The organism is Streptomyces sp. bgisy027 (assembly GCF_057710365.1).
Genome location: NZ_JBYIVZ010000077.1, coordinates 1 through 41,291 on the forward strand (window position 1 = coordinate 1; position 41,291 = coordinate 41,291).

At 69.0% G+C, this 41,291-nt stretch carries 37 protein-coding genes; 30 read left to right on the forward strand and 7 right to left on the reverse strand.

The window, feature by feature from the left end; all coding sequences use genetic code 11:
* The 4 genes from AC3ETA_RS44355 to AC3ETA_RS44370 form a co-directional block, all read right to left on the reverse strand.
* Window positions 1-524 (reverse strand): methylated-DNA--[protein]-cysteine S-methyltransferase (locus AC3ETA_RS44355; RefSeq protein WP_432198591.1); only part of this gene is annotated, 524 nt, incomplete at its 3' end.
* Between the two features lie 35 nt (window positions 525-559).
* Window positions 560-1,963, reverse strand: coding sequence for a bifunctional transcriptional activator/DNA repair enzyme AdaA (locus AC3ETA_RS44360; protein ID WP_432198592.1), 1,404 nt, complete (start codon window positions 1,961-1,963; stop codon window positions 560-562).
* Window positions 1,964-2,113: 150 nt separating this feature from the next.
* The gene (gene rsgA / locus AC3ETA_RS44365; protein ID WP_432198559.1) at window positions 2,114-3,265 is read right to left on the reverse strand and encodes a ribosome small subunit-dependent GTPase A; all 1,152 of its coding nucleotides are present in this window, start codon (window positions 3,263-3,265) and stop codon (window positions 2,114-2,116) included.
* A gap of 277 nt (window positions 3,266-3,542) precedes the next feature.
* Window positions 3,543-4,910, reverse strand: a complete 1,368-nt coding sequence (locus AC3ETA_RS44370) for an AlbA family DNA-binding domain-containing protein (protein WP_432198560.1) — start codon at window positions 4,908-4,910, stop codon at window positions 3,543-3,545.
* Window positions 4,911-5,647: 737 nt separating this feature from the next.
* Between AC3ETA_RS44370 and AC3ETA_RS44375 the strand changes: the two genes are divergently transcribed.
* On the forward strand, window positions 5,648-8,971 hold the full coding sequence (locus AC3ETA_RS44375) for a tetratricopeptide repeat protein (protein WP_432198561.1): 3,324 nt from the start codon (window positions 5,648-5,650) through the stop codon (window positions 8,969-8,971).
* A 49-nt stretch (window positions 8,972-9,020) separates the two neighbouring features.
* Here the strand turns inward: AC3ETA_RS44375 and AC3ETA_RS44380 are convergent, their stop codons facing one another.
* Window positions 9,021-9,653 carry a recombination directionality factor gene (locus AC3ETA_RS44380; protein WP_432198593.1) on the reverse strand — a complete coding sequence of 211 codons (633 nt, stop codon included), beginning with the start codon at window positions 9,651-9,653 and terminating at the stop codon, window positions 9,021-9,023.
* Window positions 9,654-9,983: 330 nt separating this feature from the next.
* On the opposite strand from AC3ETA_RS44380, the gene AC3ETA_RS44385 reads away from it, so the two are divergent.
* A complete protein-coding gene (locus AC3ETA_RS44385) occupies window positions 9,984-10,898 on the forward strand; it encodes a DUF5655 domain-containing protein (protein WP_432198562.1) in 915 nt (304 codons plus the stop codon).
* Between the two features lie 88 nt (window positions 10,899-10,986).
* On the opposite strand, the gene AC3ETA_RS44390 is transcribed toward AC3ETA_RS44385, so the two are convergent.
* A complete protein-coding gene (locus tag AC3ETA_RS44390; RefSeq protein ID WP_432198563.1) occupies window positions 10,987-11,736 on the reverse strand; it encodes a DNA-methyltransferase in 750 nt (249 codons plus the stop codon).
* Between the two features lie 632 nt (window positions 11,737-12,368).
* Between AC3ETA_RS44390 and AC3ETA_RS44395 the strand changes: the two genes are divergently transcribed.
* From AC3ETA_RS44395 to AC3ETA_RS44445, 11 genes are all read left to right on the forward strand, one after another.
* Window positions 12,369-13,511: a C40 family peptidase gene (locus AC3ETA_RS44395; RefSeq protein WP_432198564.1), complete on the forward strand. Its 1,143-nt coding sequence runs from the start codon at window positions 12,369-12,371 to the stop codon at window positions 13,509-13,511.
* Window positions 13,512-13,592: 81 nt separating this feature from the next.
* On the forward strand, window positions 13,593-13,892 hold the full coding sequence (locus AC3ETA_RS44400; RefSeq protein WP_384779848.1) for a DUF6112 family protein: 300 nt from the start codon (window positions 13,593-13,595) through the stop codon (window positions 13,890-13,892).
* Window positions 13,892-14,578 carry a hypothetical protein gene (locus AC3ETA_RS44405; RefSeq protein ID WP_432198565.1) on the forward strand — a complete coding sequence of 229 codons (687 nt, stop codon included), beginning with the start codon at window positions 13,892-13,894 and terminating at the stop codon, window positions 14,576-14,578. The genes AC3ETA_RS44400 and AC3ETA_RS44405 overlap by 1 nt, the downstream gene beginning before the upstream one ends.
* 33 nt (window positions 14,579-14,611) lie before the next feature.
* Complete coding sequence (locus tag AC3ETA_RS44410; protein ID WP_432198566.1) at window positions 14,612-15,994, forward strand: SCO6881 family protein; 1,383 nt, start codon at window positions 14,612-14,614, stop codon at window positions 15,992-15,994.
* 107 nt (window positions 15,995-16,101) lie between these two features.
* Window positions 16,102-17,571 carry an SCO6880 family protein gene (locus AC3ETA_RS44415; protein ID WP_432198567.1) on the forward strand — a complete coding sequence of 490 codons (1,470 nt, stop codon included), beginning with the start codon at window positions 16,102-16,104 and terminating at the stop codon, window positions 17,569-17,571.
* Window positions 17,572-17,614: 43 nt separating this feature from the next.
* Window positions 17,615-18,070, forward strand: a complete 456-nt coding sequence (locus AC3ETA_RS44420) for a DUF6238 family protein (protein WP_432198568.1) — start codon at window positions 17,615-17,617, stop codon at window positions 18,068-18,070.
* A gap of 20 nt (window positions 18,071-18,090) precedes the next feature.
* Entirely contained in the window at window positions 18,091-19,608 is a 1,518-nt protein-coding gene (locus tag AC3ETA_RS44425; protein WP_432198569.1) for an ATP-binding protein, read from the forward strand.
* 84 nt (window positions 19,609-19,692) lie between these two features.
* A complete protein-coding gene (locus AC3ETA_RS44430) occupies window positions 19,693-19,884 on the forward strand; it encodes a hypothetical protein (RefSeq protein WP_432198570.1) in 192 nt (63 codons plus the stop codon).
* Window positions 19,877-20,920, forward strand: a complete 1,044-nt coding sequence (locus AC3ETA_RS44435; RefSeq protein WP_432198571.1) for a hypothetical protein — start codon at window positions 19,877-19,879, stop codon at window positions 20,918-20,920. Before AC3ETA_RS44430 ends, AC3ETA_RS44435 begins: the two co-directional genes overlap by 8 nt.
* Window positions 20,921-21,006: 86 nt before the next feature.
* Window positions 21,007-21,726, forward strand: coding sequence for a hypothetical protein (locus AC3ETA_RS44440; RefSeq protein ID WP_432198572.1), 720 nt, complete (start codon window positions 21,007-21,009; stop codon window positions 21,724-21,726).
* Between the two features lie 29 nt (window positions 21,727-21,755).
* Complete coding sequence (locus AC3ETA_RS44445) at window positions 21,756-22,082, forward strand: hypothetical protein (protein WP_432198573.1); 327 nt, start codon at window positions 21,756-21,758, stop codon at window positions 22,080-22,082.
* An 89-nt stretch (window positions 22,083-22,171) separates the two neighbouring features.
* Here the strand turns inward: AC3ETA_RS44445 and AC3ETA_RS44450 are convergent, their stop codons facing one another.
* A complete protein-coding gene (locus AC3ETA_RS44450; protein ID WP_432198574.1) occupies window positions 22,172-22,405 on the reverse strand; it encodes a hypothetical protein in 234 nt (77 codons plus the stop codon).
* A gap of 152 nt (window positions 22,406-22,557) precedes the next feature.
* Here AC3ETA_RS44450 and AC3ETA_RS44455 point away from each other — a divergent pair, with 152 nt between their 5' ends.
* The 17 genes from AC3ETA_RS44455 to AC3ETA_RS44535 all read left to right on the forward strand — a co-directional run bounded on the left by AC3ETA_RS44455 (window position 22,558) and on the right by AC3ETA_RS44535 (window position 40,988).
* A complete protein-coding gene (locus tag AC3ETA_RS44455) occupies window positions 22,558-23,055 on the forward strand; it encodes a hypothetical protein (protein WP_432198575.1) in 498 nt (165 codons plus the stop codon).
* 19 nt (window positions 23,056-23,074) lie between these two features.
* On the forward strand, window positions 23,075-23,776 hold the full coding sequence (locus tag AC3ETA_RS44460; RefSeq protein ID WP_432198576.1) for a hypothetical protein: 702 nt from the start codon (window positions 23,075-23,077) through the stop codon (window positions 23,774-23,776).
* Window positions 23,777-23,900: 124 nt separating this feature from the next.
* Window positions 23,901-25,694: a type IV secretory system conjugative DNA transfer family protein gene (locus AC3ETA_RS44465; RefSeq protein ID WP_432198577.1), complete on the forward strand. Its 1,794-nt coding sequence runs from the start codon at window positions 23,901-23,903 to the stop codon at window positions 25,692-25,694.
* 102 nt (window positions 25,695-25,796) lie between these two features.
* Window positions 25,797-26,033, forward strand: coding sequence for a hypothetical protein (locus AC3ETA_RS44470; protein ID WP_432198578.1), 237 nt, complete (start codon window positions 25,797-25,799; stop codon window positions 26,031-26,033).
* Window positions 26,030-27,214 carry a DnaB-like helicase N-terminal domain-containing protein gene (locus AC3ETA_RS44475; protein WP_432198579.1) on the forward strand — a complete coding sequence of 395 codons (1,185 nt, stop codon included), beginning with the start codon at window positions 26,030-26,032 and terminating at the stop codon, window positions 27,212-27,214. Before AC3ETA_RS44470 ends, AC3ETA_RS44475 begins: the two co-directional genes overlap by 4 nt.
* Window positions 27,211-27,813 (forward strand): hypothetical protein, encoded by a 603-nt coding sequence (locus tag AC3ETA_RS44480; RefSeq protein ID WP_432198580.1) that lies wholly within the window; start codon window positions 27,211-27,213, stop codon window positions 27,811-27,813. Before AC3ETA_RS44475 ends, AC3ETA_RS44480 begins: the two co-directional genes overlap by 4 nt.
* Entirely contained in the window at window positions 27,803-28,090 is a 288-nt protein-coding gene (locus AC3ETA_RS44485) for a DNA cytosine methyltransferase (RefSeq protein WP_432198581.1), read from the forward strand. Before AC3ETA_RS44480 ends, AC3ETA_RS44485 begins: the two co-directional genes overlap by 11 nt.
* Window positions 28,083-29,006, forward strand: a complete 924-nt coding sequence (locus AC3ETA_RS44490; RefSeq protein ID WP_432198594.1) for a DNA cytosine methyltransferase — start codon at window positions 28,083-28,085, stop codon at window positions 29,004-29,006. The genes AC3ETA_RS44485 and AC3ETA_RS44490 overlap by 8 nt, the downstream gene beginning before the upstream one ends.
* A 96-nt stretch (window positions 29,007-29,102) precedes the next feature.
* Window positions 29,103-29,708: a DUF4913 domain-containing protein gene (locus tag AC3ETA_RS44495; RefSeq protein WP_432198582.1), complete on the forward strand. Its 606-nt coding sequence runs from the start codon at window positions 29,103-29,105 to the stop codon at window positions 29,706-29,708.
* Window position 29,709: 1 nt separating this feature from the next.
* Window positions 29,710-30,522, forward strand: coding sequence for a hypothetical protein (locus AC3ETA_RS44500; RefSeq protein WP_432198583.1), 813 nt, complete (start codon window positions 29,710-29,712; stop codon window positions 30,520-30,522).
* On the forward strand, window positions 30,519-31,004 hold the full coding sequence (locus tag AC3ETA_RS44505) for a type II toxin-antitoxin system RelE family toxin (RefSeq protein ID WP_432198584.1): 486 nt from the start codon (window positions 30,519-30,521) through the stop codon (window positions 31,002-31,004). Before AC3ETA_RS44500 ends, AC3ETA_RS44505 begins: the two co-directional genes overlap by 4 nt.
* A 32-nt stretch (window positions 31,005-31,036) precedes the next feature.
* Window positions 31,037-31,846 (forward strand): winged helix-turn-helix transcriptional regulator, encoded by an 810-nt coding sequence (locus tag AC3ETA_RS44510; RefSeq protein ID WP_432198585.1) that lies wholly within the window; start codon window positions 31,037-31,039, stop codon window positions 31,844-31,846.
* Window positions 31,847-31,944: 98 nt separating this feature from the next.
* Entirely contained in the window at window positions 31,945-32,799 is an 855-nt protein-coding gene (locus AC3ETA_RS44515) for an SPDY domain-containing protein (protein ID WP_432198586.1), read from the forward strand.
* A gap of 27 nt (window positions 32,800-32,826) precedes the next feature.
* Entirely contained in the window at window positions 32,827-34,089 is a 1,263-nt protein-coding gene (locus AC3ETA_RS44520) for a tyrosine-type recombinase/integrase (RefSeq protein ID WP_432198587.1), read from the forward strand.
* The gene (locus AC3ETA_RS44525; protein WP_432198588.1) at window positions 34,086-36,413 is read left to right on the forward strand and encodes a tyrosine-type recombinase/integrase; all 2,328 of its coding nucleotides are present in this window, start codon (window positions 34,086-34,088) and stop codon (window positions 36,411-36,413) included. The genes AC3ETA_RS44520 and AC3ETA_RS44525 overlap by 4 nt, the downstream gene beginning before the upstream one ends.
* 292 nt (window positions 36,414-36,705) lie before the next feature.
* Window positions 36,706-40,614 (forward strand): tetratricopeptide repeat protein, encoded by a 3,909-nt coding sequence (locus AC3ETA_RS44530; protein WP_432198589.1) that lies wholly within the window; start codon window positions 36,706-36,708, stop codon window positions 40,612-40,614.
* Window positions 40,611-40,988, forward strand: a complete 378-nt coding sequence (locus AC3ETA_RS44535; protein ID WP_432198590.1) for a hypothetical protein — start codon at window positions 40,611-40,613, stop codon at window positions 40,986-40,988. The genes AC3ETA_RS44530 and AC3ETA_RS44535 overlap by 4 nt, the downstream gene beginning before the upstream one ends.
* The last annotated feature ends 303 nt before the right edge of the window (window positions 40,989-41,291 follow it).

Below are 41,291 nucleotides of genomic sequence, written 5' to 3' on the forward strand. Positions count from 1 at the left end.
CGCGAGTGAGGGCCGGGGGACTCCTGGAGCGAGCCCTCCAGCGTCAGCAGCCGCACCTTGCGGTCGAGGCCGCCCGCGTAGCCGGTCAGGGAGCCGTCGGCGCCGATCACCCGGTGGCAGGGGCGGACGATCAGCAGCGGGTTGGCGCCGATCGCGCCGCCGACGGCCCGGACGGCGGCGCGGGGAGCGCCGATCCGCGTCGCGATCGCGCCGTACGTCGTGGTGGCGCCGTAGGGCACGTCGTCGAGGGCGGCCCAGACCCGCTCCCGGAACTCGCTGCCATGCGTGCTGAGCTCCAGCCGGAACTCCTTGAGTTCACCGGCGAGGTAGGCGGCGAGCTGTTCCTCGGCCGCGCGGAAGAGGGCCGGGTCGCGCCGCCGGCCGTCCTGGACGGTCCGCCCGCCCTTCTGGCCCGGCACGGAGAGCGAGGCCAGAGCGCCGGTGGCGGGGTCGGCGGTGAGGAGGAGGGGGCCGAGCGGGCTGTCGAGCTCGGTCCACGGGACGGGGGTGGCATCGGCAGCCATGGCGGACCTCGGGTTCGTCGTCGTGTTCGTTGTCATCACTGTTCCAACTCCCCTGCTGCACGCAGGTGTTGCAAGGCGTAGGAGCGCCAGGGGCGCCAGCTGTCGGAGGCGTCCGCACCGGGCGGGGCGACGTCCGGATCGCCCAGGGCCCGGGTGCGGATCGCGGCGATGGTCCGGGCGTCCAGGCCCGGCAGGTTCAGCAGCGCGCGGTGCGCCTCGTCCCGGTCGGCGCCCGGATCCAGCCGTACGGCACCGTCAGCGAGGGCGGTGGTCAGCGCGCCCAGGGGCCCGCGGGGCTCGGCCCCGGCGAGCACGGCCGCCTCCGGGAAGAGGTGGGTGAGGCTGCCGCAGGGCGCGTCGAGCGCCTTGCCGTACCGGCGCACCAGTTCCGCGGCGCGCAGCGGCCCGACCAGCGCGCGTACGGCCAGCTCGTCCGCGTCGGCGGCGCCGGGCGAGCGCAGTCCCGGCCGGGCGGCGACCAGGGGAGCGAGCCGGGCGTCGGCGCCGAGCCGCTCGTCGACGGCGTACGGATCGGCGTCCAGGTCGTACAGCCGCCGCAGCCGCTGTACGGCGGTCGTCAGGTCGCGGAGGTCGGTGAGGTGGAGCCGGGCGTCGAGCCAGCCGCCGGGGTGGGCGGCCCTCCCGTGCCCGGCGCCGTCGCCCGGCGTCTCCTCCACCGCGACGACGGCGGTGCCGTGCGGCAGCCGCAGCGTGCGGCGGTAGGTGCGGTGCCCGGTCGGGCCGCTGACCTCCTCGATGCCGGATACGGCCTCCTCTGCGAGCAGGTCGAAGACGGCACCGGCCTGGTAGGGGCCCCGGTGGGCGAGCCGCAGAGGTATGCCGGCCGACGGTGTGGCCGTACGCCCGGCGGTCCGGCCACCGCGCGGCGCGGCGGCGCGCACCTCGCTCGGGGTCGAGGCGTACACCGCCCGGATCGTGTCGTTGAACTGGCGGACCGAGGCGAAGCCGGCCGCGAAAGCGATCTCCGTGATCGGCAGGCCGGTGGTCTGGAGCAGGACCCGCGCGGTGTGCGCCCGCTGGGCCCGCGCGAGTGCGACCGGGCCCGCGCCGAGCTCGGCGGTCAGCTGCCGCTGCACCTGCCGGGCGCTGTAGCCGAGCCGGGAGGCGAGCCCGGCGACGCCCTCCCGGTCGACGATCCCGTCGCCGATCAGCCGCACGGCCCGGCCGACCACATCGGCCCGCACGTTCCACGCGGCCGACCCCGGCACGGCGTCCGGCCGGCACCGCCGGCAGGCCCGGAAACCCGAGCCCTGCGCGGCGGCGGCCGTCGCGAAGAACCGCACGTTGCGCCGCTTCGGCGTGACCGCCGGGCAGCTGGGGCGGCAGTAGATGCCGGTCGTCTCGACGGCGAAGAAGAACTCCCCGTCGAACCGCGCATCACGGCTGCGAACCGCCTCGTACCTGCTGTCTTCGTCCATCACGCCGTCCAGTCTCCGCCGGGAGGAGAGCCGCTGCTAGCGGGATTCGGACACAGCCCTGCAACGTCCCCCAAGCGGCGCGGGGAACTGCGCGACCAGCCACCACGAGCCCGCAGCCGCCGGCCGGCAGACCTGGCACCCCAGGAGGCGTTACCGCCACCGCCCCCGCTTCGCCTCCATCGCGGCGCGCCCCTGCGCCCCCTTCCGCTTCCAGTCCTTCTTGATCTCGGCCCGCAGCCGGGCATCGGTCTTGGCCACGATCCACTGGTTCTCCCGCATCAGCTTGCGGTAGCTCTCCAGCCGTCGCACCGGCAACTCGCCGGCGTCGACAGCGGAGCGCACCGCGCACCCCGGCTCGCTCTCGTGCGCGCAGTCGTGGAAGCGGCAGCGCTCGGACAGCTCCTCGATCTCCGAGAAGACCTGCCCGACGCCGACCTCGGCGTCCCACAGCCCGACGCCGCGCAGCCCAGGCGTGTCGATGAGGACACCGCCGCCGGGCAGGGCGAGGAGGTTGCGGGTGGTGGTCGTGTGGCGGCCCTTGCCGTCGACGTCGCGCGCGGCCTGGACCTCCAGCACGTCCTCGCCGAGCAGCGCGTTCGCGAGCGTCGACTTGCCCGCGCCGGACTGCCCGAGCAGCACGGACGTACCGCCCCCGACGACCGCGGAGAGGACGTCGAGCCCTTCGCCCCGCGTGGCGCTGGCGGTCAGCACCGGTACGCCCGGCGCGGTGGTCTCCACGTCCTGGACGAGGTACGCGAGCGTCACCGCGTCCGGCACGAGGTCGGCCTTGGTGAGGACCACGACCGGCTGGGCGCCGGACTCCCAGGAGAGTGCCGACTTATGCAGCAGGGCCTCACCGTTCGAGCTGGACATGGCGAGCGCCAGGAATCGCTCGATGCGCCCGAGGTCGAGTTCGACCGCGAGCGACACACAGATGACGACGTGATCGATGTTAGTGGCCAGGACTTGGCCCTCGGAACGCTTCGACGACGTGGAGCGGACGAAGGCGGTGCGACGCGGCAGCAGCGTCCGCACGTACAGCGGGTCGCTGCCGTCGGGGTCGACGGCGACCCAGTCACCCGTGCACACGACCTTCATCGGGTCGCGGGGGACGACGAACTCGGTGTCAGCACGGACAGTGCCGACCGGGGTGATGACGTCGCACAGGCCACGATCGACCCGGACGACGCGGCCGGGCAGAAGACCCTGCTCGGCGTAGGGAGCGAACTCGGCTTCCCAGCCCTCGTCCCAGCCGTAGACGGCGAGAGGGTGCGACGAAACCGAAGACGAAGAGAAAGACAAGGGGTGACCCTTCACAAGGGTGGCCCCGGCACCGCGCCCACTGGCGCGGGAAGAAGGATGAGGTCAGCCGGTGGCCACGGGGGTGGAGTGGATGAACTTCTGGTTGCGGGCAGCGCCCATCACAGAGACAGCCATCGGTCACACCTCCGCTTCTTGCTCAGTCGACAACGGCCACCAACGGTCGCTGTTCGAAGTAATCCTCACCGTAGAGGGGTGCACGCTCTAGTGCCACTGATTTCCTCTTGTGCGCCTACTCCGTCGGAAGGATGCCTCTCCATCATCGCGTAAGTATCTCGATGTCATGAGCTTGAGCCCATTGAGTCTGCCCCGGACGGAGCTGCGCGGACCATTCGTGCTGGCGCAGCTTGCCGTCACGCGTCAACGGAGCCGCCTCGGCAATACCAAAGGCTTGTACGAGCTCGTCGGACAGCAAGGATGCGGCCTGGACCAGTCCGGTTCCGGCATCGGCCAGATCGTCGAGAAATGCCACTGCCTCACCATCGGCATACGCGCAGGTCTGAGTACTCAATGGCGTCCGTTGCCCAGTCGCCTTCAGCAGGTCGAGCCGGAAGGACAGCAAGGGATGCAAGCTCGGCCTGCCCGGGCCGCGCGGGTGGTTGTGCGGGGCATCAACGAGAGCGACCTTGACGAGGGCGGTGCCGGTGGCACCGGTACGGTCGCGGGCATGCGCCCCCAGCACATGCAGAGCCGACATGAGCAGCCACACCACTGTGTCCGGCTCCGCCCAATTGAACTCCTGCAAGTTGGCGGTGCTTGTGTGGCCCACAACGCGCAGGGCCCAGCTTCCGGATCCGTCACGGTGCAGCTCGGCTTGGTTGTAGAAGTACCCGGTCGGATCGCCGCCGTAGGCAATGAACCGACGTGAACCGATGCGTACTCCTTCGAAGGTGCGCTGGTCTTCGCCGATCAAACTTGTGCTGAGTAGTTCGGCCTGCACCTGCTGGAAGGCTTCTCGATTGATGACCATGTCACCGGGGACCTCTGGCACCACGGAGACAACGAGATGGGGTCTGTTGCTCTGAGGTAGCGAGGTCAGCAGTTCGCTCTCGACGGTCGCGAGGCGCTGTGTGCGGTCGGCGGCTGCGGTGAATCGCCGCTGGTAGGCGGTGGCGACTTCAGTCTCGGTCAGCCAGTCGGTCTTCGTTGCACCTCTCCGGGGGTACATCAGCGCCTCGGTGACAGTCTTCGCGAAGGCCGTCACTGCGTGGGGAGCCTGGGGACTTCGAGGCACTGCAATGAGCAAGATCCCCTTGCCCGGAGAAGCCGGATTAGGGACCGGGCGCATCTCGAACCGGACGACGGGTGCCGTATGGCGGGCGACAACTTGGTGGAGATGACGGAGGTGGCCGTCGGAGAGGTTGCTGTCCATCACCTTCGACGGAAGACCTTTGGCCTCCGCCATGCCGATCACGAGCACCCCGCCCGCATGATTGGCGAAGGCCGCCACGTCTTTGGCCAGTTCAGCCTTCTGCTCGTCGGTGGCGGCAAGCGCTTCACGCTTGTAGTCGAGGTCTTCGGCTTCTGCGGCCTCTGCCATGCCGACCAACGCCGCCAGTTCTGCATAGGTGACGGTGTCGAAGGAGCTGCCGAGAAGTGCTTCTAGACGCCTTGATCGGTAGATCATGGCTTGGACGGTAGCCGCTGAGCCCCCGTTCGGGAGGCTCGTTCGGGTATTGCGGCTGCTGTTTCACCGCCGCCGCTGTCCGAGTCAGCTAGCGCGCAGACCGCTGCCTCATCAGCTGCAACCTGATTTAGGTATTTGACCTTGCACGTTGCCGCTACGGTCTCATCAGAGGGTCGTTGAGGGCACTCCTGCGCTTCCGGGCAGAACGAGCGTTGGCGAAAGATCGGTGAACTGGTGGCTATGACGGGAACGGCACGCGTGTGGGTATCAGTGACGGCAGCGGTGACCGGCCTAGCAAGCGTCGGACTGGCCCTGGTCGCTGTTTTCGCAGACCCGGACACGACAGAACAGACCGTAGGACTAGTGGGTGCGGTCGTCGCATTGGTCGGCTTGCTGGTGTCTGTGATCGCCCTGTTCCGCAGCACAAGTGGCGGGCCTGCCACTGGCCGTCGCGTGCGCGGCGGCCGCGGATCGGTCGTGGCCGGCGGCAACATCATTGGCTCCGCAATCGGAACCAACTCAAAGGTGACCGGTCCCCACTCGACGCCCGGCAGCACTGCACCGAGGCGGAACGCGGATGACGTACGAGCGGGGAGAGACGGGATCGCGGCCGGCGGTGACATCACGGACAGCGCCCTTGGGGACGGTAGCGAACGGTGAAACCGTTTTGGAAGCGACTAAAGGGACAGACAGCCGCGCCTGGAATTGGAGCAATTCCAGGCGAGGTCACTCGGACGGTGTCCGCCGGTCCGGGAGCCGTCGCGGCTGGCGAAGCCATCATCGCTTCGGCTATCGGTGACAACAACGTAGTCACGTACATTGAGAACCAGTATGTGACCGACGCGGGCACAACGGCGGGGGCTGTCCGGTCCGGCTTCGATCAAGGGCTAGCCACCTTGCCGCCTTTGCTCCAAGCGGAAGCACGGCAGCTGTGTGATCGCTGGTCTGACGTGGAAGTGGTCGTCCAGCAGCTTCCTATGGGCAGGAGTGCGCGCAAGAACACATTGGAGCAGTGGGCCAAGCACGAGCCACGGTGGCTCACCGATGCGCCCGCCGACGCATTTTCTTGGCTGGCCCAAGTGGCGTCGGCATACGATGCTCGCAACGCCTCGTCCTCGTTCTATGACCGGGCGGTACGTGAAGGCGGATATCCTCGCGACCTCTTGGTCGTACGGGCTGCTCTCCTGGCAGAGACAATGACAGCGGGCAGCGCACGTTCGTATCTGACTGCCCATCAAGATCTCGACTCACCGCTGGTCAGGGCCTTGCAGTCCCTCCTCGGCGGTGACCGGGTCGCAGTCCTTCACCACCTCGACCAGTGGACACCACCTGACGACAGCGCTCAGGCTCTGCAGCTCCTCCTGAGAACGGACGCGCTCGTAGGGCAGGACTTGACCGACCAGGCCCTGCCAGCCCTGCGTGAAGCGGACGTCGCACGCTTTCCCCAGCTTGGGCTGGCGCTGGCACAGGCTCTGCTGCAGCGAGCCACGCGCCGCGCCGCGCGTCGTAAGCTCGCCGACGCACAAGAGGCTCTGGCTGTCGCCATACGGGTGCGCAACGCACGTCGGGAATGGTTCGGTGACAGCGCGGCGGCGGCCGTCCTGGCAATGCAGGCCGCCCTGTTCAGCCAAGATCTATCAACCGCGTGGGCTCTCTCGCAGCCGGCTCCAGAAGGAGAGGCCGTCGCGGAAGAAGCGGACGACCCGCGGGTCCAGGAGGAAAGTGCCCTGATCGCGGCTCTGACCGGCCGCGAAAACCGGGCGCGCGAGCTCTTGAGCGTAGTCACGCGCCCGTTCGCCAAGGCGCAGGTGTTGGCCGTGCTCGAAGAACGCCGCGCAGGCAGTGACAGCGAAGACGAGCGCGTAGCCGAGGCCTGGCAACGCGCATGGGATGCAGCGGCGCCAGGGCCCGAACAGCTCATGGCGGCCATGGGGCTGGTGGAGTCTGGGCGGAACCTGCCGGAGCTCTCTCACTTGAAGGATGAGTATCCCGAGGCGGTAGCGGATCTCGAGAAGTTCGCCCATGCCGTCAGCGGCACGGCGAGCGGCGATCTTTCAGTTCTGCGCGCCAACGCGAACCACAGTCCTATCACCGCCCTGAAACTGGCGCACCGCTATCAGCAACTCGGCGATCTCGACAAGGCCGCGGCCACCCTGCAAGAAGCCGCGACCCACTGGCGCGATGCGCAGCTGATGGCAATGGCAGCCCGTACCTACCAACAAGCCAGGGACTACAAGAAGGCCAAGGAGGGCGCGGAGAGCGCACTGCGGATCGCCGGCCCTGGCTGGGCAGCGCAAAGCGCGATGTATGAGCTGCTCGTTGAGACGGAGTCCGCCACAGGGAACTGGGAACAGGCCACGGACGCGGCAATCGCGCTCCTAGAACTGGATCCACACAGTCTTGACGCGCGCTGGGCCCTGGTGAAGTGCTATGTGACGCGGGCACGGCCCGACGAAGCATGGCGGACTCTCACCGAACTCGGGGAAGCGGCTCTGCCCCGGCGCCGGGACGAAGCTCTCCTGTGGGTTCAGCTCGGTGCACGTCACTCTGCTGATCCTCAGTTCGTCGGGCGTGCGCTGGAGATGATGCAGAAGTGGCCACAGGATGAAGAACTGCTAGGACTCTTCCTCGGAGCTCTTCACTGGCGCACCAGCACGACCCAGCCCATGCCCGCAGAGGCGGCCGAGCTGCTGCGTGAGGCGAGCTCGGACTACCTGGAGCGCTTCCCCGACAGCGTCTACTTCCGTGCACTCGATGCCGCCGATCCGCAAGCCGCACTCAACCAGATCGGCGAGGTGCTCCGCCGCGAGCACGAGGACGAGGACCGTCGGGAAATCCGGGAGCGGATCAATCAGGGCCAACTTCCCGTAGGGATGCTGACCCTGGTGAGCGGCAGGTCATACGCCGAGTTGTGTGTGCGGCTCACCGCAGGACCGCCTGGCCTGTTCGCCTCCGACCCGATCGCGAACGCGGCAGAAGCAGACGCCATCCAGGCCACGCTGGACCGGCGGGTGGTCGTGGATACGAGTACGGCGGTGTCACTTGCCCTGTTGGAGCCGGGCGCCACCGAACGGCTCATCGGCTACTGCCAGAGCATCGTGACGACCGACCAGATCGTCGGCGATGCGTTCCACGCCCTCGACTCGTTCGCCCTGCGGTCCGACGCCACGCTGGTCTGGAACGCGCACGAATCACGGGCGACACTGCACCTTGCTCCGGATGGGCAGGTGAGTGCCTTGCGTCGCACCCTCGAACGTGCCGCAGACATCGTGCGGTCGCTGCCGCGGGTGGCCCGACCGGAACTGCGGGCACTGCCGTGGGCGCCTGACGGCCGCGGTACGGAGGCGTGGCTCACGGCCTTGGACCATGCCAAGGAACAAGACCTGGTGCTGTGGTGCGACGACCGAGCGCTGCGCACGCTCGCCCGGTCGGTGGGCGTACCCGCCTTCGGGACGCTCGCCTTGATCGACGCGTGCCAACGCGAGCAGACCGTGGCACCGCAGGAGTCAGTGGCTCTGAAGGCTGAACTCTTGCGGCATTTCTACATGGATATCCCCTTCTCGAGCGACCTGTACCGCTTCGCAGCGCAGGCCGACGGCTGGCTCGCACAAGGCGTAGCTGCCGCAATTGCGCGGCCGACGGCCTGGACCGATGCGCAGTCCGTAGTACAGCTGGTCCTCGATGCAGCTGCACAGATCATCGGCGGTCAGCCGGACCATGCTTCGGCCTGGCTAGCAGCTGCCTACACGGGCCTCTGGCGGGCGACGTTGCCCTCTCATAGATTCGGCAATCTGCAGAAGTTTTCCGTCCAAGCCCTGACCCAGCCCTGGGTTTCAGCCTCGTCGCTGCCCTTCCTCATGGCAGGCCTGCGCAACGGGGCCATGGAGGTTCAAAGCGGTGATGGTCCAGTAATGGCCGGCCTGGCTTACTACTACGGAGCGCTCGTTCAGCAATTGGGTCATCCCGGGGCAGGAACGGCCCTCATGAACCTCTTCAGCCATGCCGCTGAACCCGACAAGTCCGCAGCTGCACGCGTCGTGCTCACCCATCGCGATGAGTAGCTTAGAGCGCATGCCGGTAACAACAGTTGAGGGACAACACCAACTCGGCTCACGCCGCGAGCTCCATGCTTTCGCCGCCGAAATGGATCCCCGCCAGCTCTACTACTGGCCTCCGGTAGCTGACGGCCACACCCGACTGTGTCGTGAACTCCACCATGTCGTAGCGAAGCACACACTTCACGGGCCCACTCACCGTGCCCAGCGCATGCGTCAACTGAGGAAGGGCCTCAGCAAACGCCCAGGAAGAGGAGTTCAGGACGAACATCCCGACGCTCGGCAGCTCAGCCAGCCGGAACCGAATCCGAGTCTCAGGCACTGGCCCACGGCCGGTTGCGGCGGCGGACTTGCGCTCCTCCAAGGTCGGTGGGCACCCACACGGTTCGCCGTACTGCGGCGCAGGATCGAGGAACCGATACCCGTCGCAACTATGGAAGACCTCCCCAGCTCCCTTCAGCGTCATGCGGAGTGTCACGGCCCTCTGGCCCACAAGAAGGATGGGAACGCGGTCGCAGCCGGTAACCACCTCAGCGGCCCTCCCGTCTTTGGCCTTTCCAGCCAGGATGGCGTTCTCGTAGTAACCGACAAGGGCATCCGCCACGTGCTGCGCCCTGGTCGTGACCCGCCAGGAGGACGCAGCTACTGGCTTTCCATCCTTGTGCCGCCCAACATGAAACTGCCCCACGACAGCACCGTCGCCGTCATCATGACCGATGTACAAAGGTCTCCTCCGCTTCCTCGTACAGCAGGAGGGTCAAGCTTCTTCGGCAAATTCCGTTTGGCCCTGCCGGGCAATCGGATGTAGAAGAGATCGCGACACCCTCACTCAACAGGCCGTCGGCTCCAGTAGCTCCGTGCTCGCCACCGCCAGTTTCGGCCGCACACTTCAGTTTTGGGTACTTCCAGCAGTGAGTGGTTTCGCCAGGCATCAAGGCCGATCCGCCTGGGGCCGGAATAAATGCTTCCTCGCCCCCATTGTTCCTCATCGGCGATCAAGGTCGGGCGGGGAGGCTTCATGAGCAGTCTGAAAATCTTCAGGGTGAGAGGCGGGCAGGCGACGGAGATCTCGGGAGCGTCCGTGGGGGTGGAGGTGGAGCTGCAGCGGCTGATCGAGGCCAACATGGAGGCGATGCTCGGCATCCGCTTCCTGGCAACCGAGTACCGCACCGGCCATCACGGAGGCCGGATCGACTCCCTCGGACTGGACGAGAACGGCACTCCGGTAATCGTCGAGTACAAGCGCAACCGCGACCAAAACGTCATCAGCCAGGGGCTCTCGTACCTGTGGTGGCTCCACGACCACCATCACGAGTTCGAAAGTCTGGCCCGGGAGAAGCTCGGCAACCAGACTGCCGCGGAGATCGACTGGAGCGCTCCGCGGATCGTCTGCGTCGCCGGGGCGTTCACCCACCACGACACAGTGGCTGTGGAGGTGATCGGACACCGGATCGACCTGGTGACGTACCGGGTCTTCGGCGATGTGCTCACGCTGCAGCTCATCGCGTCCGCCGACGCCAGCCGCACATCGGCGCGGGGCAGGGCGTCGGGATCGCCCCACGCAACGTCTCCGGCGCCAAAGTCGGTTCAGCAGTATCTCGATGACTCGTCGAAGGACCTCAAGGAGCTGTACACGGATCTCGACGAGCTCCTGTTGTCCCACAGGGATGTATTCAGGGAGCGCCAGGTCCACTACGTCGCCTACCGGCGGATCGTGAACGTGGCCACGGTGCGCGTGCAGCCGCGCAACCGGCTACTCGTGGTCAATCTGAGGCTGAATCCGGAAACGGTCGAGCTGAAGGAGGGCTTCTCCCGGGATATGCGCGGCCTCGGAGCCCTCGGAATCCGTGACGGCGTCGAGGTTCGTATCGGCTCGCACGCAGACCTGGCACTAGCGACCGACCTGATCCAGCGGAGCATCGAGGCAGCGTAAGTCCTCCTGACAACAGGCGGTGTTCCACCACTCTCGTGGAACACCGCCCGTTTCTGCGTTATGGCCCTGTCGCCAGAGTTTCTCGGTCTCACTCTTCGGGACCGGCGAGTTCGAAGTCGTCCCGGCTGAGTGCACCTTGAAGCCGACGCTCCGCAATATCCGCGTAGTGCTCGGAGAGTTCGACCCCTACGAACTGACGCCCCTCCCGCAACGCGGCAACGCCCGTCGTCCCCGAGCCTGCGAAGGGGTCGAGGACCGTTCCGCCCGGTGGGCAGATCTTGACGAGTTCCTGCATCACTTCCACGGGCTTCTGTGTGATGTGCACGCGGTCCTTCCTCGGCTGACTCGCCGTGTAGAGACCCGGGAGATAGACGGGGTTCCGGTTGGCGTCGACGGGTCCCTTGGTTCCCCACACGATGTACTCGCACGACTGCTTGAGTCGGCCCTTCTGCGGCCGGGAGACCGGCTTGTGCCAAGACGCGATCCCCCGCCAGGTCCAGCCCGCGGCCTGAAGTGCGTCCGTCGTCGACGGCAGCTGCCGCCAGTCGGTGAAGACGAGCGCGCTGCCGGACTCGACGGTCGCGCGATAGGACTCGGTGAGCAGGAGCGTGAGCCAGAAGCCGTACGAGCGCTGGTCCCGGTTCTCGCCGGGGAAGTTGGCAAGGTCGTGCTCGGCGTCCGCCGACGTGTACTTCGCGCGCGCGGAGCGGCCGGTGCGCTCGCTGCTGGTCCGGCCGCCGCTGTTGTAGGGCGGATCGGTGATCACGGCATCGACGCTCTTGTCGGGGATGCCGGCGAGGGCGGTCAGCGCGTCGCCTCGGTGCAGGGTGTATGGCATTGCGCGGTTCTCTCTTTCAGGGAGGCAGTCGTGCACCCTTTCTCCGCACGCGGAGGGATGGGCACGTCGGCATGGATCGCTCCGCGGAACTGCGCAAGCAGCCACCGTGGTGAGCAATGCGCTGGAGGTTAACCGTGAATTCCGGCCGCGCCCAATGAGGAGGACCTCGGCTCGACTCCCCGGAACCACCCGCCGCGGGGGCCGTTTGGTGCGGCCGAAATTCTTCTCTACAGTCTCGCCGTGTTCGCAGGACGGGATCCGGTTCCATCCCTGCTGACCTGTGTCGATGCATCCTGTTCCGTCCAAGGGCGGCGTGTACGACACCCCACCGACTGGCTCTCTAATCGGCGAAGGCGACTCCCCATGTGGCGAGTGAGATTACGAACGCGGCTGGCTGCCGCTCTTCAGTAAGTAGGGGTCCAGCGGCCGGGAGTTAGCAGCTCCCGGCCCTGGTTTCCCCGCTTCCCACAGGGATTGCGAATTCATTACCGGCGTGGTGTCGGTGGCCTTTTCGACGAGAACGCCTGCGCCGCGCTGCCTACGAGTAAGGAGCTGCCGATGCAGCATGCCCAGGCCCGCCCCTCCCCGGGGTCCAATTCCCCGTGCCGCTGTTTGGCATTGGGCCTTCGTCCGTGAAGAAGGTCGTAGCCATAGCAGGGGTCGTGGCGCTTGGCCCGACGTTGTTGATAGCGCCGGTTGCAGTCGCTCTCGCTGGTTCCAGCAGTGCTCAGGCCGCTTGTTCCGCGGACGGCGCACAGGCTGTGGACAGCGCGGCGGTCGCGAAGTTGGTGAAGTCGATCCTCAAGGGCGACGGCAAGGGGTCCGTGTCCGTTTCGGGGCTGGATGATCCCGAGGAGCAGATTCCGAACGCCGAGACGATCCAGGCCACGGGCATCGCGATGAAGGTGCCGGCGCGGGGGCAGATCGTTGCCCTGGCCACGGCTCTGCAGGAGTCGGGTCTGCGGAACCTGGATTACGGCGACCGGGATTCCCTTGGCCTCTTCCAGCAGCGTCCCAGCCAGGGTTGGGGTACGGCTGCCGAGGTTCGTGATCCGGTGCATGCCTCGACGAAGTTCTACGAGGGCCTGCTTAAGGTTTCGGGCTGGCAGTCGATGACCATCGCCCAGGCCGCGCAGGAGGTTCAGAAGAGCGGCTATCCCGAGGCGTACGCGACGTGGGAGCCGCTGGCCACCGCCCTGCAGAAGGCCATCGCCAAGTCGCTTGATCAGAACGGAAGTTCCGGCGAGGGCAGCGGCACCGGCGGTGAGGCCGAGCAGACGGCGTCCGCGACGGCGACCGCTTGCGGTACCGGCGAGGACGGGTCCTCCTTCGGCACGATTCCCGCGGGTTCCGTGCCCGACGGGTACACGATCCCGGCCAGCGCGCCCAAGTCGGTGCGCACGGCGATCCGTTGGGGCATTGGCCAGCTCGGGACGCCGTATCAGTGGGGCGGTACGTGTTCCGCTCCGCACGGCCAGGACCCGATGGGACGGTGCGACTGCTCGTCACTGATGCAGGCGGCGTACAAGGCCGGCGGCGTCTCGATCTCCCGGACCACGTACACGCAGGTCAAGGAGGGCAAGGCGGTCAGCGTCGATGCCCTCAAGCCGGGTGACCTCCTGTTCACCCGCGGTACGGCCGCAGTGCCCGAACACGTCGGGATGTTCATCGGCCAGGGGCTGATCCTGCAGGCCCCGCACACCGGCGACGTGGTCAAGATCTCGACCCTCGCCGACTGGCGCGCAGACATCGTCGCCGCCCGCCGGGTCGTCTGACCGGCTTCTCCTCCCCCCTCGCTCCATCCCCTCCCGGGTCGTCACGCACCCAAAATCGCACTGGAGTTCCAAGTGAAGCTCATGCAGCACGCCCAGTATCTGGCGTACAACCCCGGCATCACACCGAAGGAGGGTGGTCTCCCCGGCCTCAGCGTGCTGAAGAACGTCGTCTCCTCGATCAACCTCTTCGGCATCGTCGCGGTGGTCGGCGCCCTGGCCATCTCCGCGATGGTCTGGGCGTGGGGCCACCACAGCGGTGGTCACCAGGCCGAGGCGAACGGGAAGAAGGGCACGGTCATCGCCGCCGGGTGTGCGCTGCTGCTCGGCGCGGCCAACGGCATCGTGGCGTTCTTCTCGGCGATGGGGACGCAGGTTCACTGATGTCGAGGAAACGTTCCCTCATCCCCCAGGAGCGCACGTACGGGGCGCCGTCCTCGGTTCTGCGGCGTGCCCTGTTCGGTGGTCTCGTTCTGGCCGTGCTGTTGGCCGTCGCCGGGCTCCTGGCGTATCTGACCCGCACGGAGAGCCCCGCCTCCGCGAAGCCCGCGCCGACTCCGACCTCCACGCAGCGGTCCGCTTCGCCGACGGCAACCCCCGGCGAGCGTACGACGGTTGCGGCACCACCCAAGACAAGTGATCCGATCGTCTTCGCCAAGGCGGCCACGCAGGCGCTGTGGACGTACGACACCCGCTCGTTCTCCCGGGCCGAGCACGTCGCCGGGCTCAAGCGGTGGATGACCGGCGAGAAGAAGTACGCCGACTGGGACTCCGTCTCCGACCAGATCCCCGGCTCGGTGCTGTGGTCGCGAATGCACGACAACCGCCAGCACGCGAGCGCGAAGATCGGCGAGGGCCACTTCCCGCAGGCGTTCAAGACCGCCCTGGCCGAGGACCCCGGCGCGATCACCGAGGCGTACGTCTACGCCGTCACGGTCACCGGCAAGCAGTCCATCGCCTGGAAGGGCTCCGGGGCCGGGGCCGAGTCCCGCTCCACGACGCTCGCCGTCCAGTGCCGCCCCGACCAGGCCTGTGCCCTGGTTGGCGTGCTGCCGAACGTCGCGCCCTGACAGCCCCCGAAATCCTAGAAAGGAGGCGCCCTCATGGGGGCTTGTGACCTTCCCCTGATGAGCGCGGTGTGCGACACCGTGGGCGGTGTCGTCGGTTCGACCGGCGAGGCGATCACCGATGGCATCGGTGCCTGGATCGCCAAGTCGATGGGCGAGCTAGCCCAGTCCGCCGCGGACCTCGCCTCGACGGCCGTCGACAGGACCACGGCCGTCGATCTCAACGCCGAATGGTTCCGCAGCAACTACGAGATGCTGCTGCCCATCGGTCTCGTGCTGACCGTCGCCACGTTCTGTCTGCAGCTGATGCGGGCGGCCTGGCGCCGTGACGAGAGCGCTCTCGCGCAGGCGGTGACCGGGACAGTGGCGGGCGTGCTGTTCGCGTTCGCCGCGATCGCCTGCACCACCGTCGCACTGACCGTGGTCGACGCGCTGTCCGCCGGACTGTTCAAGGCGGCTAACACGTCGGTCGACGACGCGATCCGCCGCGTCATCGAGGTCAACAACCTCGGCCCGATGTACGCGTTGGGCTGGACCATCCCCGCCATGGTCGGCCTGGGGTGTGCCATCGGCGCGTTCCTGTACTGGGCGGTGATGGTCGCCCGCAAGGTCGGCATCCTGGTCCTGGTGACGCTGGCGGTGTTCGCCGGTGCGGGCGGCGGCTGGGAAGTCGCGCGGCGCTGGCGGCGCGGGTGGATCGAGGCGACGGCCACGTTGATCGTCAGCAAGCTGCTGATGACGATCGTGTTCCTGCTCGGCGTCTCGGCCATGGGCAAGAGCGACGCGTCCGACGGACTCGCCGCCCTGTCCGACGCCATGGCGGGCATCGTCGTCATGGTCCTGGTGATGCTGTGCCCCTACGCCACGTACAAGTTCGTGCACTGGGCGGCCGACGGCGGCGGCCAGGACGACCTGCACCGTACGGGCGTCGCGGGGGTCGCGGTGGCCGCCGGTGCTGCGAAGACCGCGGGCCAGCTCGCGATGCAGGCCGGCACCGGCATGCGGGCTCCGCAGGGCCCGTCGAAGGTTCCGGGCCAGGGCTGGGGCGGTGTCGCCTCCGGTATCGACCCCACCGGCGGATGTGGCGGGGACGACCAGCCGAAGCAGACCCACTTCCGCTTCGGTGAGGTCCCCAACGCCACCGGCGACAAGGGCCGGGCGCTGATCCGGCGGCCTCCCACCGACGGTGACCGCGGGCAACCGCTGATCCAGCGTCCCGGCCAGGAGGCGGCGGCCGACGCGGCTCCAGTCGCCTCCGGGCCGACGCCGCAGGGCGCGGCGGTGGCCCAGCCTCGCATCACGCACCTGGATCCGCCGGCGTCCAGGCGTCCAGGACCGGTGAACGGTCCGTCGCCGCAGGGCGGTGCCACGCCGCAGCGGTGGGTCTACCCCGAGCCGCCGGGTGGATCGGGCTCGTAGCCCTCGCCTGACGGGGCGGGCGGCACTCGCCGGCTTCCGGCGCCGCCCGCCCCGTCTCCTCCCCCTCTTCTCCTTCTTGCTCTCCACGTTCCAAGGACGGCTTCGCCATGCTCTCCGACACCTCTCAGCCTGACGGCCCGGCCACCGTGAAGTTCCCGCATCGCTCGCGGCGCGGTGTCCTGCTCGGCCTGTCGGCTCCTCAGCTGATCGTCGTCACCGTCACCGGGCTGCTGCTGCTCGCGGTGCTGCTCACCTCCGGCGTCACCGGGGCGCTCATGCTCATCCCGCTGTGGGCGGTCGTTCTGGCGGCGGTGTTCGTCCGCCATCGTGGACGGTCGCTTGCCGACTGGGCGCCTATCGCCGCGGGGTACGCGCTGCGTCGTTTCCGGGGACAACTGCTCTGGCTCGCCCGGCCTTCCACCCGGCCGCGCCGCCAGGGCCTGCTCCATCTCCCCGGCACGGCGGCGTCCCTGCGCGTGGTCACCGCCCCACGCGGCCACTTCGGCGCGGTACACGATCCGCACCACGGCACGCTCACCGCGGTCGTGAAGGTCTCCTCGCGCGCCTTTGCGCTGCTCGACCCGGCCACCCAGTCCAGCAACGTGGCGGGCTGGGGGCGCACGCTGGCGGCACTGTCGCGCACCGGGCACATCGCCCGGGTCCAGGTCCTGGAGCGCACGGTGCCCGACTCCGGCGACGCGCTCAACCGCTACTGGCACGAGCACGGCAACGAGGCGACCCACCTCGCCGGACCGATCTACCGCGATCTGCTGGCCGCCGCCGGACCGGCCGCCGCCCCGCACGAGGCGTACGTCGCGCTCGCCCTCGACCTCAAGGCCGCCCGCCGCCTGATCAACCAGGCGGGCGGCGGACTCACCGGCGGCTTCGCGGTCCTGGCCCAGCTCACCGCCACCTTCGTCCAGGCCGCCCGCAACGCCGGCCTGGCGCCCAGCGGCTGGCTGGACGCGGCCGAGATCGCCGCCGTCATCCGTACCGCATACGACCCGAAGGCGTCGGCCGCGCTGGAGCAGTGGTCGGCCACAGGCCGCGCGCAGGCCGAGCCCGCTGCCGCCGGCCCCGTCGTCCTGGTTGAGAAGGCCGACCGGATCCAGACCGACTCGGCCCACCACGCCACGTTCTGGATCGAGAACTGGCCCCGCATCGAGACCTCGCCCGGCTTCCTGCACCAGCTCCTGTTCACCTCCGGCGTGCGCCGCACGCTCTCGCTGACGTACGAGCCCAAGGGCCTGGACTCCGCGCTCAAGGACGTACAGCGCCGCAAGGCCACCGTGATCGCGGACGCCGCCGAGCGGCAGCGCAAGGGGCAGGTCGACTCCGAGGAGGACTCGGTCGAGTACGCCGACATCAAGCAGCGCGAGCGCCAGCTGATCGCCGGACACGCCGACGTCGCCCTCACCGGCCTGCTCACCGTCAGCGCCGACACCGACGAGCAACTCAACGCCGCCTGCGCCGCGATCGAGACGGCCGCCGTCGCCGCCCTCGTCGACCTGCGCCGTCTGACCTGTCAGCAGGCCGAGGCCTTCACCAACGCCGCCCTGCCCCTCGCCCGCCCGTAGCGCACCCGCACCACCACTTCGCGCTCTACCGAAGGGCACCCTCATGCCGACCGAGCCCTTGCCCGAACTGGCTCCGGACTTCGTCCCGTTCGCCACCGCCGCGCTCGACTTCCATCAGGCGATCAACATGCCGGTCGCCCCCATCGCCGCCGGCCGTGCCGAACTCGACTCCCTGCACGCCCACGTCGTCGCGCTGTACGGGCTGCTGGATGCCCACACCGCCCGCACCACCCCGGTGGCCAGGGTGGAAGGCGACCACCTGCGGGCGTGCCGGATCCGGCTGTGGCAGGCAGCCGAGCACCTCCACGCCGCGTTCCACGCCGCCCCGCACCCCGGATCCGGCCGTCTTCCCGCCCGGGAGGCGTGCCGGGCCCGGCGGCCCGAGGGCGCGCCCGAACTCACCGTGTGCCAGCGCCACCTGGCCACCGCCGTGCGCGTCCGCCGTGACCACACCCCGGCCGATCTGCGCGACCCCTTCACCGGCCTCACCCGCCACTGACCATCAGGAGCACCGCCCCCATGCCCTCTCGCGCCACCCGCGCCAGTGCCAGCCCGCTGTTCGTCCCGCGCAAGAGCGACCGCCGTACGGCGCGCACCGCCCGGCACCAGTTCGCCGCCGCCCGGGAGCAGGCACGACACGCCGCACGCCCCGAAATCCGACCGACCACGCCCGGTCTCGACCCCGACCTGCGGGCCACCTACCCGCCCGCCGGCCGACCCGGCCCGGCCTCCGCCCGCGGCGGCCGACTCAAGCTGCCCGCCCACCGGATGACGACGGCCACCGCGTCCGGGGCCTACCCCTTCCTCGCCGAGGGCGGACTCGGCGCGCAGGGCATCTACATCGGCCGCGACGTGCACGCGGAAGCGGCCTTCACCTACGACCCGTTCGCCTTGTACGGGCGCCTCGACGGCTTCACCAATCCCAACATCCTGCTGGCCGGGATCATCGGCATGGGCAAGTCCGCCCTGGCCAAGTCCCTTGCAGTGCGCGCCGTGGCCTTCGGCTACCGGATCTACGTGCCCTGCGACCCGAAGGGCGAGTGGACCGTCGTGGCCCAGGAGCTGGGCGGTCAGACGATCGCGCTCGGCCCCGGTCTGCCCGGACGCCTCAACCCGTTGGATGCGCCGGCCCGGCCGTACGGCGTCAGCGAGGACGACTGGACCAGCGAGGTCCGCAAGCGGCGCCTCCTGCTGCTCGGCTCGCTCGCGAAGACGGTCCTGGGGCGCGAGCTGCATCCCATGGAGCACACCGCCCTTGATGTGGCGCTCGACCAGGTCGTCGCGCACGCCGAGGCCAACGGGACGACGCCGTTGCTGGGTGAGGTCGCCTACGTCCTCGGCTCCCCCGAGCGCCTCGATGCCGCGCTCGGCGAGCTGTCCGGCCGCCTCGGGCACGCCGCCGAGGACCTCGCCCACGCACTGCGCCGACTCGTGCACGGCGACCTGGCCGGGATGTTCGACGCGCCGAGCACCGTGGCGTTCGACCCGAGCGCACCGATGCTGTCCATCGACCTGTCCCGCCTCGGCGGCGCGGGCGACGACACCGCGCTCGTCCTGGCGATGACCTGCGCCTCCGCCTGGATGGAGTCCGCACTCGCCGACCCCGCCGGCGGGCGACGTTGGGTGATCTACGACGAGGCGTGGCGCGTGATGCGGCACGTCGCCCTTCTGGAACGGATGCAGAGCCAGTGGAAGCTCTCCCGCGGCCTGGGCATCGCGAACCTGATGGTCATCCACCGCCTCAGCGATCTGCTGGCCGCCGGTGACGCCGGTTCCCGGGGCCGGGCCCTGGCCGAGGGCCTGCTCACCGACTGCTCCACCCGGATCATCTACCGCCAGGAAGCCGACCAACTCGCCTCAGCAGCTTCCCTGTTGGGACTCACCGGCATCGAAACGCAGGCGGTCTCCGCGCTCACCAAGGGGCGTGGCCTGTGGAAGGTGGCAGGCCGATCGTTCATCACTCAACATCTTTTGCATCCGCGGGAACGCGAGCTGTTCGACACGGACGCCCGGATGGCGGCGATCACTCGACCTTGATCGCTCCCGTGCCGTTCGGGGGCCGGTGTCACGTCCCGGCCCCTCATTCTCCCCGCTCAGAGTGTTCCTAGGAAGTCCGTCTTCATGCCTCAGCAATACAAGATCCGCCGCGTGGTGCATCGGCTCGTCCAGCGCTACCTCCGCGCCACCGCGGCCAACGCCTCTCACGGTCATATCCACCTGGCCACGGGCCCGTTCGGCGCCCTGGACGAATCGCGACGGCTCGACGCCCGACAGACTCCGCCGCCCGCCGCATCGGGCCTCCGCCATGGCTGAGCGGACACCGCCGACGGCGGACCTTGCGGCGTTCGCCCAGGGTCTCGCCGCCCGGCTGCCTGGCTCGTGGACCACTGTCGATCGGGAGCACGCCGCGTACGCCGATCAGTTCCCGCTCGCGGAGCGGATCTGGGACTACGGGCATGTGCAGTGGGCCTTCGAGCATTTCGTGCTGTCCCGGAGCGCTGTGCTCACCAGCGACACCGGTTGCGAGCTGGTCGTCGTCGACCGCCCGCGGCGCACACGTGAGTTCCTGGTCGCCGCCTTGCAGCCGAGCGACGGTGACGTCGCGGACCGGGTGAAGGCACCCGACGGCATCGTCGTCGACGCGGACCCGGCGCGCGCGGCATCAGCGGTGACCGACCGGCTCCTTCCCCGCTACGAGCGGGCCGTGCGTGAGGCACGCATCGAACAGGTCGCCGTCGCTGTAGCCGCCGGCGAACGGGTCCTCGCCGAGTGGGACGCGATCTCCGACAGCCTGTGCGACGCCGATCACTGGCCCCTCGACGAGCGCTACGACCTGCGCCAGCAGCAGCGGGATGCGGAGATGTGGGCAGTGTTCGCTCCCTTCCTCGACCACGGTCCCGCCCTGGTCGCCCACGCCGTGAAAACGTCCGCCGTCCTGAATCCGGAGGATCGTGTGGATGGGCGGTGGGCGTACCGGCTTCGGGTGCTGCGCGAGGCGTTGAACGGTGGCACGCGTGTTCAGGCCGACTTCAAGTTCGTCACCGGTGCGCTCCTACCTGATCACCCTCGCGCCGAGGCCGCGTTCGCGAGGGCCGTCGTCGAGCGCAATGCCGAGGGCTGGCATTACGTCCTGACCTGGATGGAGAGCGGCGGCGTACTCGTCGAGATGGCGCGAGCCGAGCAAGCCCTGCGCCGCCGAACGGACAGGTCACAGCAGTCCGCGCAGGCCCAGGCCGCCCGTGCCCAGTCCCCACACGCAGCCAGCCTTCGCGCCGCGCCGACGACGGTCACCACCACCGCGGCGCCGCCCGGCCTCCTCCCACACGACCACGGGCGCCGATCCCGCTAGCGCAGATTCCCCGGCCCCACCAAATCCGTCTTCAGGCCACATCCTCGTCCTCCGCATGGCCCCGACCTCTGCGAGGTGCACCTCTCGTGGCGGAAATACCCCCGCACATCACCGTCGCCCACCACACCCAGTACGGCGTCGTCGCCGCGATGTCGCACGACCACCACGTCGCCGATCACCTGCTGCAGCGGGTCGGCTTCGAGCGACTGCCCGGCAGTCGCCTGTACGCCCTGACCGAGCCGGACCGTGACCTGACGCGGCGCGGACAGCAGGCCGTCCAGTCGTTGCGCGCCGCGCGATACAGCGTCACCTCCGACGCCGTGTACGACCTCAAGCCCGTCACCCAGCCCGACCCCGGTCGGGGCCTCTTCGAGGAGCCGGAGAGCAGCACCGTCGCGGAGGTCCTCGGCAGCGGGAACGTGGTCTCCGCCTCCGCCCGCGCGCTCGATGCCGACATCCGGACCGCCCGGATCGTCGTGCACGACCAGGTACGCGATCCCGACGGCACGCTGCGCGCGGTCGGCACCGACACGCACACCGGCGAAGGCGTGCTGCTGCACGGCGAGGGCGATCTGCGGTACGTCGAGACGCGGCTGGACAACACGGCCCTCGCGTTCGACGCGTTCTCCTACATCCGCGGCAACGGACGTCCCAATCCGACTCCGGCGACCTGGCAGCGCCGAGCCCAGGCCGCAGCCACCGCCATCTCCCCGGCCCGCGCGAGCACTCCGGTGCCGAGCCGACCTGACGTCACCGTCGCCTTCCACCCGGCCCAGTCTCCCCAGCAGCCGGTCCATACCCGCTAGGTCATCCCAACCCGAAGGAAGTCTTCAGCATGAAACTGCAGCTCGAGCCCGATGTCGCCTTCGGTGTCCACCCGGAGTTCGGTGTGGTCGCCGCTATATCGGACGATCACCCGTTCCTCGACGAGGTGCTGCGCAAGCACCACTTCCGCCACAGCAGTGCCCTCGATCTCTACGTGCTATCCGACGACACCCCGCACAACACTGCGGTGCGGGCCGTGGCCCGCGCGAGCCGCGAGTTCCAGGACGTCGGCCTCTCGGTCGCCGCCGACCCCCGCATCATGCTGCCGCCGCCAATCCCGACACCGGACGGGGTGCCCGCACGCCAGGCGCTGCCCGGGCAGTCGCTGACGCCCTGACCGGGGAACTGCACGAGCTGCGCCGCTCGGCCGATGTCGCCGACGTCCTGGAGCAGATCCTCGACGAACACCATGGCGTCGTCGGCGACCTAGAGGAGTTCATCGACACGGCCGCCGCCTGGTGCGACCGGCTGGACACCCCCAACGGCCGCGAACTGGGCCAGCACCTGCGCTCCATCGCCCACCACCTCGCGTTCCTCGGCGACCAGCTCGTCACCGCCCAGCTCGACCTCGCGGTCATGCCGGACCTGACCCCGGAAGACGCCCCGCCCCTGGCCGACGTACCGCTGCTGCCCCGGTACGAGCTCCCGTCGGTCACACACACCGCGCGCGCCCGCGCCGCTCTCGCCTCCTCCCCCAGCCGCCCGGCCACCCTGCCCAACTCCCCGGACGAGGCAGCCCGTTCACCGGCTCCCCCGTCCAGCCCCCGTCGTACGCGCTGACCTGCCTCTCGATTCACGAAGGAGCCCGGCTCATGGCCGTCAAGAAGATCTGGACCATCAACCACGCCTGCGGGGACACCACTCAGGCCGATCTCTCCGACCGTCCCGCCGACCGTCGTGCCGGCTACGCCCGCTGGCTCGCCGAGCGCGACTGCACCGACTGCTGGCGCACCGCCCAGGGCGAGGATGCCGAGTCCAAGGCCGAGTGGCTGGCGAAGAAGCGGGACGCCGAGCAGGCCGAGGCCGAGGAATGGTCGACGCGGTACCGGATGCCTCCGCTGGAGGGCACCGACCGCGCCATCGCCTGGGGCACCCGCTGCCGCCACCAGCTCGTGGCCGCCGCGTACACCGCCCTGGTCCTCGAAGGCACCACGAGCGAGGAGGAGTGGGCGGCCATCGAGGACGCCGTACGTCCCCTGACGCGTGCCGGGTGGTGGCTGGATCAGCGCGACGCCGAGCCCGCCGACCTGCCCGAGTTGCTGGCCGCCGCCACCGCCGGCGACCGGCCCACCGAGAACCCGCACTTCTGATACGCCTGCGGAGGCCTTCATGTCCACCACACCCAGCGTCGTCATCACCCGCGAACCGACCGGCAACGTGACCGCCGAGGGCGGGGACGAACTGGCCTTCACCCTCCTCAAGCGCGCCGGTTTCGTCATCGAGACCACCCCGCGCTCCTTCTGGTACCGCCTGCCCTGGGACATGAGCGAGAAGCGCGAGACCCAGATGGCCAGCCATGCCGCCCGGATGCTCAGCGCGGTCGGCTACCGGGTCGAACTCGATCCCGGCCTGGACGTCACCCGGATCACGACGCCCACCGATCCCCTCGGCACACGCGTCTACGGGCAGCAGATCCTCTCCCTGACCGACCAACTCAACGGAGCCGAGACGTACGCGGGGGCGGCCGACCTCGTAGAGCACGTCGTGGACCCGGATGACGGTGTACTCGTCCGCCTCGGTGAGTTCTTCGAGGCGGCGGCCGTGCAGGCCAACGTCGCCGATATCGATGACGGCTGGGACCTGTCCCATCTGTTCGAGGACGCCGCTTCCACGCTCGTCTCTCTCGGCGATGACCTGCGCCGTGCCGGCGATCAAATGCGGGCTCTCGGGCCGCCCCGGAAGCGGAGCTGGCAGGAAGGCGTCGCCAGTTACTACGCGACGGCCCCGAGCCCCCGCACCGGAGCCACGCCCGCCTCTGAGGAACCCTCCATCACGCCGCCCAACATGCCCCGGCCGGGCCGGTCTCGCTGACCGCTTCCCAGCCGATCCGTCCAATTCCCCTGCACGCCACAGTCGCCAGGAGCCCATTCGTGATCACCAGAGCAACGTGCCGCCCCGCCACCACCCGTAGGACCGCACCCCTCTGGATCCCGCCTTGCCATCTCCACGCACCAGCACACCCTCGACCACCACCGGTACCGACTTCCTGCTCTACCTCCTGATCGGCATCGCCGGTCTCGGCATGGCGGGAGGCTCGCTGGCCTGGCTGTTCGGCAACTTCGCCAACAGCGTGGCCGGCTCCGATCCGTGGGCCGCCTTCCAGCCGACCGACGCGCTCCTGCACCCCGAACTCCTCTGGCCGCACCTGGCCCGGCCCGCCGTCCTCACGGGCTGCTACGTGCTCCCCGCCGTCACGCTCACCACGGCAGCCGTCCTCGGCGCCCGGCTGTGGCTGCGCCTTCGCCGCAACCCCAACGGGCTGGCCGATCAGCGGGACCTGGCCGACCTGCTGCCCAAGAAGATCGCCGCCAAGGCCATCGACCTGCGGCCCAGCCTGAAGGACACCAAGCCCAAGGCCGTCGCCCCGAACGACCGCGGCGTCCTGCTCGGCACCCTGAAGCCGCGAGCCACTGAGGTCCGCTCCTCCTGGGAGGACGTACTCCTCGCGATCATGGCGCCCCGCTCCGGGAAGACCTCTGGACTGGCGATCCCCGCGGTCCTGCGAGCCCCCGGCCCGGTCTTGCTGACCTCCAACAAGGCGGCCCGCGACGCTTACACGGCGACCCTCGACGAACGCTCCCGGGTGGGCACGGTGTGGACGCTGGACCCGCAGCAGATCGCTCACGCCCCGCAGGCCACGTGGTGGGACATCCTCGCCGACGCTCACGATCTCGCCGGAGCCCGGCGCCTGGCCGGACACTTCGTGACCGCCTCCGTGGACGAGTCCAACTCGGGCGACTTCTGGTCCACCGCCGCCGCCAACACCCTCACCGCGCTGTTCCTCGCCGCGGCCCGCGACCACCGGCCGATCACCGACGTGCTGGCCTGGCTCGCCTCCCCCGCTGACCGCACCCCCATCGACCTCCTGCAGGACGCCGGCCTCGACGGCGTCGCCGCCCAGCTCCAGGGCACCGTGGCCGGAGCCGTCGAGACCCGCGACGGCATCTTCGAGACCGCCCGGCAGTACGCCAGCTGCCTCCTCGACCCGGGCATCGCCTCCTGGGTCACTCCACCCAACGGCCTGGAGAAGGTACGGGAGTTCAAGCCGGAGGCGTTCGCGACCAGCAAGGACACCCTGTTCCTGCTGTCGAAGGACGGCGGTGGCTCCGCTTCGGCGATCATCGCCGCAGCCGCCGACGCGGTGATGCGCGCGGCCGTCATCCAGGCCGAACGCGACGGCGGGCGCCTCGACGCCCCGCTGCTCGCGATCCTCGACGAGGCCGCCAACGTCTGCAAGATCTCGGATCTCCCGGACCTCTACTCCCACCTCGGGTCGCGGGGCGTCATCCCGATCACGATCCTGCAGTCCTACCGCCAGGGCGTACGGGTGTGGGGCGAGGCCGGCATGGACGCCCTGTGGTCCGCCGCGACCATCAAGCTCGTCGGCTCCGGCATCGACGACGCCGACTTCGCCGACAAGCTCTCCCGCCTCGTCGGCGACCACGACGTACGCACCGTCTCCGTGTCCACCAGCGAGTCGGGCAAGTCCACCTCGGTGTCGACGCGTCAGGAACGAGTGTTGCCGGCCGACGCGATCCGAGCCCTGCCCAAGGGCTCCGCGCTCCTGCTGGCCACCGGCGTGCGCCCCGCCCTCCTGGACCTCAAGCCCTGGTACCGCGAGCCGGACGCCGACCGGCTCGGCGCCGCCTCCGCCCGGGCGACCGCGGCCATCACCGAGCGCGCGCTGGCCAAGCAGCCGCACCGCGACGACTTCGGTCCGGCGGCATGACCGCCCCGGCGCTGCGCGTCGCGCGCACGAGACGCGCGGGAGTACGGCCCGCCGCCTCCCCGAGCCGCTGCTCGGCCTCCCCCTTCTTCTTGAGGTGCTCCCATGTCCCACCCCGTACCAACCTGGGCATCCGTCCGCCCGTCCGAGCGGCTTGCCGGCACTCCCGCCGTACGCCGCGGCAACGCATGGTGGCTGGTCACCCCGACCGGCGCCATCTCCGCCTCGGACCCCGTCCTCACCGGCGAACTGGACCGCTTCGCCTCCGACATGGCCGCCGCCGACCGTGCCGTCGCGAAGCTGCGCGCCGAGCGCACGGCCGCGCGGAAGGAGCGGCGGTGACGCCGCTGGTCCAGGCCGAGCAGGCGGTCCTGGGCGCGGTCTTCCTCGACCCCGCCCAACTCGACCATCTCTCGCCCTGGCTGCGGCCCGAACACTTCTCCCGCCCGATACACGCCGCTCTCTATGCCTCGATGCTCAAGCTCCACGCCGACGGACACTCGGCAACAACGGGCACGAGCGGAGACCCGATCCCGCTGTCCTGGGTGACGGACACCGTCCAGGAGGCAAGCACCCGGACCCGCGGGCTCACCGCGTCGTACGCCCACTCCCTGATCTCCGCATGTCCGCGCCCCGACCACGCGCCCGTGTACGGGCGGATGGTCCTGGAGGGCGCCATCCACCGCAGCGTCACCCAGCACGCCATCCGCCTCCACCAGGCCGCGCGTGCCGACGCCGTCCGCGGTGGAGTCGAGGAGACGGTCCGCCACGCCCAGGTCCTGTCCAATGTGCTCGCCGATCTCGCCCACCGCTGGGGCACCGAGCCGCGACCGGTGCCGTCCCCGGAGCCGGTCACGTCGTCGGCGCGGCAGCCGCAGGTTGTCGACGAACAGGTTTTCGCCGATGAGGAGTTCCTCCTCGGGTGCATCAGCGCCCGGCCCCAGCAACTGCTCGACGTCGTCGACTGGCTGCATCCTGGCGACTTCGCGGACACGGACCATCAGCAGATCTACCGTGCGCTGGGCGCCCTGCATCACCGGGGCGAGCCCATCGATCAGCTGACCGTGCTGTGGGAGACCCAGCGCCGGGGTGCGCTGTCCGACGGGACGCTCGTCGCCGAACGCGTCCTGCGGATCTGCGACCCGTTGTCCTTCTCCGGGGTGGCCGAGCACTTCGGCGAGCAGGTCGTCCAGGCCTCGCTTGTCCGCACGGCCGCCGCCGTCGCTCGGCAGGTGCGCTCGCTCGCCGACGACGAGTCCCTGGCCCCGGGACAGCTGATCAGCTACGCCCTGCACGCCCTGGGCCCGCTCGACGAGATCCGGCTCCGCCTCCAGGCCGCCTCGGGTAATGAGTCGGCGCCACCGCAGACGAACAGCCGGCCGACGGCCTCGCCGCCCGAGGTCCGCGCCGAAGCGGCCCGATCCCGCAGCCGCCCCCACGCGACGGCCGTCTCGGCTCCGACAACCACTGCGGCCCCGCACGCCCCTGTTCCCTACCGTTCCACCCGCCGGAGCCCGTCATGACAGATCACACCGGTCGTGCCTCCGCGGAGCAGGGCGAGCTGTACGCCGTTGCCCTGGAGTTCGACAAGTTGCGAGCTCGGATCACCGTCCCCCAGAGGCCCAGCGGTCTGCTCAACCTCGCCACCGCATCCAAGCAACTGACCACCCTGACCGGGCTGATCAAGGATCTGTCGGACGAGGTCCTCTTCCGCGCAGTCGACGAGGACCCCGGGCTCGACTTCGGGCCGGTCATCTACGCGTACACCTCGGCGGCGGTGCCCGCAGGACGCGCCATGGAGAACTACACCGAGGCGTATGCCCAGTTCGGCTTCCTGCGCCGCTTCGCCGAGGCCTCCGACTCGGCCGATCTGCGTGACGCCCGTGCGGCGGCGTTCCGTGTCGTCCAAGAGCGGATGGAGCTCGTACGCGACGATCTCCGAGAGGCGAGCAGCATCCTGCGGAGCGCGGCGGACCGGATCGACGGCACACCACCGCGCGTCCTCGCGGCGTTGAGCCGTTCGGCACGGCCGACGAACTCGATCTACCGCCTGCCTGCGGAGCCACCCGCTCCGGGTCCGGTGCGGCTCGCTTACACCCCGGCGCCCCGCCATGGCCGCTGACCTGGCATCGGTGGCCGTGCCGCCGTTGATCGGGAGCCTGTGCTCCGGCTACGGCGGTTTGGACCTCGGCGTCCAGGTCGCCCTCGGAGGCACGCTCGCCTGGCACGCCGAGATCGATCCCGGCGCCGCCCGGATCCTGGCCCGCCACTGGCCCACCGTGCCGAACCTCGGCGACATCACGGCCGTGAACTGGGCCGAAGTCCCGGAGGTGTGCGTCCTGACGGCAGGGTTCTGTCAAAGACGTCTCGGTCGCCGGCCGTCGAGCCGGACTGGCTGATGGCACCCGGTCCGGTCTATGGCACCACGTCGTTCGCGCCATCGAAGCCCTCAACCCCTGCCTGGTGGTGATCGAGAATGTCCGGGGGCTCCTCACCTCGCCCGCCGATTCCCCTGGCGACGTGGAACCCTGCCCGTGGTGTTTGGGAGACACCGCAGGCCAGCCTGCTGTGCGCGCACTCGGTGCCGTACTCGGCTCCCTGGCCGACATCCGGTTCGATGCGCGCTGGTGTGTGCTTCGCGCCTCTGATGTCGGAGCCCCGCATCGCCGCGAGCGAGCTTTCCTCGTCGCCTGGCCATCCGGACGGATCACCGCTGCTCAAGACGCCGACCAGCAACCTCGGGACCAACGGGGGCAGCCAGCACCCGGCGAAACGCAAACAGGGCGGCCACGGCCCGAACCTCGCGGACGAGGTCGAGTGGCTCCTGCCTACCCCGAAGGCCTCGGACGGCACCAAGGGCTCGCCCAACCAGCGGCACGGCAACGGGGACTTGACCCTGCCGTCGGCGGCAGCGCGCCTGCGGCCCACCCTGGATGCCGCGACCACACGCGCGGCCAGGCGACGGAAGGGCTCCACGAGCAGGACCCCGCACACGCGGTCACTGCCGCTGTTCGGGGATCCGTCGGCCACGGAGGACGGGCCGAGATCTGGGGGCCGTACGCCGCCGCGATCACCCGCTGGGAACGCGCCACCCGTCCCGCGCCCCGGCCGACCGACGACGCCGGCCGCCTCAGTGCGCGGTTCGTGGAGTGGATGCAAGGCCTTTCTCCCGGCTGGGTGACCGGCACACCCGGGCTGGGGCGCCCCGCCCAACTGACCGCTCTGGGCAACGGAGTTGTGCCCCAACAGGCCGCCCGTGCCCTGCAGGTCCTGGCCCCGCCCAGGCCCCTATGCCGCCATCGCGCGCCGCGCTGACCTGCGCCTTCTACACCCGTTTCCCGGCCGAGCCAAACCCCCGTTTCCCCGGAACCTCGACACCCCACCCACCAGCAACTCGCACCAGGGGTAGCCATGTCCGAACTCGCCCACGAGAACGAGCCGGTACGCATACCGGACCACGACCTCGACGACCTCGTCGCCACGGTCTCCCGGCTCGTCGCCGAGAGCCGCAAGCAGGGCGAGACCCTCGCCCGACTCACCGACGACCAGCCATCCCAGGACGACGGCGAACCGGCCGATCCCGTGCACCCCGAAAGCCCGGGATCGGCATCGGCCTCCACCCCGGCCGAAGGCACCGCCGTCGGCGGCCCGGCCTCCGTCTTCATCCTGGCGCTCGGCGCCCAGGCGTACGCCAAAGAACTGGCCGCGCTGACCAACTGGGTGCACAACCTGCTCCTGCCGGTCTACGGGCGGGAGATCACCACCGGCCGCCCGTGGTGCCATCAGTGGCAGGAACACCCCGAGGCCGTGGCCCGGCTGCACGCCCTCTGGCTCGTCTGGCAGCAACTCACCGACGTCCAGGCCGGCCTCACCGGCCCCTCCACCTGGCACCGCGACCACCTCGACCCGGCCCTGCTCCAACTCCGCACCCCCGATGGCCCGTTCGGCGCCTGCACCACCAACGCGGCCCGCCCCCACCACCGGCTGCTGGCCTCACCCGAGCCCGCCGGAGTCTGAGATGGCCAACGCGTACGAACCCCCTGCGCCGGACTACCGACTCGACAGCTTCCAAGCCGCCACCGCGCAGATCGAGGACGACTTTGCCTCCGTCACGCTCTCGGACGACCTGTTCGTCCCCTTCTCCGAACACCACAGCGCCGACGGCCGCGACAGCTACCTGCTGCTGTACGACCGGTCCGCGATCTGGGATATCCCAGGGGCGGCGGAGTACGTCACGCTGCACATCACCCGGGACGTCGAGCAGCGCACGTTCGACTTCACGTCCGAGCGCCACCCGGTCGTTCCGCTGGCGCAGAACTGGCTGATCCGCCGGGGCTGCCCGCAGGAAGCCGTCGAGGCGTCCCCCGGTCGCGGGCCCCGCCCGGCCGACGCGCTCACGGCACGCCTTGAGGGCCTGCTCCGGGCCAACCCAGGCAACCGGTACGAGGTCCTGGACCACTACACCGACAACCCTTCCTCCTTCGATGTCGGCGTCGAGGTACGCACCCTCGTCCAAGACAGCCACCCCGACTCCGCGGATGCGCCGTATCGGCTCTTTCTCGAAGAGACGACCAAAGACATGCGCACCTACACCGTGCGGGAGGGAGCCTTCGCCAGCGCCGAGGAGGCGGACACGTGGATGGTGGAGCGGGACTCGCCGCTCCCCCTCGCACCTTCCCCACCGGACACCGTCGGCCGCCGAGCGGCAGCCGCCCGCGCCCGCTCCACGATCAACGGCGACGGCAACGGCCTCGCCGTAGCTCCCGCGCCTGTCTCCCCGCCGCGATCAACGGCACCTGCTCCTCCGCACTCCCGCAGGAGCGCGCGATGAGCCGGGCACGGTACGCCTTCGCCGCCCACCCCGAGGCACTGGCCGACCTGCGCGCCGTACCGGAGAACATCCGCGACCTGGCCCTGCTCGAACTGCAGCACCTGGTCCACGGCAACGAACGCGGCGCCGCCCTCCAGCGCGAACTGGCGGGCTGCCACAAGGTCTACGTCGACCCGGAAACCCGCTGGCGGCTGGTCATCCAATACCGTGACGCTCCCGCCTCCTCCCAGCACAAACGCGAGATCTACCTCCTCGCGGTCGGCGAACGCCAAGACCAGGCCGCCTACCGCACCGCGGCACTCCGGCTGGAGCGCGAACGCGCGGCCACCGCCGCCTCCCCGCACGACCGGCGCGCCCAAGCCGCCAGGGCCCGCTCCCCTCAGCACCGCGGCGGGCAGCCGGTCACCACCGCCCAGCAACCCTCGGCAACGCCCACCGCCCCGAGCCGCACCACGTCGGAACGCGCCACGCGGTCCCGCTGACGGCGCTCAACCACCCTCCGGAGAGCACCACCGTGCCTGACCACACCACTGCACCCACCCGGCACACCGCCCTCGTCGACCAGGCCGTCGCCCGCCTCTCGCCGCGTTGGACCACCTGGACCCTGCAGACCATCCGGCAGCACGGCCCCATGCGCCTGGCCGACATCGACTCCGCGCTCCCATGGGTAGGAGCCCACGCCATGGCCCAGATCGCGCGCCGCATGCAGGCGAGCGGCCTCCTGGACCGGCCGCAGGCCGGGGTGTACGACCTCACACCGCTCGGCCGCGACGCGCACCACGTCCACCGAGCGCTCGCGGCCTGGCACCGTACCCACCTCGCCGAATTCCCCGAGCCGCTCGCGGAGCCGGAGCGCGTACAGCCGGAGCGGGTGGAAGTCGCCCTCGGCCGACTGCGTGGAAAAGGCACGATCCCCCTCCTCCACGCCCTCGGCCAGCACGGCCCCCTTCCTCGCGGTGCGCTGCGAAACGAAGCCGGGCTCGCCACCGGCTCCTCCCACTACCGCATCACGCAGCTCCAGGACCACCAGCTCATCACCCGCACCAGCCCCATCGCCGACCGAGGCTCCGAATACACCCTGACCACCGCGGCACGCAGACTCACACCGGTGTACGCCGCACTCGCGGAATTCGCCCGCAAGGCACACCCCGCAACGACTCCCCCGGACCAGCACATCGCGACAGCTCAGCGGACCGTACGGGCGAGCGCGGCCACGAGCCGCAGTCCCGCGGCTTCTTCCGAGCTCTTCTCTCACGCCGCCGCACCTCAGCCGCACGTCCCGGCGTACGTCACCGCACTCTCCCGCCCCTCCCGGACCAGGTGATTCCAGTGCCCACAGCCAGATCCCACCACGCGACCACGCCCACGTGCCCCCACACCAGCCGCTCAACGACCCGTGCCCCACCGCCCGAAGGCCCCCTCATGCCCAACCCGGATCCCCGCGCCCTCGACCCCCGTTCGACTGTCCTGGTCAGCCCCGGCTACCTCGCAGGCCTCGGTGGCAGCCGCAACATCTTCAACACCCTTGATCTCGCTCCCGGTTGGACCAAGACCATCGCCTTCGGCACCGACACCTACTACACCAGTCCGTGCCAGCGCGTTCGCGTCGCCAACGCGGTGGAGAGCTTCTACGGCGGCTGGACCATCTCCTTCGCCGAGGACCCGCTCGGCGTCCCCGACTGGATCACCACGTTCGACCGGAACACGCCCCACGAGATCGTGACCGCCTTCACCGGGACCCTGGTCGACGGACTCCACAACAACTTCGCCGACTACCTGAGCGGCGGACAGCGCTACGCGGGCACCAGCCCCGCATCCCTGATCGCGCGACAGCGGTGGGAGCCGGTACACGGCTCCCGGCCGTTCCGTATGGTCTCCCCGGACGGCCACGCCGCCTATCAGATGCGTGTCGGGTGGCTCCACGAGTACGACGAGTTGCTCACGCCCACGAAGTCGACGTGGCGCATGTCCGCCGGCGCCGACCCGGTGTACACGCCGAACTGGCAGGCCTTCTTCAGCCAGTACACCCCGCAGCACCTCATCACGGCCTCCACCGCGGCGTTCACGAACCCCGCCCCTGTCCCGCGCGTCCTGGACCAGATCCCCGACCGCCACCGCTCCCTGGTCTCGATCACCCGCCCAGACACGGCCAGGCCCAGCCCCCGGACCGCAGCGGCGCTCGCCCGCAGCACACACGCCGAGGCAATGCACGCACCTCCGCCGCCGTCCGCCCCGACCAGGCTCACCACGCACGTCGGCTCCCGGCGGCAGCGCTAACTCTCCCCCTCAGCCTTGGAGTCCACCGTGCCGACCTCCGTACCCGACGGGGACCTGTACGTCTCCCCGCTCTACCTCGCCGGCTGCACCGTTACCGGCGATCCCGCCCTCGCGCCCCTCCTTGACCACGGCTTCACCCTCCACAACGACGAGTTAGAAGTTACGTGGAATCACTTGCGAGGCTGGCGGTCTCGTACGGGGACCCACGGGCTGAAGGGATCAGCGGTACAGATGGTCGAGCTGAGCGAGAAGTGGCCGATACTCGGTCGGCACGCGCAGGCAGAATCCTGGCTGCAGGTGTGGACGGACTTGGGACGGGCACCGAGGACGATCGACGCCTACGCCCGAGGGCTGGCGGAGTACCTGGAGTTGTGCGAGCGGGAGAACGTGGCCCCGGTGCATGCCACGCGGGCCCATGTCGCTCAATATGTACGGGAGCTAGGCTCGCGGCCGAGTCGTCGGGGCGCCAACGTCGTGGCCCTGGACTCGGGTGCCGGGTTGTCGAACGCGACGCTCCAGCAGCGTCTGGTGTCGGTGCGGTTGTTCTACGACTTCCTGGTCGAGGAGGGGCTGCGCCAGGACAATCCCGTCGGCCGGGGCCGCTACACCCCCGGACCCCGCGGCGGCGGGCGACAGCGTGGGTTGGTGCGCAGGCTGGTGAAACTTCCCTGGATCCCCAGTGACGAGCAGTGGCGGGCCGTTCTGGCGGTAGCCGCCGCCGAGCCGGTGCGTACCCGGCTGATGCTGGCTCTGGCCTACGATGCGGCGCTGCGCCGGGAGGAGTTGTGCTCGCTGCGTACCGACGATCTGGACCCGGGGCGGCGGCTGGTGCGGGTGCGGGCGGAAACCACCAAGAGCCGTCGGGAACGAGTGGTTCCCTATTCAGCGGCGACCGGGGTCCTGCTGTCGCAGTACCTGGTGCATAGGGCCACAGTCAGCCGGTCGCGTGGTGGGCTGTTCCTGTCCGAGTCACGGCGCAACTTCGCCCAGCCGCTGAGCCTGTGGACGTGGTCGAAGGTGGTGCGCCGGATCGCCGTGGAGGCCGGCGTGGATCGCTTCTCTACGCACACCACACGGCACTTGTGCCTGACTGACCTGGCACGGATGGGCTGGGAGGTGCACGCGATCGCCACCTTCGCCGGACACCGGCACACCGACTCCACCATGCGCTACATCCACCTTTCGGGCCGGGACCTGGCCGAGAAGTTCGCGCGCGGGATGGAGCACATCCATGCCCAGCGGGTCGCGCTGCTGAGCGCCAGCGCCGAGGGCACCGGAGGGCCGCGGTGACCGCGCTCGCCCTGGCCGCGGGGAAGGCGGCACCCGAGTGGGCCTGGCCGCTGGACGGCGTGTCCTGGGACCGGGACCCCCAACTGAGCGCTGACGAGCGCGGGGTACTCGTACAGGCTGGCCCGCGGCTGTTTCATTCCTCCCGGCTGAGCCGGACAGAACGCGGTGCGCTGGCGCGGTTGCTCGGGCCGCTGGAGCAGGTGCCTTCCTGCCTCTGGATCCCGGACAAGGCCGGACACCACCGGTGGGTCGACTACCAGGTGGTCGGCATGCTGCTTGCGCGCACCGCTGAGGCCGGTTCGGCGTGGTGGAGCTGGGACCAGAGCGCGTGGACGTGTGTGATCGGGCCTGACGCGCAGGAATGGAGCCGCCAGTGGCCGACACAGGCGTCACGGGCATGCCGCCCCCGCCTTCTGGCCTATGCCTACCTCCTGGGCGCGCCCGTGGATGAGGCCCTGTTCCTCTGCTTCGAACGGCTGCGCCTGGCCCGCACGGTCTTCGGCCCCGCGATCGTGGACCGGGAGGTCGACACCGTTTACCGCTTGCTGCGCGGCTGGGGATACCGCCTTGAGACGGAAGGCAACCACGGGGTACGCACGTTGATCGCGCACGCGATGCTCCTCAACCGCAGTCCGCTGCTGGCGGATATGGACGCGGCGTTGCTGGAACGCCTGCGCCAGGCAGTGCGTTCCACCGGGAGGGCCTCCGGTGACATGCACTCTCTTCAGCGGGCGCTGGCGGCGCTGGGACGGTGCGAGCCGCCCGTCGCCCGCAACGAGACCTTGTTGAGTGAGCTGCGGGTCCAGCGGTGGACGGATGTGCCGGCGCCGTGGGCCGAGATCGTCTCCCGGTGGTTCGACACCTCCACACTCAGCCGCAACGTCCGTCTGGCCTACCGCCAGGATCTCGCCCGCATGGGCCGGTGGCTGGCTGCCGAGCACCCGCAGATCACCGACCCCGCCCAGTGGACTCGGGCGACCTGCGCGGCCTGGGTGGCCACGGTGGATCGGATGCGGATCGGTGACTATGTCGAACGCACCGCGACCCGGGGTGTGTTCGGAGACCCGATGTCGCCCTCCACCAAGGACAGTGCGCTCACTGCCAGCCGTGCCTTCTTCCGAGACCTTCAGGAATGGGAATGGATCTCGCGACGGTTCGATCCTGGGCGCGCTCTGGAGACGCCCCGCAGCATCCGCGCACTGCTGGGCCCCAATCCCCGGGTCATCGCCGACGAGGTGTGGGCCAAGCTGCTGTGGGCCGGCATGAACCTCACCTCCGAGGACCTGCCCATGACCAGCAGCGGCCCGCGCTATCCCTTCGAGCTCTCCCGAGCCGTGGCGCTGACCTGGCTGTTCAGCGGCCAACGCAGCGACGAGATCCGCCGCCTGCGCACCGGCTGCGTCCGCTGGCAGCACGACGGCACGGCCGTGAGTCCGGACGCCACAGACGTCCTCGCCCGTGACGCCGTCTGTCTGCTGGACGTCCCGACCCACAAGACCGGCACGAGTTTCACCAAGCCGGTCGACCCGCTGCTCGGACAGGCGATCGAGGTGTGGCAGACCGTCCGTCCGGAGCAGCCGGTGATGCTGGATGCCAAGACCGGCGAGCGCGTCGCGTTCCTGTTCGCCCACCGCGCCAAACGCGTCTCCAAGGACTACATCAACCGCACGATCATCCCGGCGCTGTGTGCGAAGGCCGGGGTTCCCGCCAGTGACGTCCGCGGCAAGATCACCAGCCACCGGGCCCGGAGCACCATCGCCAGCCAGCTCTACAACGCCAAGGAACCGATGACCCTGTTCGAGCTGCAGGCTTGGCTCGGACACCGCTCGCCCAGCTCCACCCAGTTCTACGCGAAGATCTCCCCCAAGACGCTCGCCAAGGCATACAGCGAAGCCGGCTACTTCGCTCGGAACGTGCGCACCATCGAGGTCCTCGTCGACCGCGACGCCGTCGCTTCCGGGGCGGCGGCCACTGGCGAGCCCTGGCAGTACTACGACCTGGGCCACGGCTGGTGCACCTACACCTTCTTCGAACAGTGCCACCACCGGATGGCCTGCGCCCGCTGCGACTTCTACACCCCCAAAGACTCCAGCAAGGCCCAACTCCTCGAAGCCAAAGAGAACTTGCAGCACATGCTCGCCTCCATCCCGCTGACCGAAGACGAACGCGCCGCGGTCGATGACGGCCAAACCGCCATCGACGCACTCCTCGACCGGCTCACCGATATCCCCACACCCGCAGGCCCCACACCACGGAAGCTCGGCCTGCCCGCCACCGTCACCATGCTGCCCATCGTCGAGGTCCGCCAAGGCAAACAGGAGTGAACCTTGAGGATCGACCGTGAAGTTCTCAACTTGCAGATGGAGTACCAGGCGATGCCTTCGGAGGCTTGCAGTACGCGACGGCGGTGGAGCCTGCCGTTCGCCTGTATGCCGACGAAGGTCGTCTTCGGCACCCGTCTTCGACGAGGGCCGGGCCTGGCAGGGCAGTAAGGGCGCCGACAAGGGGAAGACTGGGCAGCTGCGTGCGCCGCCAGTGAATCACCTGATGCGGGCTCCGGATGACGGTATGTTCATTCCGCACCGAGGGGGAGAGCGAGAGAGGCTCTGATGCGGCATGGTGGACCGACTTCTTGTTGATCTCCACGCGACGGGGCGCGTGTCGGTGTCGACGTGGTTGGACGGGGAGCTGCCCGGCTTGGCAGCAGATTTGGACGAGTTGGCCTGGCCGCTGCCCCTGGAGGAGCTGGAAGAGCTGCGCTGGTACCTGGAGGACTTTCTGCGGGTGCCGTTCGGCGTCTACGAAGAGCGGGGTTCCCAGGCCGCCAGTCGCCTTCCTGCCTGGGGGCAGGCCATGTTCGCCGCCCTGTTCGAGTCGGGCCCGGCGCGCGACGCCTACGCCGGTGTTCGCACACGGGCTACGCGGCCCGGCTCTGCGGAGATCGTGCTGCGGTCATCGGAGCCAGCATGGCTCGGACTACCGTGGGAGCTGCTGTGCGACCCAAGCTCGCCGACGCCCCTGGCCTTGGACGGAGTGGGCTTGAGCCGCAGCCTGCCGACAGTGCGGCTAAGTGAGCCCTTCGAAGTAGCTGGGTCGCTGCTTCGTGTGCTGATGGTCATCTCGCGACCCGCTGGCGCACACGATGTGGGCTATCGGATGATCGCTCGCCCGTTACTGCGGAGGCTGGATACGGTCCGCGGTCGTGTCGAGGTGGAGGTGTTGCGCCCGCCAACGCTGAAGCCTCTGGAGGCGCGGCTGAGGACGGCACGCGAGGCCGGAGTCCCGTTTCATATCGTGCACTTCGACGGGCACGGCGTGCTGCCCAGGGATCGGTCAGAGTCACTGCCGTCTTTCGAGGGCGCAGACGGCGAAGGCGCGCTGAAATTCGAGAAAGAAGGCGGCGGCGCTCACTTGGTGCCGGCCGCTCAGGTCGCCCGGGTACTGACCGGGGCGGAGGTGCCGGTGGTCGTGCTCAACGCCTGCCAGTCCGGAGCGATGGGTAAGCAACTGGAAGCGTCGGTGGCCGCCCAGCTGCTGTCCAGCGGAGTGTCGGCGGTGGTGGCGATGGCCTACAGCGTGTACACAGTGGCTGCGGCAGAATTTATGACAGCCTTCTACGAGCAGTTGTTCGCCGGGGAGACGATCGGCGAGGCGGTGCGTGCGGGACGAATTCGGATGGCGCAGCGGCCGGGGCGCCCCAGTCCAAAGGGCGAACTGCCGCTGGAGGATTGGGTAGTGCCGGTGTACTACTGGCGCCGCGAGGTCCGTTTCCCCCAGCTGCAAGCCGAATCCGCTCATTCGAGAGTGCCGTTGGACGAAGCTCTGGATCGACTGCGTGAACGCGCTCCGGTCAGACGCGATGACCCGCTGAGCCCGGACGAGGAGTTCATCGGCCGCGACGGCCTGCTCTACACCTTGGAGGTCGTGGCCCGGACGAATCGAGTAGCGGTGCTGCACGGCCCAGGAGGAACCGGAAAGACCGAGCTGGCCAAGGCGTTCGGCCGCTGGTGGCGCGAGACCGGAGGCGTTGACCGGCCGGAGTGGGTGATCTGGCACTCCTTCGAGCCTGGCGTCGCCTCATTCGGCCTGGACGGCGTTATCTCACAGATCGGATTGCGCGTGCACGGCCCTGACTTCGTGCTACACGATCCAGATACCCGACGCGAACTGGTCCACGATCTGCTGCGCGAGCGCCGGTTGCTGCTGATATGGGACAACTTCGAGTCGGTCGCCTCGATGCCCGGCCCTGCCATTACCACGGCACCGCTGGATGACGCCGGACGCGGCGCACTGAGGGATTTCCTACACAGAGTCGCCGCCGAGGCGCGCAGTGCAATCCTGATAACCAGTCGAACCCCGGAAACCTGGCTCGGCGACCTGCGCCGCATCGAAGTAGGCGGTCTCTTGCACCATGAGGTGATCGAATACGCCGACCAACTGCTTCAGCCATTCCCCGCGGCCACACCTCAGCGGGCCGGACGTGCGTTTGCTGAACTACTGGAGTGGCTGGATGGCCACCCGCTGAGCATGCGCCTGACCCTCCCCCACCTGGAGGCCACCGATCCGGCCGCTCTCCTCGCCAGCCTGCATGGCACACACCCTCTGCCCGCAGCCCCGAGCGGCAGTCGCACGACGTCTCTGCCTGCCTGCATCAGCTACTCCCTGATGCATCTCGACCCCACTGAACGGCGCCTGCTGACCGTGCTCAGCCTGTTACACGGTGTCGCAGACGCTGGCATGCTCGCTGTACTGTCCGCCCATAAGCAGATCCCCCAGCACTTCCGTGGCGTCGGCATTCGAGGCTGGGTAGCAGCGCTGGACCGGGCGGTCGATATCGGGCTATTGACGAGGCTTACCGACCAGCCCCTCTACGGCACCCATCCTGCCGTCTACGGGATCCACCCCGCTCTACCCGCCTACCTTGCCAGCCAGTGGCGTGCCGAAGACCCCAACAGCTATCTGGCGCAGCGCGCGGTCACCGAACGGGCCCTGCTCGACTCCTACACCATGGTGGGAGGACTGGATGAGCGGGTGGGCGCAGACCGCGCCCACCGGATCATCGACCTGAACCGCCGCACGCTAGGCCACCTGCTGGGTTATGCCCTCGACAACCAGCTGTGGACTCAGGCACTACGCCTCTTCCTGCCCCTCAACAGCCACTGGGATCGCCAAGGACTGGACGAAGAAGCCCGCAGCTGGGTCAACCGCGCTCTACGAGCCCTGGAAGACCCCGATGGCAACTACGCAGATACCGAAGCCTCGGCAATGGCCCTGTGGCGTGTCGTGTGCACGGCACAGGCGGACAGGCTGGCCCGCGCCGGCGACCTCGACGCTGCGGAGGCCACCTTCACCGGACTCCTTGAAATCCTGCGGACTTCACCCGAGTCCCCAAGCCAACGCATTAGCCTCGCGCTCTTCTATAAGAGACTGGCCGAAACGGCAAAGATGCGGGGGCAGTGGGACACGGCTGAGCAGTACCTTCATGATGCGCTCACCCTTGCCGAAGATCCAGACAACCGGGGCCAGATGGCCCAATTGACCAGCGATCTCGGCGACCTGGCGCACAAGAGGGGGCGATGGGATGAGGCTGAGCAGCACTACCGTCAGTCTCTGGCTGTCAAGAAGGAGCTGGGCGATCGCGAGGGTATGTCCGTGTCGTATGGCCAGCTCGGCCACCTGGCGCAGGCTCGGGGACAGCTTGACGATGCAGAAGACTGGTTCTACGAGTCCCTTTCCATAGACGAAGAGCGGCATGACCGACAGGGTATGGCCGGTTCGTTCCACGCTCTCGGAATGGTGGCTTATAAGCGTGAGGAGTTCGATGAGGCTGAGAAGTGGTACCACCGTTCCCTTCCGATAGTGGAGGAGCTAGGTGACCAACGCGGCATGGCCGCCGTGTATCACCGGCTGGGCATGTTGGCGTTCTCGCGTGGACAGTGGGATGAAGTTGAGAAGTGGCATCTCAAGTCCCTCGCCGTGAATGAAGATGTGGGCGACCAACGCGGCATTGCTACGTCGCTTCAGACTCTCGGTATGGCCGCGCACGCGCGCGAGCAACTGAGCGAGGCTGAGGTTAGGTATCGCCGATCGCTTGCGATCATGGAGGACCTCGGCGACCAGGACGGCATATCCCGGTCGTGTCATCTACTGGGCGGGCTCGCGCTACAGATGGAACGGTGGGAAGAGGCCGAGCGGTGGTTCCGCCGATCACTTTCCATCGAGGAAAATATGGGCCACAAGGTCGGCGCAGCGATGTCCTACCATCATTTGGGCCTGCTGGCCGAGGCCCGTGACGACTTGGTGAACGCAATGGAGTGCGCAGTCCGCAGCGTTGCCCTATTCATTGAGTTCCCGCACTTGACAGCCTCCCCTGGCCACATCCAACTGGCGCGAGTGACCAAGCAGCTTGGCCTGCGGGACTTGGAAAACTGCTGGGAACGGGTCACCGGCCTACCAGTAGCGATGACCGTCCGGCAGTTTATCGAAACGTACGAGAGCACAGACGGGTCCACGGAGCAAGAATGAGTAATCAAGAACTGGCAGCAAACGTCACAGTCAGGCGTGCAGCGCGGGCGACGGCGCGACGACTCGCAGTAGATTTTGGCTCCGAACTGAAAACACAGGTCGAAACAGCACTGGATGCGCGAGACTCCGATAGGCGGTCAGAGCAGTACGCTGTCGATCCGATCTCGCTCGGTTCCTTGATCGTGAGCGCTGCCACCTTGGCTTGGACCGTCTATAAGGACCGGCGTGATCAGTCCCAAATGCCCACGCCGGAGGTGACCTCCCAGCGCATACGAATCGAGTTGCCCACCAGCGACTCTATCCCGTCAGCGCAGCGAGATAGGGTCATCCGGGTCGTTGTGGAAGAGATCGTCACGGCTCTCGACAGAGAATGAACCTGCTGTCGCCAACGCACACGAAAGGGCTTCCCGCTTTGCCGATCGGTAGTACTGCGGCGGTGCCTGCAGCCCTTGTTGGACAGGAGTCAGGCCAAGCTCGTTCCCCGACGTGATCGACGGAGCCCGCTGGGATGCCGAACTGCGCCGCAGCCTGGCTGAAGGTCGGCATTCCAAGATTGATCACGTTCTTCCGGTGCTGGCGAGGCCGGTGTGAAGCCCTCGATCTCTCCGGGCCATCCCTCGTACCTTGCCTCGTTGATGTAGGCGATGGGGTTCTCACGGAGGTCGTGGTCGACGAGG

Excerpts from the sequence above, each read along its gene's own strand:
- AC3ETA_RS44445 (WP_432198573.1), top strand. The coding sequence starts at position 21,756 with ATGAAACTGCAGCTCGAGCCCGATGTCGCCTTCGGTGTCCACCCGGAG.
- AC3ETA_RS44430 (WP_432198570.1), top strand. The coding sequence starts at position 19,693 with ATGCCTCAGCAATACAAGATCCGCCGCGTGGTGCATCGGCTCGTCCAG.
- AC3ETA_RS44500 (WP_432198583.1), top strand. The coding sequence starts at position 29,710 with ATGGCCAACGCGTACGAACCCCCTGCGCCGGACTACCGACTCGACAGC.
- AC3ETA_RS44505 (WP_432198584.1), top strand. The coding sequence starts at position 30,519 with ATGAGCCGGGCACGGTACGCCTTCGCCGCCCACCCCGAGGCACTGGCC.
- AC3ETA_RS44495 (WP_432198582.1), top strand. The coding sequence starts at position 29,103 with ATGTCCGAACTCGCCCACGAGAACGAGCCGGTACGCATACCGGACCAC.
- AC3ETA_RS44470 (WP_432198578.1), top strand. The coding sequence starts at position 25,797 with ATGTCCCACCCCGTACCAACCTGGGCATCCGTCCGCCCGTCCGAGCGG.
- AC3ETA_RS44370 (WP_432198560.1), bottom strand. The coding sequence starts at position 4,910 with ATGATCTACCGATCAAGGCGTCTAGAAGCACTTCTCGGCAGCTCCTTC.
- AC3ETA_RS44400 (WP_384779848.1), top strand. The coding sequence starts at position 13,593 with ATGCAGCACGCCCAGTATCTGGCGTACAACCCCGGCATCACACCGAAG.
- AC3ETA_RS44390 (WP_432198563.1), bottom strand. The coding sequence starts at position 11,736 with ATGCCATACACCCTGCACCGAGGCGACGCGCTGACCGCCCTCGCCGGC.
- AC3ETA_RS44435 (WP_432198571.1), top strand. The coding sequence starts at position 19,877 with ATGGCTGAGCGGACACCGCCGACGGCGGACCTTGCGGCGTTCGCCCAG.
- AC3ETA_RS44415 (WP_432198567.1), top strand. The coding sequence starts at position 16,102 with ATGCTCTCCGACACCTCTCAGCCTGACGGCCCGGCCACCGTGAAGTTC.
- AC3ETA_RS44485 (WP_432198581.1), top strand. The coding sequence starts at position 27,803 with ATGGCCGCTGACCTGGCATCGGTGGCCGTGCCGCCGTTGATCGGGAGC.
- AC3ETA_RS44515 (WP_432198586.1), top strand. The coding sequence starts at position 31,945 with ATGCCCAACCCGGATCCCCGCGCCCTCGACCCCCGTTCGACTGTCCTG.
- AC3ETA_RS44535 (WP_432198590.1), top strand. The coding sequence starts at position 40,611 with ATGAGTAATCAAGAACTGGCAGCAAACGTCACAGTCAGGCGTGCAGCG.
- AC3ETA_RS44405 (WP_432198565.1), top strand. The coding sequence starts at position 13,892 with ATGTCGAGGAAACGTTCCCTCATCCCCCAGGAGCGCACGTACGGGGCG.
- AC3ETA_RS44480 (WP_432198580.1), top strand. The coding sequence starts at position 27,211 with ATGACAGATCACACCGGTCGTGCCTCCGCGGAGCAGGGCGAGCTGTAC.
- AC3ETA_RS44455 (WP_432198575.1), top strand. The coding sequence starts at position 22,558 with ATGGCCGTCAAGAAGATCTGGACCATCAACCACGCCTGCGGGGACACC.
- AC3ETA_RS44385 (WP_432198562.1), top strand. The coding sequence starts at position 9,984 with ATGAGCAGTCTGAAAATCTTCAGGGTGAGAGGCGGGCAGGCGACGGAG.
- AC3ETA_RS44530 (WP_432198589.1), top strand. The coding sequence starts at position 36,706 with ATGGTGGACCGACTTCTTGTTGATCTCCACGCGACGGGGCGCGTGTCG.
- AC3ETA_RS44420 (WP_432198568.1), top strand. The coding sequence starts at position 17,615 with ATGCCGACCGAGCCCTTGCCCGAACTGGCTCCGGACTTCGTCCCGTTC.
- AC3ETA_RS44360 (WP_432198592.1), bottom strand. The coding sequence starts at position 1,963 with ATGGACGAAGACAGCAGGTACGAGGCGGTTCGCAGCCGTGATGCGCGG.
- AC3ETA_RS44425 (WP_432198569.1), top strand. The coding sequence starts at position 18,091 with ATGCCCTCTCGCGCCACCCGCGCCAGTGCCAGCCCGCTGTTCGTCCCG.
- AC3ETA_RS44460 (WP_432198576.1), top strand. The coding sequence starts at position 23,075 with ATGTCCACCACACCCAGCGTCGTCATCACCCGCGAACCGACCGGCAAC.
- AC3ETA_RS44410 (WP_432198566.1), top strand. The coding sequence starts at position 14,612 with ATGGGGGCTTGTGACCTTCCCCTGATGAGCGCGGTGTGCGACACCGTG.